The following is a 55,721-nucleotide window of genomic DNA, read 5'->3' as shown; positions in this document are numbered from 1 at the left end:
GGCATGAAGGACCCGATGCCGATGATGACGCTGTTTGACAAGCAGGTGGAGATGCGGATGGGCCAGTGCAACGTGCGCAACTGGACCGACGACTTGCTGCCTCTGGTCGACGACCCGTCTGACCCGCTCGGTGTCCTGGACCTGAAGACCCACACCGCGCCGCTTGACGACGCCCCCGCCATGTACGAGAAGTTCCAGAAGAAGCAGGACGGCTGCATCAAGGTCGTGCTCAAGCCGTAACGGCAGCTCGCCGCAGCTCGCCCCTCTGCCGTGGCGGGCGCGGCGTAGACACGGCTTAGCAACCTGGGCTGAGAAGGACCCGGCTGCGCGGTAAGCGCAGCCGGGTCCTATTCTTGGTGCACACAGGCTTGGGTCGGCAAGAGACACCAACCCCCCAAAAAATTTGTCGGACTGACAGGATTTGAACCTGCGACCCCCACACCCCCAGTGTGGTGCGCTACCAAACTGCGCCACAGCCCGATGTTGTCCGGCGGATCGTACAACCCGATCGGCAACTCGGTCAGATTACACCACTGTCATCGCGGGAGGGAAACCGGCTGGTTGTCGCACCGTCCACGTACACCCAGTGCCCGTCGCGGCGCTCGAAGCGGGAGCGCTCGCGCTGCACGCCGCCGGGGTAGTGGGCGGCGAACTCCACCACACCCTCGTTGGTAAAGGGGCCGCCGGCTACGGTCTCCACAATTTCTAGGCGGGTGAACGGCTCGCCCTCGGGGTTGACGTCCAGGGTGGCGGGGCGGGTCTCCGGCGCCCAGGTGCGCGCTAGGTAGGCGGCGTCGCCCACCACGAAGGCGGTGTAGCGCGAGCGCATCAGGGCTTCCGCGGTCGGGGGCGTGGCGCCGCGGTGGTACCGCCCGCAGCACTCGGCGTACGCCGGGCCGAGGCCGCAGGGGCAGGTTGTGGGTTGTGGGGAGGTGGGCTTAGGGGAGCGTCGCAAAGCAACAGCCCCCTAGACGCGCTTCGCGCTGGTGTGCGCGGTGCCCGAGGCCCGGTTCTGGGCGCGGCGCTCCGCGATGGTGGCGGTGCGCACCGTGGTTGCCACCTCGCTGGAGGCCACGTAGCCGTCCACCGTGGAGGCGGCGCCCGCGCGGCGCAGCTGCTCGGCCTGCTCGTCGGTGAGCTCGCCGTAGAGGGTGATCTCGCGGGTGAAGGTGTTGTCGGGGCGGTGGGTGACTTCGACGCGGACGTCGTCAAGCTTCATGCCCTTGGCCGCCTGGCGCACGGCCTGGGAGCTGGACGCGGCGAGGGCGGACATGAACAGGCCGGTGGTGGTCACGCCCTGACCCTTGCCGCCGGCGTTCTTCGCGCGGTCGGTGGTGATGGCCTGGCCGGAGGTGCGCACCACGTCGCCGAACTTGGTGCCGCGGGCGGTGTAGGAGATGGCGTTGCTGTCGCCCGTTACCTCCGGCACGAACTCGGGCACGATGTACTGCTGCGCCCAGGAACCGATGATGTCCGCGGCGCGCTGGGCGGTGCCCTGGCGGGTGAGCAGGTGGTCGGCCTTATCCAGCGCCATCAGGGACTTGGGGTAGCGGGTGAGCTGGAAAATGGTCTGCGCGTTGTCGATGCCCACGGTGGTGTCAATGGGGGAGTGCACCAACAACAGCGGCTTGCGCAGGGTGGGCAGGTAGGTCTCCGGGTTGGTGTCCGCGAGGTCCTCCAGGAAGCCGCGGGAGATGACCAGCTCTCGGCCGCCGAGCACCACCGGCACCTGGCCGTGCGCGTCCGCCTCGCCGATCTTGTCCGCGTAGTGCAGCACCGAGTGCGCCGGGTCAAACGGCGCGCCGACGGTGGCCACGCACTTGATCATTTTCTTCAGCTCGGGCCGGGTTGCGGCCTTGAGGGTTGCTGCGCCGCCGAGGGAGTGGCCCATGATCAGCTGCGGGGCGGTGAAGTGCTCCTCCATCCACTGCGCCACCGCCACAATATCGTCCACGTTCTGGCTAAACGAGGTTTCCGCGAACTCCCCCTCGGACTGGCCCAGGCCCGGGAAGTCGAACCGCAGGGTGGCAATGCCGTGCTCGGTGAGGCGCTTGGAAATGCGGGAGGCGCCAGGGGTGTGGCGCGACCCGGCGAAGCAGTGGGCGAAAATCGCGTAGGCCTGCGCGGGAGCGTCCGGGCGGTCGATCGTGGCGGCGAGCATCTTGCCGGTGGACGATGGGACGTGGACGTTCAAAGACTGCATCGGAAAAGACGTCTCCTTGTGTAGCGTTTTATCGCCGTCAAGGGTAACCCGAAGGGGCGGGGGATCGCGCGGGCGCATCCCGGGGGCGTTTACCATCGGTGTTCGATGCACGTGCACCCGCCGGCTACCCGGCAGGCCGCGTACCCGGCGACACACGAAAGGACGCACCTGATGGGCGCATTCGACTGGTTCTGGAAGGCCATGGGCTCCACCGCCGAGCGCAACAACAAGAAGTCCCGCGGGGTGGTTGCCGCCGCCCACGAGCTGATCCCCGCCCTCGAGCAGCTCGATGACGCGGCGCTCGCTGCCGAGGTCCGCGCGACGGTGCGCGGGGGAGAGGTGGCCGACAAGCCGAGGTTCCTCGCGGGGCTCGCAGTTGCTTCTCGACGCACCCTTGGCATGCAGCCGTTCGAAGTGCAGAACCAAGCTGTCCTGCGCCTGTTGGAGGGCGACGTGATCCAGATGGCCACCGGCGAGGGCAAAACCCTGGTGGGCGCGATGGCCGCCGCCGGGTACGCCCTGACCGGCAAGCGAGTGCACGTGATCACGGTGAACAACTACCTGGCTGCCCGCGATGCCGAGTGGATGCGCCCGCTGGTGGAGTTCTTCGGTCTCAGCGTGGCCCCCGTGACCGAGTCCTCCACGCGCGACGAGCGGGTGGCGGCGTACCGCTGCGACATCGTTTACGCGCCGGTGACGGAGATCGGCTTCGACCACCTGCGCGACAACCAGATCACCCGCCGCTCCCAAGCGGTGCAGGCGCCCGCTGACGTTGCGCTGGTGGACGAGGCGGACAGCGTGCTGGTGGACGAGGCGCTGGTGCCACTCATCCTCGCCGGGTCCGAGGGAGCGCAACAGGCGACCGGGCAGATCACCGCTGCGGTGTCCCAGCTTGCGGAGGGCAAGGACTACACCATCGACGCGGAGGGACGAAACGCGTTCCTCACCGACGAGGGCGCGGCCAAGGTGGAGAGGCTCCTGGGCATCGACTCGCTCTACTCAGATGAGCACATCGGCACCACCTTGGTGCGCGTGAACCTCGCGCTGCACGCCAAGGCGCTGCTGATCCGCGACGTGCACTACATCGTCGCCGACGGCAAAGTGGCGCTCGTGGACGCCTCGCGCGGGCGCGTCGCCGAGCTGCAGCGCTGGCCCGACGGGTTGCAGGCGGCGGTGGAGGCCAAGGAGGGCCTGGCCGTGTCCGAGGGCGGGCGCATCCTGGACTCGATCACACTCCAAGCCCTCATGCGCCGCTACCCGGTGGTGTGCGGCATGACGGGTACCGCGGTGGAGGCGACGGACCAGCTGCGCAGCTTCTACGGCCTGCACGTCTCAGTGATCGACCGGGCAAACGAGTTGCGCCGCTTCGACGAGGCGGACCGCGTCTACGCCACGGTGGGGGAGAAGAACGCAGCGATCGTTGAGGAGATTGCGGCCATCCACGCCACGGGCCAGCCCGTCTTGGTGGGCACCCACGACGTGGCCGAATCTGAGGCGCTGGCAGCGGCGCTCGAGGCACGCGGCATCGCGGTCAACGTGCTCAACGCCAAGAACGACGCCGAGGAGGCGCGCATCATCGCCGAGGCGGGGGACACGGGGCGCGTCACCGTGTCCACGCAGATGGCCGGCCGCGGTACCGACATCAGGTTGGGCGGGGCCGACGAGGCCGACCACGACGAGGTGGCCGCGCTCGGCGGGCTGGCGGTGGTTGGCACTGCGCGCCACCGCACCGCGCGCCTGGACAACCAGCTGCGCGGGCGCGCCGGCCGCCAGGGCGACCCTGGCCTGAGCCTGTTCTTCGTCTCCCTGGAGGACGACATTGTGAAGGTGGGCGGTGCGGGCGAACAGGTCACCGCCCACCCGGATCCGGACGGGTGCATCGAATCAGGCCGCGTGCAACAGTTCATTGAGCACTGCCAGCGGGTGACGGAGGGCCAGCTTTTAGAGATCCACTCGCAGACCTGGAAGTACAACAAGCTGTTGGCGGACCACCGCGACATTCTCGACGAGCGCCGCGCAGCGCTCCTGGACACCGACACCGCGTGGTGCGAGCTTGCCTCCCGCAATCCGGCGCGCGCGGCTGAGCTGGAGCACTTGCCTGACGACGTCAAGGAGCAGGCCGCCAGGGACATCATGCTCTTCCACTTGGACCACGAGTGGTCCGAGCACCTGGCGCTGATGGATGATGTGCGCGAGTCCATCCACCTGCGCGCCATTGCGCGCGAGACGCCCATCGACGAGTACCACCGCATCGCCGTCCGCGAGTTCAAGGACCTAGCCAACCGGGCGGTGGACGAGGCCGCCGACACCTTCGCCGCGGTGAACATCGATGAAGGCGGCGCCCACCTGGAGGATGCCGGGTGGAAGCGGCCGAGCTCGACGTGGACGTACATGGTCTCTGACAACCCGCTGGCCGGTTCCGGCAACTCCGTGATCAGCGGCATCGGCAACATCTTCCGCTAGGGGTTAAGATGGCGGGCGATTAATTTTCTTCACCCTCGAGTTGCTTGGAGGTAGCGATGAGCGAGAACACCGGCACTCCGCAGAGCCAGGTCGAGACGACCTCGGTCTTCCGCGCGGATCTGCTCAAGGAGATGGAGTCCGGGGCGGCCGCCGCCCAGGATTCCGCACCCAGCGCGGAGAACCTGCCCGAGGACGCGGCGCTGCTGGTGGTCAAGCGCGGCCCGAACGCCGGGGCTCGCTTCCTGCTCGACCAGGACTGCACCACGGCCGGCCGCCACCCCGAGGCGGACATCTTCCTCGACGATGTCACGGTCTCCCGCCGCCACGCAGAGTTCCGCCGCAAGGAGGACTCCTTCGAGGTAGTGGACGTGGGTTCCCTGAACGGCACCTACGTAAACCGCGAGCCGCGCAACTCCGAGACGCTCTCCGACGGCGACGAGATTCAGATCGGCAAGTTCCGCCTCGTCTTCATTTCCGGCAACAAGTAGCGGCGCGCGCCTGCCCGGCCCGCTACACTCGTATCCCAGTTCTGGGGCTCGGCGGCCCCGGCGGCCCCAGCGAGAACTGTGGGCCGATTCCCCAACCTTCAACCTCGAGGAAAGATTGAGCTAAGACCCGTGAGCGCTATCCGTAAGACCGCCCCCGCTGCGCGCCCTGCCGCCAAGACCATGTCCATCGGCGTGGTGCTCGAGCGCCTGCGCGAGGAGTTCCCCGACGTCACGGTCTCCAAAATCCGCTTCCTCGAGTCCGAGGGGCTCATCACCCCGGAGCGCACGGCCTCGGGGTACCGCCGCTTCACCGACGACGATGTTGAGCGCCTCCGCTACATCCTGGTCACCCAGCGCGATAACTACCTGCCGCTGAAGGTAATCCGCGAACAGCTCGACGCGATGGATTCCGGCAAGGTGGCCGCCGTGATCACCGAGGCGGCCCCCGTGGTCAAGCCGGAGACCTTCCGCGCGTCTGCACCCGTCCGCCTGACCGATACGGAGCTGGCCCAGCAGGCCAAGGCCGAGGACACCGATGTAGCCGAGCTGATCAAGGCTGGCATGCTCACCCCAGACGCGTCCGGCCTGTTCGGCCCGGACGACGTGCACATCGTCGCCACCGCCGGCGCCCTGAAGGAGTTCGGCTTCGAGGCGCGCCACCTGAAGTCCATGCGCACCGCCGCCTCCCGCCAGGCGGACCTGGTGTCGCAGGTGACCGACCCGGTGGCCCGCTCCGGTAAGGAATCCGCGCGCCAGGAAGCCGAGGAAATGGCCCAGCAGATCTCTGCCCTCGTCGTCTCGCTGCACGCCGCGCTGGTAAAGAACGAGCTGCGTAGCGGCCTTGCCCGCTAGCGCCCCGATGGAATCCGTCAACCTCCTCGGTGTGTTCCCGGTCGGGCCCGAAAACTTTCTCTGCGCACTCCTCGATTGGGAGGGTCGCGGCCGCGTTGTGCCTGTCTGGCTGCCGCCTGTAGAGGGCGCACAGCTGGCCGCCCGCCTGGAGGAGTGGTCCCCGCGACGCCCTTCTGCCCACGACGCAATGGCGGAGATGATCGCGAACGCCACTTCGGGCGCGGTCGGCATCAACATCACCAGCTACCACAGCGGGGTATTCGTGGCGGAGCTTTTGCTTGAAGACGGCACCTCGGTCGACCTCCGCCCCTCGGACGCGCTGATCATGGCGGCCATCCTCGACGTGCCCCTCCAGGCCGAGGAGGCTGTGCTGCAGCAGGCGTCGATGTACCTCTCCTCGAGCGACGCTCTGGACTACTTTGGCGTCGAGCTTGCGGAGCGGTCTCACGATGAGGGGGCCGGCGGCCCCGAGAGCGGGGGAGCGCGCGACCAGGTTACGGAAGACTTCGTGGAGTTCATGCGGGAGCTTGGGGTGGACGAAGACTCGTTCGGCGAGTTCGGCGAAGCCTAATGTTAAAGTTGAGGTTGAGAGTTCGGCGTGTTGCGTAGGTGACGCTTGACCTGCGGTCTACGCTGGCTTTAAATATCCACTAGACCGTCTGGTAAACACCACTGGAGTAATTACGTGAGCACGAACACTTCCACCACCCCCGCCGGCGGCACTGAGTCCCCGGTGCAGGAGTCGCTGTTCGATATCGGCCCCTCCGACGAGGTGGGTTACCGCGTCCCCATCGCGTGCCAGGTTGCAGGCATCACGTACCGTCAGCTGGACTACTGGGCGCGCACCAACCTGGTCCGCCCCTCCATCCGCGGCGCCAAGGGCTCCGGCTCCCAGCGTCTGTACTCCTTCAAGGACATCCTTGTCCTGAAAATTGTCAAGGGCCTGCTCGACACCGGCATCTCGCTGCAGAACATCCGCCTCGCCGTGGACAAGCTCCGCGACCGAGGCGTGAACGACATCGCCGAGATCACCTTGGTGTCCGACGGCGTGACGGTGTACGAGTGCCGCAGCAACGAGGAGATTATCGACCTCCTCAACGGAGGCCAGGGCGTGTTCGGCATCGCCGTGCCCCAAATTATGAAGGAGCTCACCGGCACCATCTCCGCGTTCCCCTCTGAGCGCGTGATCGAGGACGCCGAGCCGGACAACATTGTCGGCATCGACGAGCTGGCGGCCCGCCGTCGCCGCAAGACCTCCTAGCCCTGGACCCCGGCGGCCGCCGCCACCGCCGCGGCCAATGCCTCGCCGGTATCCGCTTGCCGGCTGGACGACGCCACGCTTGCCAGCGCGGCGTCCTGCTGACCCTGGCCCACGTGCACCACGGCGATCACCGTGCCGGCCGGCGCCGCCTGAACCGCGCTTCTGAATGCAGCGTCGTCCCCCGCGTCCGCTGTGCCCGTAGTGATCACTACGATGCGCCCGGGGCCATTCATGGATGCGGCCGCGGCCTCGACCGCCTCGCGGGTGAGCGGCACACCGCCGGTGAGGAAGCGCTGCACCGCCGCCTGCACCTGGGCCGCATCCGGCGTCATGTCGACGTTGGGGCGGTACCCCTGCGTCACGCCCGGTGTGAGCGGGGAGGAATAGTTCCACAGCGCCACCTGCCTGCCGGCGGCGCCAACTTCGCGCGCGACCGCGGATACCGCGTCCTTGGCCGGCTGGATGTACGGAGCCATGGCATCGGAGGTGTCGAGGAGGAACAGGGTGTCAAGCGGCTGCTCGCTCGCCGGGAGCGCGGCGGGCAGCGGGGCGTTCGGGAGGGCCGCGGCCCAAACCTCCTCGGCCACCACGGGCTGCTCGGGCGCGCCCGAGCCCGCCTCCTTGAACCGTTCAGCGGCGAAGCGGGCGAAGTCCTGACCGGCGCGCGACTGGTTCTCATCCACCGCGTCGCCGCTGCTTAAGGGGATCGCTGCGTACACCACCGACGCGGCCAGCGGGCGGAACGAGAGCCCGGCCGGAGCGTTGAGCTCGGATGTGGCCAGGTAGTCCCCGCCCGAGGCGTCGAAATCCGCACTCGCGTCGAGGCGCTGGTTGGTCAGCGCTGCTACGGCCGGGGCGTCCGAATCGGCGAGGGCTGCCGCCGTAATCGCCGAGCTCTCCGGGGTGTCGGCGGGGAAGCGCACCTTATCTAGGGGTACGTCCTCACTCGGCTCATCGCCGCCGGCTAGGCCCACCATGTCTGCGTAGGCCGCCGCCGGCTCCGCCACGGCGGCCGTGCGGTGGGCCTGGGCGAGGCGTTGCTGGGTCACTGCAGTGTCCGGCGCGAGGTAGACGGCTGCGTCCGTCAACGAGGCGGTGTATTCCGGGTTCACGCAGTAGTCGCGCACCACGGGGGCACTGTCCTGGTACGCGGCAATCAGCTCGCGGGCGACGGTTTCGTTCGTGGCCGCGACGGGTAGTTCCAGCTCTCCGGAGACGCACGTGCGGGGCGCCGCCTCGCCGGAACCATCCCCGCCGCGCGCCGCGAGGAACCAGGTCAGGCCACCCAGCAGCACCACCACCGCCGCGAGGGCGAAGACGGCGCCGCCGGAGAGGGCGTAGTTGTTCTTCCCGTTCGAGTGCCTACCCATACCGAGGCATCTTATCGCTTTAAAAGGTCGGTCAAGAGCTCCACCAGCCGGGCGCGGATCGGCTCGGCGGCGGCCGCGAGCTCCCGTTGGCGCGCCACGTACGTGGCCTTGCCGTCCGGCGTCTCCACCGGCACCACCTCGAAGCCGAGGCCCCGGCAGTCGTACGGCGAGGCCTCCATGTCTAGCCGGCGGGCCTCCACGGCCAGCTCGAAGGCGTCCAAGAGCAGCTCGCCGGGCACCACCGGACCCATCTTGGCCGCCCACTTGTACAGGTCCATTGCCACGTGCAGGCACCCCGGCTGGTCGTGCTCCGCCTGCGAGGCTCGGTGGAGCACCGTCAGGTTCAGCGGCGCGGCGGCGGGGGTGAAGAAGCGGTAGGCGTCGAAATGGCTGCACTTGAGCTGGTGCGACTCCACCACCCGATTGGTCCCGTCTCGCCCCAACCGCAGCGGCAGGTCGTGGCGGGGCTCACCCCGGTACACCATCGCCCACTCGTGCATGCCGAAGCAGTCAAAATGCGCCTGCCGGCCCGCGGTGGCCTCGAGCAGATGCAGGATCCGCTCCATATCGTCGCGGCGCTTGGCCAAAAAGCCGTCCGCGTCGAAGCGTACGGTGCCGTCGCCGGCCGTGACGTAGTGGGGGTAGGAGCTGTGGGGTGCATCGGGGGCGTCGGCAAGCAATGCCCCAAGCCCCGGATGCCACCGCTCGAGCTGGCTCGCGCGCACGGGGTAGTAATCGAAGAGGAAGTCCCACACCGGGTGGTGCTCGCCGCGCGTGCGACGCTCGCGGTGGGGGCGGGTGTAGCGCTGCGCGCGGAGCAGGTGCTTGTCGACGGCCCTCTGCCACGCCCCCCGCGAATACCTCGCGGGGCTACTGGGCTCACTCGGACTCATGCGTCCAGTCCGCCACCGTACCCACGTACTCCTCGATGATGTCCTCGAGCGCGGCCACACCCACCAGCTCGCCGGCGACGCGGACCTGGGCCATGTGGGCGGAGCGGCGGTGCATGCTGGTCAGCGCGTCATCCAGTGACTGGCTGCCGTCCACAATGCTCAGCGGGCGGATGCGGGAGACGGGCACCGCCGGGTCCTCCTCGTCCGACTCCATGAGGTCCAGGATGTCTTTGACATGGACGTAGCCCATCAGCACGCCCGGCGCGCGCTCGACGGGGAAGCGGGAGTAGCCGGTTTCGCGCACCGCGTCCTCGATCTCTGAGAGGCGGATCCCGCGCGGGTGGTAGGGGATGGTCTTGACGTTGTCCAGCGGGATCATCACCTCGCGCAGGGAGCGGGAGTCCGTGCGCAGAGCGTTAGCCAGGCGGGCGGTCTCCTCCGCGTCCAGCAGGCCCTCCTCGCTGGACTCGCGGATCATGGAGGCCAGCTGCTCCTGGTCCACGGTGGACTCCAGCTCGTCGCGCTGCTCAATGCCGAAGGCCTTCAGGGTCTTGCGGGCGAACCAGTTGAGGAACTCGATGATGGGGCGAGTGGCCTTCATCCACACGGTGAACGCCGGGATGAGCAGCATGGCCATAGTTTCCGGCCCCGCGATGGCGATGTTTTTGGGCACCATTTCGCCGAAGAGGATGTGCAAGAACGAGATGATGATCAGGGCGAGGACGAAGGAGACGGGGTGCAGTAGCTCGGGTGGCAGGTTGGCCGCCTCGAACGGCACCTCGATGTAGTGCGCGATGGCCGGCTCCGCCACCTTGCCCAGGATGAGCGAGGCGACGGTGATGCCGAACTGGGCGCCGGCCAGGTAGATGGAGAGGTGCTCGATGGCGTAGAGCACGTCTTTGGCGCCCGTCTTACCTTGTGCGAGCATGGTTTCCAGGCGGTCCTTGCGTGACGAGACGAGCGCGAACTCGGTGCCCACGAAGAACGCGTTGACGGCCAGCAAGGCCACGATCAAAAGGACGGCGGTGATGATGTTCATCGCGTCTGCGCCTCCTTTTCCTGTGCGGTCTGCGCTGTCTGGGCGGCTTGCTCGTCGGTGACCGGGGTGAGGATAGCGCGCTCGATGCGGCGCTCGTCCATCTCCGTCACGCGGGCGAGCCACGCGCCCCCGGCGCGCGCAGCCAGCTCCTCCTGGAACGTGGCGGCCTCGCTCTGCGGCAGCTCCACCTTGTCTCCCAGGCGGGGGATGCGGCCGAGGGAGGCCATGATCAGGCCGCCGAGGGTCTCGTACGGCCCGTCCGGGGCGGTGTAGCCGGTGCGCTCTTCCAACTCGTCGAGGCGCACCAGTCCGGCCACCTCCCACGAGGTGCCGAAGCGCTGGAAGTCGCGCTCCGACTCGCGGTCGTCGTACTCGTCGTACACCTCGCCGAGGATCTCCTCCACCACATCCTCGATGGTGACAAGTCCCTGGGTGCCGCCGTACTCGTCGGCGATCAGCACCACCTGCGAGCCCGCGGAGCGCACCCTGTTCAGCACAGCGTCACCGTCGAGGGTGCCGGGCACGAACGGCACCGGGCGGGCGAGCGACGCAACCGCGGTGGTGGCGCGCTCGTGGCGGGGCACCGAGAAGGCGTCCTTGATGTGGACCACGCCGATCGTGTCGTCCAAATCGCCGCGACGCACGGGGAAGCGGGAGTGGCCGCTCTCGCGGGCGAGGGAAATCAGATCCGCCACGGTGTCCTCCGCGTCGAGCGAGTCGATGGTGGAACGCGGCGTCATGACCTCCTCCGCGGTGGTCTCGCCGAAGCGCAGCGAGCGGTCGATCACGGCGGCCGTGTCCGCGTCTAGGCCGCCAGCCTCGGCGGAGTTGCGAACCATCGCGCCCAGCTCCTGGCCGGAGCGGGCGGAGGCCAGTTCGTCGGCCGGCTCGATGCCCATCTTGCGCACCACCCAGTTTGCCGACGCGTTGAGGAAGTTGATGAACCACTTAAACACGCGGTTGAAGGCGGCCACCGGCGGCACCACAAAGCGGGCGGTGGCCAGCGGCTCGGTGATGGCGATGTTCTTGGGCACCAGCTCGCCGAACACCATTGAGAGGAAGGTGGCCACGATAAGGGCGAGGATGAGGGCCACCGTGGTGGAGGCGGTTTCTGGCAGGCCAACCAGCTCGAGCAGCGGCGTGAAGTACCTGCCCAACACCGGCTCGGCGAGGAAGCCGGAGGCCAGCGTGGTCAGCGTGATACCGAGCTGCGCGCCGGAGAGTGCGAAGGAGAGGTTGGCGTGGTTGTGCGCCACCGCCCGGGCGGCGGCGTCGCCCTTCTCGCGCACGTGGGCCTCCACGGTGGAGCGCTCCAGGCCGGTCATAGCGAACTCGATGGCCACGAACAGGCCCGTCGAGGCGGTGAGGAGAATGAAGCCCAGCAGGGCGAGAATGGAGAAGAATATGTCCATCGGTTCCAGTTCGGCGCGTTAGCGCTGTGAGCTCCTCTTCCTCGGTGTGCCGCCGCGGCCCGCCCCACCCCGCCTCGGGCGGCGCCGCGCTCCGCGGGCGCTGTTGCCCGCCGGTGCGTTGGCCGGCTGCCCCGGCGGCGGCAGCGGGTCGCCTGCGGGTGTACGTGCCTGCGTAATCTTAACCAACTCGGCCGACATCGGGGAGACGCGAACCACCTCCGCGTCCACGCCAGCCTTGCGAAGCAGCTGGTCCACCTCCTTGGTCTGCTCGTCGGTGACCAGGGTGACCACGGTGCCGGAGGTGCCGGCGCGGGCGGTGCGCCCGGCGCGGTGCAGGTAGGCCTTGTGCTCCGCCGGCGGGTCCACGTGCACCACCAGCGAGACGTCGTTGATGTCGATGCCGCGCGCCGCGATGTCCGTGGCCACCAGCACTGGGGTCGAACCGTCCGCAAAGCCCTCGATAGCCCGCGTGCGCGCGCCCTGGCCCTTATCGCCGTGCAGCCCCTGCGCGTTGACGCCAACGCGCCGCAACTTCTTCACCTGCCGGTCCACCCCGTGCTTGGTGCGCATAAACATGATGGTCTTGCCCTCGCGAGCGCCGATCTCCAGCACCACCTGGTTCTTCGCGTCCCGGTCGCCCACGCGCAGCTGGTAGTGATCCATCGTGTCCACCGCCGCCTCCGCGGGCGCCGTGGAGTGGGTGACGGGGTTTCGCATGTAGCGGTGCACAAGCTTTTCGACGTCCCCGTCCAACGTCGCCGAAAACAGCAGCCGCTGCCCATCCTTGGGCGTGAGGTCCAGCAGCTTGCGCACCTGGGGGAGGAACCCCATGTCCGCCATCTGGTCCGCTTCGTCCAGGGCGGTGACCTCAACCCGGTCCAGGCGGAGCTTGCCTTGGTTGACCAAGTCCTGGGCGCGGCCGGGCGTGGCCACCAGCAGGTCTACCGGGGAGGCGAGGGCGCGGATCTGGCGGTTGATGTTCACCCCGCCCACCACGTCGACGACGCGCAGGCCCAGCGCCGCCGCCGGCTCGTCAAGGCGCTCGCGGATCTGGGCCGCCAGCTCGCGCGTGGGCGCCAACACCAGGCCGCGGGGCGAGCCCGGGGTGGACGGGGCGCCGGCGAGGCGGGCGAGCATCGGCAGGCCGAACGTGAAGGTTTTGCCCGAACCGGTCGGCCCGCGGCCGAGCACGTCCTTGCCCGCCAGCGCGTCGGGGATCGCCGCCTCCTGGATGGGGAAGGGCTCCGTGATCCCCTGCCTGTTCAGCACACTGACAACGTCGCGGGGCAGGCCGAGATCGGCAAAAGAAGTCATTGCGACGATCTTACAGCCAGCCCGGCTCAGGCTGGGCTGGGGTTGGGTGCGAAGGGTGCGTCGACAAGCAAGGAAGCTCTAATACGACAGCTCCTCGCGCTCACCGGACCACGTGGTGTGGAAGGTGCCCTCCATGTCCACGCGGCGGTACGTGTGCGCGCCGAAGAAATCGCGCTGGCCCTGAATAAGGGCGGCCGGGAGGCGCTTGGAGCGAAGCGAGTCATAGTAGGAGAGGGAGGAGGCGAAGACGGGCACCGGCAGGCCCAGCTGGGTCGCGGCGACCACCACGCGGCGCCACGAGTCCACCAGGCCCTTGGCAAGCTCGCCCGCGAAGTACGGGTCAAGCAGCAGCGACGGCAGATCCGGGTCGCGCTCGTAGGCCTCGGTGATGCGGTTGAGGAACTTCGCGCGGATGATGCAGCCCCCGCGCCAAATGCGCGCCAAGTCCCCCGGCTTCACGTCCCAGCCGTGCTCCTGGGAGCCGGCGTTGATCTCATCGAACCCCTGCGCGTACGCCACCAGCTTGGAGGCGTAGAGCGCGCGGCGGACGTCCTGGACGAACTGGTCGCGGTCGATGCCGAGGGATTCCAGGGTGGCCAACTCGCCGGCAGGCAGGCCCGCCTTCTGCGCCGCCTCGCGCTGGGCGAGGGCGGAGGACAGGGCGCGGGCGAAGACGGCCTCGCCGATGCCGGTGACCGGCACGCCGAGGTCCAGGGCCTCCTTCACCGTCCAGCGGCCGGTGCCCTTCTGACCCGCGGCGTCCACGATGACGTCGATGAACGGCTGGCCCGTTCGGGCGTCGACCTGGCGCAGCACCTCCGCGGTGATCTCGATGAGGTACGAGTCAAGGTCGCCCTTGTTCCACTCGGTGAAGATGTCCGCGAGCTCCGCCGGCTCGATGCCCGCCCCGTAGCGCAGCAGGTGGTAGGCCTCGCCGATGACCTGCATGTCCGCATATTCGATGCCGTTGTGCACCATCTTGACAAAGTGGCCCGCGCCGTCCGGGCCGATGTGGGTCACGCACGGCACGCCGTCCACCTTCGCCGCGATGTCTTCCAGCAGCGGGCCGAGAGTCTCCCAGGACTCCGCCGGACCGCCCGGCATGATCGACGGGCCGCGCAGGGCGCCCTCCTCGCCGCCCGAGATGCCGGCGCCGACGAAGTGGCGGCCCTTCGCGGCCACCTCGCGCTCGCGGCGGATGGTGTCCGTGAACAGGGCGTTGCCGCCGTCGATGATGATGTCGCCCTCGTCCATCGCGGCGGCTAGCTGGTCAATCACCGCGTCGGTGGCGGGGCCCGCCTGCACCATGATGATGGCCTTGCGCGGTCGCTCGAGCGACGCAACGAAGTCCTCGATCGTCTCCGAGGGGATGAAATTTCCCTCCGCGCCGTGGGCCTCCATCACGGCGCGGGTGCGCTCGGGGGAGCGGTTGTAGATGGCCACGGTGTGGCCCTTCGAGGCGAAGTTACGGGCAAGGTTTGAGCCCATCACCGCCATGCCGACAACACCGATCTGAGCGAGCTGGTCCTCGTTGCGTTCTGCAGTCATACTGCGGATTCTACCGGGGCTGCACCCGGGGCAAGCCACTCGCGAGCCGTATCATCGACGGGCATGGAGCACTTCACCGGCACGGAGGCGGTCGGGCGCCTCTTCCACGACGTCATCGACCCGCCGATGGACGAGCGCGAACTGGCCGCGGTCAACGCCGCCGGCACCGACTTCGCCCAGCGCCTCGGGCTCGAGCTCACGCACTGCTCGAGCGTGAAAGTGGAGGGCTTCCTCGATGTGGGCGCCGAGCACCTCCAGCCGGCCGGCATAGTCAACGGCGGGGTCTACGCGGCGATCGGGGAGAGCCTCGGCTCAATCGCGGCCGTGGCCAGGGCAGCGAAACCCGCGGTGGGCATGAGCAACTACACCGACCTGCTGGGCAGCGTGCGCGAAGGGCAGCGGATCGAAGCTACCGCGCTGCCGGTGCACACCGGGCGCTCCACGCACCTGTGGCGAGTGGACATGCGCTGCGGCGAAAGGCTCGTCGCGGTGACCAACCTCAAGCTGATGATCCTCGACGGCTAGAGCCTGGGCAGGCTAGAGCCAGTTGTTGCGACGGAACCACCACAGCATGCCCAGCATGGCCGCGAGCATGATGAGCAGCACAGCGGGGTAGCCGAACTTCCAGCCCAGCTCCGGCATGTGCTCGAAGTTCATGCCGTAGATACCGGCGATCATCGTCGGGGCGGCAGCCATACCCACCACGGCGGAGATAGTGCGCATATCCGAGTTCTGCTGCAGACTGACCTTGGCCACGGATGCGTCGAGAAGCGACGAAAGGCGCTCGTCGAACCCGGAGATCCGGTCGGAGACGATGGTGGCGTTATCCTGCACGTCCCGGAAGTAGGTGCGCAATGCCTTGCGGAGCAGGTCTTTGTTGTTGGCCAGACCGTTGCGCAGCGCCGGCGCGAGCGGGTCGATGGCGTGACGCATCTCCAAGACCTCTCGCTTGTAGTTGTAAATCTTGTCGATGTTGATCTGGCGGCGCGGGGTGAACACCTCGTTTTCCAGATCGTCCACGTCCTGGCTGAGGTAGTCCGCCACCTTGAGGTAGTTATCCACCAGGTAGTCGGCCACCGCCCAGGCCACGGCGCTCGGGCCGAGCACCGCGAGCTCTTCCTCCTCCTCGAGCTTGCCGGTCAAATCCGGCAGGGGAGCGTTGTGGCGGATAGTCATGGCGAACTTGTCGCCCGTGACCACCTGCACCTCGCCCGTGGAAATGATTTCGCGGGCGTCCGCGACTTCCTCGTCGTCCCGGTAGTGGACGGAGCGCACGACCATGAACAGCTGCTCGTCGTACCGGTCCACCTTCGGGCGCTGGTGGGCGTCGATGATGTCGTCCACCACCAAGTCGTCCAAGTCAAAGATGGCCGCGATCTTCTCCATCTGCTGGTCCGAGGGGGCCTTGAGCGAGAGCCACACAAAGGCGTTGTCGTGCTGCTGCACGATGTCGAGCGCGTCCCCGATGCGCTTGTTCCCCGGCATCCGCTTGCCGTCGATGAACACGCGGCAGAAATCCACCGAGCGCTCGATCGGCACCGGCGGGTAAGGACGGGACGGGGGCTCGGGTTTCTTCGACCGCGGGAGGGAGAGTGGGATGCGTGGCGGCATGGGCGTTTGAGCCCCCTTTCACTCGTGCTCGGGGGCTTGCTGGGCCATACGGCGCGCGCCCCTGTGCGGCTTCGGAGAGTGCGCACAGGGGCGCGCTCGTCGTAATAGGTCATACTACGCGCTGAGCGCGGGTTAGAAAACAGTGAGACCGCGCGAACGGAAGATGGATCGGACGTGCTCCACAGACTCCGGGGAGGGCGGAGCGGTGTCCTTGAGCTCGTAGTCGAGCCCGATCTTATCCCACTTATCCGCGCCCATATTGTGGAACGGCAACACCTCCACGCGCTCCACGGTGCCCTTCCACCGGGAGACGATGTCCGCCACCCGCTGGACGTTGTCCTCCGCGTCCGTCAGGCCGGGCACGAGGACGAAGCGGACCCACACAGGCTTGCCCTTGGCGTGCAGGCGGTCGCCGAAATCGATGGTCGGCTGCAGCTGCCGCGCCGTGACGCCCTCGTACGTGTCGGGATCGCCCGACTTCACGTCCAAGAGGAACAGGTCGATGTTGTCCAAGTCTGCGTCGGTCAAGCGGGCCCCCAAGAAGCCCGAGGTGTCCACCGTGGTGTGCACCCCGGCGGCGTGCACCTCCTTAAGGAGGCGCCGGGTAAACGCGATCTGGAACAGCGGTTCCCCGCCCGAGAGCGTGAGCCCGCCGCCGGAGGCGTTAAACACGGCCTTGTAGCGCAGCACGCGTTTGACCACGTCGTCGACGCGCTCGAGCGTGCCCTCCTTCATCTCCATCGTGTCGGGGTTGTGGCAGAACTTGCACCGCAACGGGCAGCCGGAGAGGAAGATGGTCATGCGGGTGCCCGGGCCGTCAACGGCCGTGACCAGCTCCCACGAGTGGATGAGGCCGATCTCGCCGGTGCGGCGGGCGTCGAGAAGCTCTGGGCGGGTGATCTCCAAGTCATCGGTGGAAAGACCGCCTAAACCGGCGGCGACGCCGCGCACGCGCTCACCCTGTTGGGGCTCGAGCGTGACGACGCCGCTAGTACCGTCTTGAGCCATTACGCACCCTTGTGGAAGGTACGGGAAATGACGTCGCGCTGCTGCTCCTTCGTCAGCTTGACAAAGTTCACGGCGTAGCCGGAGACGCGGACGGTGAGGTTGGGGTAGTTCTCCGGGTGCTCCATCGCATCCTCGAGCGTGGACTCGTCCAGCACGTTGATGTTGGCGTGGTAGAGGCCGGAGTCCATGTTGTTGGCGGAGCGGGCGTCCTTCATGGAAGCGAGGCGCTCGTCAAACGTCGGGGTGGTCATGATTGTTCTCCTTGTCAAAGTTGGGTCAAAGTTGGGGGATGGGAAGTGCTGGTTAGGCGGGCTGGATCGTCGCGTCGGCGTTGTCCATGATGAAGCCGGCGTCAAGGACACCCACGAGGTTGGTCACCTGCTCGTCCTTGTTGCGGCCCAGGCCCGCCGGCGTGATGGTGTTGGTCAGCGAGATGCCGTCGAGCGCGTCGTTGTAGTCGAGCTTGCCCACCGAGAGCATGGAGGCGACCATGCCGTGGTTGTCGGCGCCGTTCTCCGGGTTCGCGCCCGGGGCAAACGGGGTGCCGGCCTTGTGCCCGGACGGGAAGGAGCCGGTTGCCTTGCCGTAGACCACGTTCGAGGTGATAGTGAGCACGGACTGCGTGGGGATCGCGTCGCGGTACATCGGGATGGCCTTGATCTTCTGCATCACTGTGTGGACCACGGTGGCCGCGATGTCGTCCGCGCGGTCATCGTCGTTGCCGTAGAACGGGAACTCGCCCTCGGTGATGTAGTCCACCACCAGGCCCGTCTCGTCGCGCACCGGGTAGACCTTCGCGTACTTGATCGCGCTGAGCGAGTCGGCGACGATGGACAGGCCGGCGATGCCGCAGCCCATGGTGCGGATGATGTCCGAATCGTGCAGCGCCATCTCGATGGACTCGTAGGCGTAGCGGTCGTGGCAGTAGTGGATGATGTTCAGCGCTTCCACGTAGGTGCCCACGACCCAGTCGAGCATCTCCTCGTACTTCTGCCAGACCTCATCGAAGTCCAGGGGGCCGTCGCCCTGGATCGGGGTGTGGTCGCCGTCCGTGATCTGCTTGCCGCTCACCTCGTCGCGGCCGCCGTTGATGGCGTAGAGGAGGGCCTTCGCGGCGTTCACGCGCGCGCCGAAGAACTGCATCTGCTTGCCCACCTTCATGGGGGACACGCAGCACGCGATGGCGGCGTCGTCGCCCCACTTGTCGCGAATCTGCTTGTCGGATTCGTACTGCAGCGAGGAGGTCTCAATGGAGATGGCGGCGCAGAACTCCTTGTAGCCCTCCGGCAGCGACGGGTCCCAGAAGATGGTGATGTTCGGCTCCGGGGCCGGACCCAGGTTGCGCAGCGTCTGCAGGAGGCGGAAGGAGGTCTTTGTCACCTGGTGGCGGCCGTCCTCGGAGAAGCCGGCGTCGGTCCAGGTTGCCCAGTACGGGTCACCGGAGAAGATCTGGTCGTAGTCCTCGGTGCGCAGGAAGCGCACGATGCGCAGCTTGATCACCAGGGCGTCGATAATCTCCTGCGCCTCAACCTCGGTCAGGGTGCCGTTGGCAAGGTCGCGCTCGAAGTAGGCATCCAAGAAGGGGGAGAGGCGACCGATGGACATGGCGGCGCCGTCCTGGCTCTTCACGGAGGCAAGGTAGCCGAAGTAGGTCCACTGGACGGCTTCCTTGGCGTTCGTGGCCGGCCCGGAGATGTCGAAGCCGTAGTCGGCCGCCATCTTCTTCAGCTTCTTCAGCGCCTTGATCTGCTCGGAGTGCTCCTCGCGGTAGCGGGCCCAGTGCTCGGAGAAGCCGTTGGCCAGGGACGCGTCCTTCGCCCGCTGCTTGTCTTCGATGAGGTAGTCCACGCCGTAGAGGGCCACGCGGCGGTAGTCGCCGATGATGCGGCCGCGGCCGTAGGCGTCGGGCAGCCCGGTCACGATGTGCGAAGAGCGGGCGGCGCGGATGCGCGGGGTGTAGATGTCAAACACCGCATCGTTGTGAGTCTTGCGGTACTCGGTGAAGATCTTCTTGACGTCCGGGTTGACGTCCTTGCCGGCCTCCTTGATGGCCTGCTCAACCATGCGCCAGCCGCCGTTGGGCATCATGGCGCGCTTGGTGGGGACATCGGTTTGCAGGCCGACGATCACGTCGTCGTCCTCCGAAATGTAGCCCGGCTGGAAGGCATCGATATCGGCCGGGGTTTCGGTGTCCACGTCGTAGACGCGGCGTTCGCGCTCCACGGCGAGGTAGTTCTTGTCCAGGTGGTCCCAGAGGCGCAGCGTCTTGTCGGTGGCGCCTGCGAGGAACGACGCATCCCCGTCGTAGGGGGTGTAGTTGCGCTGGATGAAGTCGCGGACGTTGATCTCTTCCGTCCACGGGCCAGGGGTGAAGCCTTCCCACGCCTGGCTCTGAATTTGCGGCTCTGTAGAAACAGTCACAGTTGCACGGTCCTTCACTTTATGGTGATTGAAGTGTTCCGGCGGCTGCGCTTACCCATTCCCATTCACATTATTTCAAAGCGCTTGCCGCTCGCCTCCTACTGTATGAGAGTGGCGCAGCAAAAGGTAGTACGTTTATGGTGACGTTCCGCACACACGAACCCGCCCCGCCTCCGGGCGCTGACGCTGTCGGCCGGAGGCGGGGCGGGTGCGGGGTAGCTGTAGCTTACTGGGGCTTACTGGGGCTTTCTGGGCGGCCTCGCCGCGGGCGAGGCGCTGGTCGCGCTGGCCGTCGGTGGTGGCCAGGTTGTAGCGGCGCTTGCTGAACACGTTGAGCGCCCAGGTGTAGGCGGACACGGCGCGGTTGCGCATGCCCTGGAGGAACTGGACGTGGACGAACAGCCACATCAGCCAGCCGATGAAGCCGGTGAACTCGACCTTGCCCATCTTCACCACCGCGTTGAAGCGGGAGATGATGGCCATGGAGCCCTTGTCGAAGTAGTCGAACGGCGTGCGGTTCTCCGGTGACGTGCCGTTTTCCACCTCATCCTTGATCACGCCGGCAACGTACTCGCCGGACTGAATGGCCACCTGGGCCACGCCCGGGAGCTTGTTCAGGCTCATCATGTCGCCGATGACGAAGACGTTACGCTTGTCGCCCACGGAGCAGTCCGGGTTCACCGGCACCTTGCCGCTGCGCTCGGCCTCCACGCCCGCCTGCTCGGCCACGATCTTGCCCAGGGGAGACGCCTGCACACCGGCGGACCAGATCTTGGTCTTGGCCTGGATGGTGGTCTCCTGCTCGGTCTTGGTGTCCTTGAAGGTCACCGAGTCCGCGTCGACATTGGTAACCATGGAGTTGAGCACCACGGTCACGCCCTCGCGCTCGAGCTGGCGCTGCGCCTTCTTGCCCAGGCGCTTGCCGAACGGGGGGAGCACCTGCCCCATGCCGTCGACTAGCACGATCTTGACCATGTCCGGGCTGAAGCTGAACTGACCCTGGTCAAAGGAGCGGTGGGCGAGCTCGGCGATCTGGCCGGCCAGCTCCACACCGGTGGGGCCGGCACCGACGATGACGAAGGTGAGCAGCTGCTCGCGCTCCTCGGCGGTCTCCGCGAGCTCGGCGCGCTCGAACGCGTCCACGATGCGGGCGCGGATCTCCAGCGCGTCATCCAGGGTCTTCATGCCCGGGGCGAACTCGGCGAAGTGGTCGTTGCCGAAGTAGGACTGGCCGGCGCCGGCGGCGAGGATCAGCGAGTCATAGCTGTACTGGTAGGACTCGCCGCCGTCGAGGGCGGTGACAACCTGCGCGTCGGTGTCGATGTCCTGCACGTCACCGCGCACCACCAACACGTTGTCCTGGTTGGCGGTGAGCTGGCGCACGGAGGTGGCGATCTCGCCGGAGGAGAGCAGGCCGGTGGCCACCTGGTACAGCAGCGGGGCGAACAGGTGGTGGTTGGTGCGGTTAATCAGCGTCACATCCACGTCGGCGTCCGCGAGCTCGCGCGCCGCGTACAGGCCGCCGAAACCGGCGCCGATGATGACTACGTGGTGGCGGCTACCTGCCGGACGGTATGGCGTCTGGGCCATGATCTGGTTCTCCTTGAGAGCAGCGTAAGTACAGTACCGCCGCAAATAGTACGCGCAGCAGTTGCTTTCGTCACAGTGGGCCGGGGCTAGTATGCGCGGCCCCGAGCGCCGTACCGAGCGCCGCGGCGCACCGGGAAAAAGCCCGCGGCCCGCTACTATGGGCCGGGTGATGGCAAGCGAGCACCGGGCGGATCACCTCCAGGCAATCGACGCCGAGGCCTGGCCCGGTGTCGCGGCCGTTCCCAGCGTGAGCGTGCGGGCGCTGCGCGCGCGGCGGGCGGAGGCCGCCTTCGCCGCCGCCGTATCCAGAGCGGGCTTACGCTTCGACAGCTTCGAGGGGGAAGAGCCGGACCTGACCGTGCGACACGCGGAAGTGTTCGACCGCATTGCGGCCGGCGGGTGGATCGGTCTCGCCGAGGGCTACCTGGCCGGGGAGTGGGAGACCGCCACGTCCGCGGGCTTGGTGAGGGTGCTGCGGGGCCTGATCGAGGCGAAGTACCGCCCGAAGACCCTGCACCTCGCACCCGCGGCGCAGGGCGGCGCGGAGCCGGCCGCGCTGGTGGCCCATTACTCCGGCGACGGCGTGAGCCCGTTCCAGGGGCACTTTGCCACCGGGGTACCCACCACGGAGCGCACCCCGGTGAAATCCTTCGCCCGCGGCGCGGGGAAGCGGGGTGCGCCGGCGCGCCATTTCGTCGACGTGACGGAATACGGCGAGCCCCTGCCCGCGGGCAGGGGGGATCTCGCCGACGCCCAGTCGCGCAGTGCGAGCATGCTTCTCGACGCCGCCGGGGTCACCGCCCACACCCACCTGCTCGTGCAGCCGGCGGCCGGGGGCGCGCTCGCCATCGCCGCAGCTCAGCGCGGTGCGACCGTGGATTGCGCGGTGCCAGAGGGGGTGGGCGAACGGATGGTACGCGAGGCGCTGGTCTACGCCGGGGCGGCGGAGTCCGTGCGCGTTGTGCCGGCCGCGCAGCCCGCGGCGAGATCCGGGTACGAGGCGGTGGTGTCGGCGGAGTACCTCGAGACGCTGCCGCCGCGGCGCAAGGCCGCCTACCTGCGGGAGGTTGAAGCGGCGCTTGCGCCGGGGGGCCGCGCCGCGCTGCAGACGATCGTGGCCACGGAGTCCATGTCGCGCACCGCGTTGGCGGCCCTGGAGAGCTTGCGCGCGTACATATGGCCGGGCCTTTGCTTCTCGACGCCAACCGAGATCGCCCAGATAGTCGACCGCAACACGCACCTACGGGTGGTGGCGGAGACCCGGGCGCCGCGCCACCTGGAGCGCTCGCTGGCACTGCAGCGGACGACGTTCGACGCGAACCTGCGCGATGCCGCCGCCGATGGGTTTGACCCGGTGTACCGGAGACTGTGGACCTGGCAGCTCGCGCTGCGCGAGGCCCTGGCGCAGCTGGGGATGCTGGACGTGGCGCAGGTGGTGCTGGTGGGGCGGCATCGGGGCGGGCGGCGGTAACGGGGGCGTCGACAAGCGAAAGCCCCACCCACGGTTACTTTACATAATGTACATTATCGGACAACTAGGGTCTGCCGCCCATAGCGTCAAGTGACGTTATATGGCGGCTATTTGGTGAGGTTCAGGCGGATATTGATCTCGCCCTCGTCCGCGATCTTCGCCGCGACGAACTCCGGCGAATCCACGCCGTAGTCGGCGCGCGTGACGGGCACGTCGCCGGCAACAACGAGGTGGTCGCCCGAGCGGACCGCGTCGAAGGTGTGCGTGACGCTGTTGGTCTGACCGTGGATGGTCAGCTCGCCGGTAAGCTCCACCTGGCCCACCGTGCCGTCCTCCGGCAGGTGCGAGACGTCGGCTGGCTCGGTAACGGTGAAGGTGGCCTCGGGGTACGTGTCCGTCTCGAAAATTTTGCGGCGGACGTTGCTGTCGCGCACGTCGCTGTCGGTGGTGATGGTGGTCATGTCCACCGTGATCTCGCCGGAGGTGATCGTGCCGGACTCGATCACCACGGCGCCTTTGACGCCCTGCGTGGAGCCGGATGTGGTGCGGCGCTCGCCGGGAAGCACCTCATCGAACGTAAAGCCCGCGGACGAACCGTTCGCGCCAGGGCGGTTGGATACGGTCCACGTGCCGTCGACGTCCGTGGTGGCCTCACGGACCGCGCCCGCGTCGATGCCCTCGGTGCGCACGCCGCTGCCGAACATGGTGAGTACGAGCGGAATGAGCGCGACCAGCACGGCGAGCGCGATGATGATCGACCCGCCGATGACGAGACCCTTCTTCGGGCGCGGCTGGGCCGCCTGGAGGGCCGCGTCTCGTTCGGCGCCTTGATTAATGTCTCGCCTGGCCATCAGTGCACTACCTCAATTTCTCTATCCGGTTGGCTATCGCTACTAATTCGTCACAAAGGTGACGTAATTCCTGGGCGTCGGCCCCCTCCGCCGCAGCCGTGCGGACATCCTCGGCCGCGCACTTCAACTCGTATACCTCGTCGCGCAGCTCGTCCACCCGCTCCGGGCGCAGCACCACGGAGTCCGCCGGGATGCCCGTGGACTCCAGGTTGTGGCGCTGCTCGTAGGCGCGCTGCTTGCACGAGGCGCTGCAGTATTTCCGCTTGCGCCCCCTACCCTGCTGCTCCGGCAGTTCGCGGCCGCACCACTGGCAGACGGGTGCCTGCCTCGGGGTTAGCGTCTCTTGGGCCAGCACAGCGGCATAGCTTAGTACAACCGGGGGAACAAACCCGCATGGCGCGCCGTTATACTAAACCGACCGCACCATACTCGCGTTTGAACTGAAGGGATTGTGACAGCATGGCTGATCGTGTTTTGCGCGGAAGTCGCATGGGCGCAGTGAGCTACGAAACGGACCGCGACCACGACCTCGCACCCCGCCAGATGGCGAAGTACCGCACCCCGAACGGGGAGGTCTTCGAGGTGCCGTTCGCCGACGACGCGGAGATCCCCGAGGAATGGATGTGCAAGAACGGCCAGGTGGGCACCCTCATGGAGGGCGAGGGCGTAGAGGCCAAACCCGCCAAGCCCCCGCGGACCCACTGGGACATGCTGCGCGAGCGCCGCACCATCGAGGAACTCGACGTGCTGCTGGAAGAGCGCCTTGACCAGCTGCGTAAGCGCCGCCGCGCCGCCGCCCGCGTGGCCAAGGAGCAGGCGGAGGCCGAGAGCCAAAGCTAAGCTCCCCTGAATCCCCCGCCCGGGGCGCGCGGTTAGCGCCCCAGACCAGCGCGGCGGAGTTCGTACCGGGCGAGGCCGGCCATCTCAGTGGCGGCGTCGCCGACGAACTTCGCCGCGTTTGCGATGGCGGAGCCGGTGTTGGCCAGCGGCGAGCGCTCAAGCTCGTAGCGCGCCAGGCCGCCCATTTCCTGTGCCAGCTCGGCCGCGGCGCTGGCCTTTTCGGTCACGCCCCACTTGGTCACCTCGGCCAGCGAGGTGGCGGCGAAGCTTGCGTCAAGCTTCGACTCGCCGTGCTTGCGGTCCTCGAAAGTGATGGGCACCTCGCGGACGTCGAAGCCCTCCTCCACCACCCGGTGCGCGATCTCCACCTGGAAGATGTAACCCTTGGCAGACAGCGAATCCAGGTCCAGATCCTCCAGCACCTCGCGGCGGAACGCGCGGTAGCCCGCGGTCATGTCGTTGACGCCGCCGCCGAGCACGAGGCCGATGTAGCGGTTGCCGCCCTGCGAAAGGGCGCGACGGTACCACGGCCAGTTCACAGTCTTTCCGCCGTCCACGTAGCGGGAACCGATGGCCACATCCGCGCCCTCCTCGATCGCGCGCAGCAGCTTCGCCAGCTCCTCAGGGGCGTGCGAACCATCGGCGTCCATCTGGCAGAGCACCTGATACTCGCGCTCCAGGCCCCACTCAAAGCCCGCGCGGTAGGCGGCCAGCAGGCCCTCCTTGCCCTCGCGGTGCAGTACGTGCACCTCTGCGTGCCGGCCTGCCAGCTCGTCCGCCTTCGCCCCGGTACCGTCCGGCGAGTTGTCGTCCACCACCAGGATGTCCACCTCCGGGGCGGAATCCAGAACCCGGCCGACAATGAGCGGCAGGTTTTCCACCTCGTTGTAGGTTGGGATGATCACCAGGGTTGAGTTCGCCACAGCGGGTGCTCCTTCATCGTTCATGCGGGCATCGTTCATGCGGGCGCTTAGCGCGCCCGGGTTCCGCTAGCAGCATACCCGCGGCGCGTTGCGACGACCGCACCGAGAGCGACCGCGATACCGGCCAGCACCAGCGCCCATTCGGCGGCCGCGCCGAAGCGAGCCGCCGGGGTGAGGGTCTCGCGCAGCGGCAAGTCCTCCACCAAGTGGGCCGCCTCGAAGATCCCGGTGTGTTGTGAGACGGTCCCATCTGGGTGCACCATCGCCGAGATACCCGAGGTGGCCACCACAACCACCGCACGATCCAGCTCGATGGCGCGCATCCGGCTCATGGCCAGCTGCTGGTAGCTCATGTCGGCGAAGCCGAACGTGGCGTTGTTGGTGGGCGTGGTGAGCAGCTGGGCGCCGCCCTTGACCGCCATGCGGTACGCGGCGTCCTCCGCCACCTCGTAGCAGGTGGCTACGCCCACGCGGACGCCGCCCATCCGCACCACGCCGTCATCGTCGCCTGGCTTGAAATTGCCCGCCAGATCCACCATGGCCGAGAAGTGCCGGAAGAAATCGCGCATGGGCATGTACTCACCGAACGGTTGGAGGAAGCGCTTGTTGTGGGCGTCTCCCGCCGTGCCGTCCGGGTTGAACACCACGGCGGTGTTGTGCTCCCCCGACTCCCCGCGGGTGATCGTGCCGACGAGCGTGGGGGCACCCACCTCCCGCACCGCCGAGGTGATGATGCTGGCGGCCTCGGCGCTGGTGAACGGGTTCACGTCCGAGGCATTTTCGGGCCAGAACACCAGGTCCAGCGGGCGGTTGTCCGCCCTCGCGTCCTCGGCGAGTCGGCGCGTCTCCGCGGCGTGGTTATCCAGCACCGCGCGGCGCTGCGCGTTGAAGTCCAGCCCCAGCCTCGGCACGTTGCCCTGCACCGCCGCGGCGCGGACGGTCCCGGCGGTGCGGGAGTCAAGGTTCACGCCCTGCCCGGCCGCCGCGCCCGCGGCGAGCGGCAGGAGCAGGCAAGCCACCCCTGCCGCACGCCCGCCGCGCCCGCGCGTGGTGAGCGCGCCCACGGCGCCGGCTGCCGTCAGTGCGGCCGCAGCAGTCACCAGTGCAGGGCCGCCCCACGCGGCGAGGTTGGCCAGCGGCCCGTTGATCTGCCCCCACGCCAGGCGCACCCAGGCGAAACCGCCGAACGGGAAGGACGAGCGGAGGAACTCGACGGCCACCAAGAGCAGCGGCAAGCCCAGGTACCCGCACGGCAGGCGCGCGGCGAGCACTCCGAGCACGCCGGTGAGGATGCCGTACAGCGCTAGGAAGACCGACAGCGCGATGTAGGGCATCGCTCCGACGAACTCCCCGATCCACGGCAAGAGGAACAGGTAGCAGGTGAGCGCGTGGGTGAAGCCGAGGAGGGCGCCGAGGCGGGCCGTGGGCAGTTCCCGTCCCTCGCCCGGCCACGGCACGAGGCTGAGGAAGAACATAGCCGTGCCGGCGATGCCGGCCGCCCAGTGGCCGTGCGGCTCGTACGAGAAATAGACGAGCCACCCAGACAGGGCGGCGAGAAGAAAGCGGAGGAAGGCGGGCACCTAGTGCACGCCCCCGCGGCTGGGCCCCGCGCCGTCATCCTCGTCGGGCCCGTCCATGCGGTACCACTGCTCGAGCTCGTCCGCGTCGATCACCTCGTGGGCGGTGGTGCCCCCCGGCTGCCCCGGCTCTCCCGGCTGCCCCGGCGCCGGGGTGAAGGTGCCGTAGCTTGTCCGGTGCTGTGCTTTCGGGGCTATCGGGGATGCGTCGAAAAGCTGCGCTCCGAAACTCTCCAAGCTGCGGCGCACGCGCGCCGTGAGCCCGCGCCGCATCAGGGTGCGCGTGGGCGGCAGCACCATGAGCAGGCCGAAGAAGGTGCTGACGAAGCCGGGCACCACGCACATAGCCCAGCCGGCGATGAGCAACGCCGTGTCCCCGGCCAAGGCCCCGACCGATTCTTTGCCCTGCGCCGCCGAGGTGAGCATGGAGCGCATAGACATCGCGGCGACGAAGCCGCCGAGCAGCATGCAGCCGAAGATTGCCAGGAAGGCCCAGCCCACACCGATGAGCTTGGCCACGCCGAGGAAGGCGAGCACCTCGACGAAGAAGTACGTGAAAAGAAGGAGCGGCATGCAGGTTAGGGTACCAACGACGGCGCTCAGCGCGGCATGTGCCGCCACACGGGCCGAGGCACAACGCGCATGACGGCAGCGAGGAGGGCCAGGCGCCGCGGGATCCACACGGTGGCGCTGCGGCCCGCGCCCGCGGCGGCGACCACGGCGTCGGCAACCTCGGCAGGGGTGACCGACATGACCGCGGGCTTCATCCCTTCCGTCATCGAGCCGATGACAAAGCCCGGCCTGGCCGTGATGAGGTGCAGCGGGGTGCCGTGCAGGCGGTCCGCGAGCCCCTGGCAGAACGCGTCGAGACCGGCCTTGGTGGACCCGTAGACGTAGTTGGCGCGCCGCGCGCGCCAACCAGCGATCGAGGAGAAGGCGAAGATCTCGCCGCGCTCCATCACGTCGGCCAGCACGGTCAGCATGCTCACCTGGGCGAGGTAGTCCACCTCGGCGATGCGCACGGCCTCGCGCTCGTCGCGCTCCGCAAGCTCCTGGTCGCCCAGGATGCCGAAGGCGACGATGGCGGTGGTCAGCGGCCCGCTGGCGGCCACCTCCTCGACCAGCGTCCGGTGTGAGGGGAGGTCGGTGGCGTCGAAAGGCACAGTGCGCACGCTGCGGGCCCCGGCGCGCTGTAGCCGCTCTTCCACCTCCGGCGCGTCCCCGCCGCGCACCGCGCACACCACGTCGCGCCCGGCGCAGAGCCTCACGGCGATCTCGCCGCCGATGTCGCTGCGGGCGCCGAGCAGCAGGATCGTTCCCCGGTGGGCCATTTACAGCCCCCTCGGCTGCTGGTTCAACGCCCGCGCCCCATCGGCCTCGAGCACGACAATGTCCTCGATCCGCACGCCGAAGGCACCCGGGAGGTAGACGCCCGGCTCGATGGAGAACGCCATGTGCTCGCGCAGCACGGTCTCCCCGCCCCCGATGATGAACGGGGCCTCGTGGCCCGCCAGGCCGATGCCATGGCCGAGGCGGTGGGTGAAGTACTCGCCGTACCCTGCCTCCTCGATGACGTCTCGCGCCACCGCGTCGAGCTCGCCCGCCGTCATCCCGGGCCGCGCGGCCGACAGCGCCGCCCGGTGCGCACGGTGGACGGCGTCAAACGCGGCGGCGAACTCGCCACCAGTCTCCGCCGCTTCACCTACCAGGTAGGTGCGGGTGCAGTCGGAGTGGTAACCCGAGTCCAACGTCCCACCGATGTCCACCACCACGGGGTCGCCCTCGCGCAGTACGCGTGGGGAGAAATCATGGTGCGGGTTCGCGCCGTTCTCGGCTGATCCGACGATGACGAAGTCCACGCTGCGGTGCTCCTCAAGGATGAGCTCGTGCAGCTGGGCGGCCACGGCCTCCTCCGTCGTCCCCGCCACGAGCAGCGCCGGCACCCGCGCGTGCACGCGGTCGATGGCCGCGGCGGCTCGCGCGAGCTGGGCGATCTCGGCGTCATCCTTGACCAGGAAGCACTCACGCACCTCGGCGCTTAGCGGCTCAACGGTACCAGCAGCACCGGCACCGCCAGCAGCGCCAGCAGCGCCAGCAGCGCCGAACGCGTCGCGCAGCCCGAAGACGTGGTCCGCGGTCAGGCTCGCGCCGAGCTGCACCGGAGTGGCCGGCCCCGCACCCGCGCCCGTGACCCCTGCCGTTTGCGCGGCGAGGGCGTAGGGGTTGTCGCCGTCGCGCCAGCCTCGAAGGGGGACGTCGGTAAGCGATGCCCCCTTGCGCAGCGACTCGATGTCCGTCAGCGGCGCGATCGCGGTGACACCCCCGTCCGTGCCGAAGACGAGCGCGGTGAGGCGCTCGTGCGAGCTCGCGGCGGAGCCGGTGAGGTACTCGAACTCGGCGCCCGTGCCGAGCACGGCGGGGCCACGCCCGGCGCGGCGCACGGCATCGGCAACGCGTTCGCGGCGTTCTGCGTACACAGCATCATCGAAAAATGGCATGGGTACATCTTAAGGTGGCTAGGCTTGCGCGCATGCCCGTCTCCCCCGCCCACATCGCCCGGCTCAGCGGCGGCGGGGGCTACTGTTCCGGCACGCTCATCTCGCCCGACGAGGTGCTCACCTGCGCGCACTTCTTCGCGGCGCGCGGAGTGAGCGCGGCGGGGCTGCGGATCGAGGTTGGCGGTGAGCACCCGCGGGCGAAGGAGGTGCGGGTTGCGCCGCGCACGGACGTGGCGCTGGTGCGGCTCGAAACACCGGTTTACCTGCCTGGATACCCCGGCCTTGGGCGGCCGCGGTGGCTTGCAAGGACGGTCACCTTCGGCTTCGGGGGCCGCGCCACGCACCCAGTCGCGCGCGTGGGCCGCTACGTTGGCGCGTTGCCCGTCGCCGCCTCGCGAGGTTTGCGCACGTGGGTGCGACCCGCCGGGTTCACCTTCAACGCGTCGCCAGTGATCAAGGGCGATTCAGGGGGGCCTGTGCTTATCGACGCCCACCTCGTGGCCGTCCAGTCCCTCATCCTCGACCCCCGGGGAACGAACCTGCGCGTGGCCACCGTGTCGCTGGTCAGCCCCGACCTGCTGGCGAGCCTGCGCTAGTTGCCGATGGCCACCACACCGCGGCGAATCGCGTCGATCGCTCGGGAGGCGTTGCGGCGGATGTCCTCCGAGTAGCCCGTGTTGTGGATCTGCTCCAGCAGGTCGATCACCTGGCGGCACCAGCGCACGAAGTCGCCCGGCGTGAGCTCCGCGCCAGACTCGGCGGCCGCTGCGAGCGCGTAACCTAACGGCGCGCCGGCGGTCCACTGGTGGATGGAGAGGGAGAACCCGGCGTCCGGCAGGCGGGTGACGGGCAGGCGGTGGCGCTGCTCATCCGAGACCAGCTCGTTGTAGATGCGCATCGTCTCGTTCATCGCGTCCGCCATCGCCTCGGTGGCGGCCTCAGGCGAACCGCCGGTGGCCTTCCGGTTCTCAAACACCACCATAGACGCGACTCCGGCCAGCTCAGCGGGGTCCAGCCCGTCCCAGATGCCGCGCTTGAGGCACTGCGCCACCAACAGGTCGGAGACGTTGTGGATGCGGGCGAGGCGCTCCCCCTCCTCGGTCACGCGCGGCGCGCCGTCCGCTACCTCCACGTAGTCCATCTCGGTGAGCAACCCGATGATTCGCTCGAAGGTGCGGCCGAGCGAGTCGGTGGAGGAATCGACGCTGCGCTTCAGGCGGACGAGTTTGCGCTCCTCGCGCACGAGCTCCTCGCCGACCCGGGCGAGCATCTCCCGGTCCGCGGCCGGCCAGGCGTGCACGGGGTGGCTACGCACCGCCTGCTGCAGGGCGAGCACCTGCTTGTTGGGGCGAACCCTCGCCTGCTCCTTCAGGCGCTTGGGCGCGTTGAAGTCGCCGCGGCGCAACAGGTCCACCACCTTGCGCGTGTGCTTGCGCGGCTGCTCCTGCACGTGGCGCGGCACCTTGATGCGCCCAACCACCACGGGCGGGTTGCGGAAGGCTTCCGCGTCGATCCGCCCCGACCAGCCCCGCTCGGTGGTGACCCAGGGGCGCGGGTCGTCGCGCTTGCCGGCGGGTTGGATCACCGCCGCGAGCTCCGGCATCTTCTTGCCGGGGATGGCAATGACCTCCCCCACCTGCAGGCGGCCCAGGATGGTCCGCGCCTCCGCCTGCCGGTCCGCCACCGAGTCGCGGCGGGCCCGCTTCTCGGCCTCGGAGAGATCGCGGCGCAGCTCGAGGTACTCCACCAGCGCCTCGGCGGGGTCGGTGCCGCCCGGCGCGGGCGGCGCGAAGGACGCGATGTCGCGCTCCAGCTGCGCGCGCAGCTTCGCGGCCTTGGCCTGCATACGCTCGATGTCGCGGACCTCGCCCACCACCGAGCGGTCGGTCTGGAACTGCGCGAAGGACTGCTCGATCAGGCGGATCGAGTCCTCGTAACCGTTCATGCCCAGCATGTTGATGGCCATGTTGTAGCCGGGGGTGAACGGGGAGATCAGCGGGTAGGTGCGGGTGGACGCCAGGCCCGCCACCTCCCGCGGGTCCATCGCCGGCGCCCACTGCACCACGGCGTTGCCGATGTGGTCGATGCCGCGCCGGCCGGCGCGGCCGGTGAGCTGCGTGTACTGGCCCGGGGTGAGGTCCACGTGGGCCTCCCCGTTGAACTTGACCAGCTTCTCCAGCACCACGGTGCGCGCGGGCATGTTGATACCCAAGGCGAGAGTCTCGGTGGCGAAGACCACCTTGACCAGCCCCCGCACGAAGAGCTCCTCCACGATGTGCTTGAACGCCGGCAGCATGCCCGCGTGGTGGGCCGCGAAGCCGCGGACCCAGGCGGTGCGCAGCTGGCGGTAGTTGAGCACCTGCAGGTCTTCCTCGGGGATCTCCTCCACCCCGGCATCAACAACCGCGCGGATCTCGTCCTGCTCCTCCGGGGTGGTCAGCTCCTTGCGCGAGCGCAGGCACTGGAAAAGCGCCCCATCGCAGCCCGCGCGCGAAAAGATGAACACGATGGCCGGCAGCATGTCCTGTGCCTGCAGCGCTTGGACCACCTCGGGGCGACCGACGGGGCGGACGCGGTCCTGACCGCGCTCACGTCCGCTGCGCCTGCCGTGGGAGCGCGCCCGGAACCCGCGCCCCTCCTCGAAGTCGCGCCTGCCCTCCTCGCTCGCGCCTGACTCGATGCGCGCAATCGCGTGCTGCAAATCCGGGTTGACGCGATCCCCGCCCGCCTCGAACAGGGGGAACATCTTGCGCCCCACCATCATGTACTGGCTCAAAGGCACCGGCCGGTGGTCGGAGACGATCACCGCCGTGTCCCCGCGCACGGTTGCGAGCCACTCGCCGAACTCTTCCGAGTTGGACACCGTGGCCGACAGCCCGATCAAGTTCACCGAGTCATCCAGGTTGAGGATGATCTCCTCCCACACTGCACCGCGGTCGATGTCCGCCAGGAAGTGGATCTCGTCCATCACCACGTGCGAGAGCCGGTCGAGCTGGGGCGACTCCGCGTAGATCATGTTGCGCAGCACCTCGGTGGTCATCACCACGATCTCGGCCGAGCCGTTGATGCTCACATCCCCGGTGAGCAGCCCCACGGCCTCCTCGCCGTGCTCCGCCACCAGGTCGCGGTACTTCTGGTTGCTCAGCGCCTTGATGGGGGTGGTGTAAAAGCACTTGGTTCCCCGCGAGAGCGCGAGCGAGACGGCGAACTCCCCCACCACGGTCTTGCCGGAGCCGGTGGGCGCGCACACGAGCACGCCGCGATCCTCCTCCACTGCCCGGCACGCGTCGAGTTGGAATTGGTCAAGGGCGAAACTCTTCTGCGACGCGTATGCAGCCAGGAAAGACATAGCCCAAGACTACGCGACGGCCCTGACGCGGCTCGAGGGTCTAAAGGATGTCGTCGAACGCGCCGCCGGACAGGGACTGCCGGGGAGCAGGCTTGTCGACGGGCTCCGGGCGCGCGATCGGCCCCGGCCTTTCGAACGCCCCGCCCGGGGCTACCGCGCTGGTGCCGATCGGCCCGGCCGGCTCGACCGGGCCCGAGGCGACCTCATCGTCCAGCTGCATCCACTCGGGGCGCTCGCGCCCCCGGCGCTTGTCGTGCACGCGGCAGACCTGGAACGCGAGCTCCACCAGCAGGGACATCGAGGCGCCAAGGGCCACCATGGAGAAGGGGTCCTGCCCCGGCGTCATGAATGCGGCGAAGATGAACAGGCCCAGGATGATGGCGCGGCGCTTGTCCTTCACGTGCTCGTAGCGCAGCACACCCGCGAGGTTGAGCATGATCACGATCAGGGGCAGCTCGAAGCTCACGCCGAAAACCACGATGAGGCCGAGCAGGAAGTTGAAGTAGCTGCCGCCGCTGAGCGCACCTACCTGCACCTCCCCGCCGATGGACATGAGGACGTACAGGCCCTTATCCAGCACGAAGTAGGCGAGCGCCGCGCCGGCGACGAAAAGGCCCACGGCGAGGGTGACAAAGGTGAGGGTGTTGCGCTTCTCGTTCTTGTGCAGGCCGGGGGTAATGAAGCTCCAGATCTCCAGCAGCCAGACGGGCGAGGAGAGGACGAGGCCCGCCAGCGCGCCCACTTTTAGGCGCAGCATGAACATCTCGAATGGGTTGGTGGCCAGCAGGCGGCACTCGCCCTCACCGGTGAAGTCGGCGCGCAGCTCAGCGGGCAAGTTGCAGTAGGGCCTGCGGATAATCTCGCCCAGGGGCATCAGCCCAGGTGGCGAGCTCTGGTACCAGATGAACCCGATCACCGTGCCGACAACCACGGCGGCGAGGGAGATGATGGTGCGCCGGCGGAGCTCCTCAAGGTGCTCCACAAGGGTCATCTCCCCCTCTGGATTGGGCTTGCGCTTCAGCTTTCGCGCCACGGGCTACCGCCGCGGCTGGTTCTCGGGACGGTCCCAGAAATCGTCCTGCTGCACGGCGCTGCGCGTCTCAGGTGCGGCGGGGGCCGGCGGCAGCTCGGACTGGACCGGCTGGGCCGGCTGCGCCGCCTGGGCGGCCTGGGCGGCTTGGGCCGCCTCGTCTTCGGCGTCCTCGCGGCGCATCTCCTTCACCTCGGACTTGAAGATGCGGGCCGAGCGGCCCATGGAGCGGGCGAGGTCCGGCAGCTTCTGCGCGCCGAACAGCAGCAGAACCAGGAAGACGATGATGAGAATTTCGGTGGGACCGAGGTTGGGCATGAGCTCCCTTTCGTAGCGCGTTGACAGGCCACTATCTTAACGCGCGCAAGCAACCGGAAACACGTTGCCGCACGGTGTCGGCGAGTTCGGCCGGTGCGACCAGCTTCACCCTATCCGCCTGGCCGAGGCAAAAGCGAACCAGCCAATCCCCGCTGCCGTAGCGCAGGGTGGCGGGCACCCACGCCACGTCCGGGTCCTCTAGGGCCGTCGCGTCGAGCTGGATATCCCAGTAGTCCGCCAGCCACGTGGCGTCGCGCCGCACCATAAGCTGGGCCGCCTCGCGGGTGCTGAACCCGAAGGGGTCGGCGGGATCGAAGGCGATGCCGGCGGGTGCTTCGGAGGGGGCGTCGGCAAGCAATGCCCCCCTGATGCGGTCGAGGCGGAAGATGCGCAACTCGTCCCCCGTCCAGGCGCGGAGGTAGGTGGCGCCGTCGTGGTGAAAGGTGTCGATGGGCGAGACGGTGCGCGTGGTGGTGGCATCGGAGGTGACCGAGTAGTAGGTGAGCTCCAGCTGGCGGCGAGCGGCGAGGGCCTCAGCGACCACGCCCGCCGCCTCGCCCGCGGCCGCCTGCCGCGCGTCGTTGACGCCGCCGCCGAGCGTCACCGCGCGGATCTTAGAGGCGGCCGAGGTCACGGCCTCGCTGTCCACCAGCCCCGGCATGGTCTCGAGCGACTCGAGGAGCAGCAGCAGCGCGTTCGCCTCGGTAGGCGTCAAGCGCAGCGGCTTGTCCAACCCCTGGCTATCGATGATGCGCACGCCCATCCAGTCGTGCTCCAAGTCGATCATCTCGCCCGGGTTCTTGCCCACGCCGGACAGGTGCAACATGTCCAGGTCGTCGCGCACCTGCACCGGGTCAAGGCCGAGGTCCCGCGCCATCTCCATCACGGTCGACCCGGGGTGTTTGTTGATGTAGGCCAGCAGGTTCAGCAGCCTGACCACCCGCTCCTGGCGCTCTTGTCTGCCCATTTACGCCTCCCCTTCTTGCTCAGCCTGCTCGAGCAGCGCGATCACGTCGCGCCGCACATCCTCCGGCTCCACAGCCCTCACCCGGCCCGCGAGGCTCGCGATGGTGCGCACGAGCCAGTCCCGCTCGACGCCGTCCAACACCACGTCGTCGCCTTCACGGACGCTGCGGCTGGCCAGCTCGTCCCCGGCGCCGGGCTCGAGCGTCACCCGCGCGTTGGCAATCTCTCCGCGCAGCAGCTTCTCGACGACCTCCTGCACGCCAACCGTCGGCGAGTGGAAGTCGCTCACCCGCTCACGCCCGACCTTGGAGATCTTGTGCACGCGGAAGACGCGCTCCGCGGCGCGGTCCACGTCCCACCCCACCAGGTAGGTGCGGTTGTTCAGGGGCACCACGCCCCACGGGTCAACGTGGCGGCGCTGCACCCGCGCGCCCTGAGCCGGCAAGAAGTCGAAGGAGAGGCGCAGCTGGTGGCGCACCCCGTAGAGGATGTGCTGCAGCACCCGCGGGTCGAGGCGCGTGATGTCGTTGGAGATGGAGGCGATAGCGGGAGCGTCGAAGGAGCGGCGCGCGCCTGAGGCGGCCAGCTTGGTCCACCCGGAGCGGGCGAAGGCGCCCAGGTTCGCACCGTGCGCCAAGTCGGCCGCCAGGCCGACGGCGGAGGCCTCGGCCTCGGTGAGCTCCACCGGCTCGAGCTCGTACTGCTCCTTGTTCAGCCACACCTCACCGTGCTCGAAATGGATTGGCACCCACAAGGACCGCAGCTCGGCCACGTCGCGCTTCAGCAACAGCGCGAGCGCGTCCGGGGTGCGGCCCTCGTAGCCGTCCACGTTGCGCGCCACCCACTTGGAGCTGCGCGCCCCGCTGGAGCCCAGCAGTGCGAAGGTGAGGTTGACCTGGCGGCGGACGGCGTCGGTATCGCTCACGGCTGTGCCCCCTGCTGGGCCCCCTGCTTCGCCCCCAGCTGTTTGATCAGCTCCTCCACCTCGGCGTTGGAGGTGAGGAACGGGTCGAGCATGGCCACGGTGCGCGGCTCGGGGCGGTTGACCTTCAGGTGCACCCAGTCCACGTTGTGGTCGGCTCCCGCCGCCCGCGCGGCCTCGAGGAAGCGGCCGCGCAGCGCCGCGCGGGTGGTCTGCGGGGGCTCGGCGGCGGCCCGCTCGATGGCGTCGTCGGTGGTCCAGCGCGCCGCCAGCCCCTTGCGCTCAAGCACGTAGAACAGGCCCCGCTCCGGGTGGGTGTCGTGGTACGTTAGGTCGATCTGCGCCAGCTTCGGGTGGTCCCAGTCCACGCCGAGGCGGTCCTTGAACTGGGTGAGCAGCTTGCGCTTGATCACCCAGTCAATCTCCCGGTCCACGCCCGAGAAATCCTGTGCTCCGATGGCGTCGAGCACGCGGCCCCACAGGTCCACGATGCGCTCCATCTCCGCGTTCGGGGTGCCCTCGTCGGGGCGGACCTCCAGCCATCTCGCCGCGGCGGCGTGGGTGGCCCGCTGGATGTCGAGGGCGGTTGTGGAGGTGCCGTCGGCAAGCGCAAGCTCCGTGGTGCCGGTGGGGTCGGCCGCGATTTCGCGGATGTGGCTGATCGGGTTCTGCAGCTCGAAGTCCGGGAGGTCGAAGCCGGCCTCGAGCATCTCGATGACAAGGAGGGTGGAGCCGACCTTGAGGGCGAAGGAGGGCTCGGACATGTTGGAGTCGCCCACGATGACGTGCATGCGGCGGAAGCGGCGCGAATCCCCGTGCGGCTCGTCGCGGGTGTTGATGATTGGGCGCGTCCTGGTGGTGGCAGACGATACGCCCTCCCACACCTGGTCCGCGCGCTGCGAGATGACAAACTGGCCGTTTTTGACCATGCCGGCGCCGCAGATCAGCTGGCGGGTGATGAGGAACGGCAGGAGCTGCTTTCCAAAGGATTTCAGCACCAGTTCGCGGCTGACCAGGTAGTTCTCGTGCGTGCCGTAGGAGTTGCCCTGGGAGTCGACGTTGTTCTTCAGCAGGTAGACATCCCCCGCGATCCCGTCCGCCGCGAGCGCCTCCTCGGCCTGGCGGGCCAGGCGGTTGAAGATGAGCTCGCCCGACTTGTCGTAGTTGAGCAGTTGTGTCACCGAATCGCACTCGGCGGTGGCGAACTCGGGGTGCGAGCCAACGTCCAAGTAGAGGCGCGACGCGTTCGCCGTGAAGATGTTGGAGCTGCGGTGCTCGGCCACCACCGGGCGGAAAAGATAGCGGGCCACCTCTTCGGGGGTGAGCACCGTCTCACCAGCACGGTAGGCGGCCACCCCGAACTCGGTTTCCACCCCCATGATCCGGCGCGGGTAGACGGCCTGCGCCGCGCCCGGAGCCGCGGGCTGCGCCATGAGCTACTGCCCGCCCTTTTGCACGAACGAGCGGACGAACTCCTCCGCGTTCGTGTCCAGCAGGGCGTCGATCTCGTCGAGGAGGTCGTCGGTGCCCGCCGTGTTGATCTGCGCCTGGCCGGCCTGGGCCGGGGTGCCCTCCGCGTCGTCCCCGCCGCCGGTGTGGCCGTGAATCTGCTGTTGGTTCGACATGCGTCTACCCTAACCCGGCGAGGAGATCCCGGGCTGTTTCCGCGCCGGCGAGAAGTGATCCCACCTCGGCCTCGGTGAAGGAATCCACCGTGTCCATGTCCACGCGGTGGAGTTGCCCGTCCACGTTGAACAGCATGCCCTGCCAGCTCGAGGCCGCGATCTCCTCCCCGAACTTGGCCGTCGCCGTGCCTCGGAAATACGCGCGCGAGTCGGACGGGGGCACGGTCACGGCCCGCTCAATCACCTCGGGCGCCACAAGCGTGCGCATCCGCCCCTTGCGCACCAGCGCGTGGTAGAGGGACTTTTCCGGGTCGATGTCCGCGTACTGAATGTCGATCAGCTTCAGCTTCGGGTCCGCGATGTCCACGCCGCGGTCGAGGTAGCTGCGCACCAGCGCCAGCTTGGCCGTCCAGTCCAGCCGGTCCGCGGTGGAAAGCGGGTCTCGCTCAAGGTCGTCCAAGATCTCGCCCCAGAGCCGGAGCACCTGCTTGTCGACGCCCCCTTCGCCGCCGCCATCCCCCACCAGGCTCGCACAGCGGCTGCGGTACTCGCGCAGGATGGCGATGGCGGTGGCGCGGGTGCCGTCGGCAAGCAAAAGCTCGTGGGTGAGGGAGGGATCGTGCGACACGCGTTTGATCTCGGCCACCGGGTCTTTCAGTGCGAGGTCCCCGAACCCGGTGCCGGCTTCCACCGCGTCGAGGACGAGCGAGGTCATGCCCAGCTTGAGAAAGTTGGAGTACTGGCTCATGTTGGCATCGCCGACGATGACGTGGAGGCGGCGGAAACGCTCCGGCGATGCGTGCGGCTCGTCGCGCGTGTTCACGATGCCGCGGTTCAAGGTGGTCTCCAGCGAGATCTCCTGCTCGAAGAAGTCGGCGCGCTGCGAGATTTGGAAACCGTCGCGCTCGCTGGCCTGGCCGATACCCACCCGGCCCGCGCCGATGATGACCTGGCGTGTGACGAAGAACGGGATGAGCGCCTGCGTGAGCGCCTGGAAATCGGTGTGGCGCGAGTAGAGGTAGTTCTCGTGGCTGCCGTAGGACTGGCCCTTGCCGTCCACGTTGTTCTTGTAGAACTTCACCGGCGGGCACGGCTCCTGGCGTTCCAACACGCTGACCTGCTCCTCCCACAGCTTTTGGATGCTGCGCGCCGCCTGGTTGAGGTAGTGGTCCCCTGCCGCGTCGTAGATCATGGCATCCAGCGCGTTGGACGTCTCCGGGGCGGAGTACTCCGGGTGCCCGTGGTCCACATAAAAGCGCGCGCCGTTTACCGTGACCACGTTGGCGATGCCCACCGCGTTCGGGTCAACCACCGGCACCGTGCGGTAGCGCTGGAGGTCGAAGCCGCGGGCGTCCTTGAGCGGTGCCTCCTCGCGGTAGTCCCAGCGCGTACGCGCGACGGTATTGAGCGCCGCGTACGCCACCACGGCGTGGGTGGAGGTGAGCAGCGGGCTAATGGCGGGGTTTAACGGCGTGGTGATGCCGTACTCGGTCTCGGTGCCCATGAAGCGCGTCATGGGAGTCGAGATTAGCGCGCCGCCGCCGTTTGGCTGAGAATACGGCGGGCCGTATTTTATCGATATGAGTACCCAAACCCCGCCCGGCGCGGACGCACCGCAGACCGAGCGCACTTTCTTCGGACAACCTTGGGGGCTAGCCAACCTCTTCGGCATCGAGCTGTGGGAGCGCTTCAGTTTCTACGGCATGCAGGCACTGCTGGCGTTCTACATGTACTACGCCACAACAGAGGGCGGCCTCGGGATTGGCCAATCCACGGCCCTGAGCCTCGTGGGCGCCTACGGCGGTTTCGTCTACATGATGGCGCTGGTGGCATCGTTCGTCGGCGATCGTCTCCTCGGTGCCGAACGCACCCTGTACTACTCCGCGATTTTGGTCATGATCGGTCATATCGTGCTCGCCCTGGTCCCGGGTGCGGCAGGACTTGCCATCGGCCTGGTGTGCGTCGGCATCGGCTCCGGCGGCGTGAAGACAGCTTCCCAGGTGGTGCTCGGGGATCTCTACAGCCGGGAAGACCCGCGCCGTGACGCCGGCTTCTCCATCTTCTACATGGCGGTCAATATCGGCGGCCTGCTCGGCCCCGCGGTCACCGGCTGGGTGTGGGGCATGGCGGGCTTCCACTGGGGCTTCGGCCTGGCAGCCATCGGCATGGCCATCGGGCTGGCGCAGTACACCGCGATGCGCAAGTCTTCCATCGGCGCAGCCGGCTCCGAGGTCCCCAACCCGCTTCCGCGCTCCGAGTGGGCGAAGTGGGGGCTGGGCGTCGCCGCGGTCGCGCTCCTGCTGGTCGGCCTGCTGGCCACCGGCATCCTGCCGCTGGATTGGCTGTCCTGGGTCGTCTTCACCGTTGCCCTGGTGGCGACGGTGGTCCTGCTGCGCGAGATGTACGCATCCACCGAGGTCACCGACGCGGAGAAGTCCCGCCTCACCGGCTACATCCCGCTCCTCGTCGGCTCCGTGGCGTTCTTTGCCATCTTCCAGTCGCAGTTCACGGTGGTGGCCGTCTACTCCGACCAGCGCGCGGACCTGAGCCTGTTCGGCTTCTCGCTAACCCCGGCCCAAGTGCAATCCTTCAACCCCGCGTTCATCATCATCTTCGCGCCGCTCTTTGCCACGGCGTGGACGAAACTGGGCGAGCGCCAGTGGTCCTCCGCCACCAAGTTCGGCGTGGCCAACATCATCATCGGCCTGTCCCTGTTCATCTTCTTGCCGTACGTGGGCAAGGGCGAACAGTCCACGCCGCTGCTGGTGCTCGTGCTGATTCTGTTCCTGTTCACCATGGGTGAGTTGCTGCTCTCCCCCGTGGGCAACTCGTTGGCCACCAAGGTCGCCCCCCTGGCGTTCAAGTCCCGGCTGTTTGCGGTCTGGCTAATGTCGGTGTCCATGGGTACCGCGCTGTCCGGCGTGCTGGGCTCGCTCTACAACCCGGACGACGCAACCGCTGAGCGCACGTTCTTCCTCACCCTGTCCGCGATCACCATCGCGCTCGGCGTGTTCCTGGTTGCCATCCGCCGCTGGGTGGCGCGGAAGTTCGTGGACATCCGCTAGGCGGCGGGGGCTAGGCGGCGGATGTAGGCGGTGGGGCCGCTTCCGCTACCGCCTCGACCGCCTAGACCTCTTACCAGCCGCGCTCCGCCAGGCGGTGCGGCGCGGGCAGGTCGGCGACGTTGATGCCCACCATGGCCTCGCCCAGCCCGCGGGAAGCCTCTGTGACGGCCTCGATGTCCTGCCAGTTCTTCACGGCCTTGACCACGGCCTTCGCGCGGGCCTCGGGGTTGCCGGACTTGAAAATGCCGGAGCCGACGAACACGCCGTCAGCGCCCAGGTACATCATCTGCGCCGCGTCCGCCGGGGTGGACACGCCGCCGGCCACCAGCAGGGGCACCGGCAGCCCGCCGTGCTCTGCCACGTACGCCACCAGGTCGTACGGGGCTTGGAGCTCCTTCGCGGCCACGTAAAGCTCGTCGCGGTTGGAGTTCCAGATGGCCTGCAGGCCCGCGATCTCGGCCTTGATCTTGCGGATGTGCTTGGTGGCCTCGGAGACGTCGCCGGTGCCGGCCTCGCCCTTGGAGCGGATCATGGCCGCGCCCTCGTTAACGCGGCGCAGCGCCTCGCCGAGGTTGGTCGCGCCGCACACGAACGGGACGGTGAAGCCGCGCTTGTCAATGTGATTGACGTAATCCGCCGGGCTGAGCACCTCGGACTCGTCGATGTAGTCCACCCCCAGGTGCTCGAGGATCTTGGCCTCGTAGGTGTGGCCGATGCGAGCCTTCGCCATGACCGGGATGTCCACCGCGTTGATGATGCCCTCGATGAGGTCCGGGTCGCTCATGCGTGCCACGCCGCCCTGCGCGCGGATGTCCGCGGGCACGCGCTCCAGCGCCATCACGGCGCTGGCGCCTGCGTCCTCGGCGATCTTCGCCTGCTCGGGCGTGACCACGTCCATGATCACGCCGCCGATGAATTGCTTGTTCAGCTCAGAAAAGTCAGCCATACAGATCAGTCTGCACCCGACACTGGTAGATTCCTAGAGCCAGTTTGGCACCACTTCTCTGGACCAGTTTGGAGGGCTCATGCTTTTCGACGTCTCCCGCAGCAACCCCCAGCCCCTCCCCGCGCAAATTGCCGCATCGGTGCGCGCGGCCATAGCCAGCGGCGTGCTCGCCCCCGGCGACGAGCTCCCCTCCACTCGCGCCGCTGCCCAGCAGGCGGGTGTGTCCCGCGGCACCGTGGTGGCCGCCTACGACCAGCTCGCGGGCGAGGGCTATCTGCTGCTCGCCCAGGGCGCGCCTACGCGGGTGCACCCGCAGCTGCGCGTCGCGGCCGCCGCCGCGGGCGTGGGTGGCGGTGGCGGACCTGCATAACATCCCCCCCTGGGTTGGTGGCGAAGGGGGCGTCGACAAGCGCAATGCTCCCCCATCGCTCTCGCTGCGGCCGACCGGGGGCGGTATCGGCGCGATAGGGGGCGCGGCGTGGCGGCGCGCGTGGCGGGAGGCGGCCGCGGAACCGGCGGCGCCCGGGCAGCGCGTCGATCCGGCCGGCGAGCCCGAGCTGCGCGGCGCGATCGCGGAGCACCTGCGGTTGGCGCGCGGGGTGAGCGTGGATCCGTCCCGCGTGCTGGTGACGGGCGGGTCACGCGAGGGACTGTTGTTGATTCTGATGTCCCTGGGGCGGGAGCTGCGCGTGGGCGTGGAGGATCCGGGGCACCCCGGGCTGCGCCGCGTGATCCCGCTCGCCGGGCACGAGGTGGTGGGGTGCGCCACGGACGCCGATGGCGTGGAGCTAGCTCGGCTGGACTCGGGCCTCGACGCGCTGCTGGTCACTCCCGCGCACCTCTACCCTATCGGCGGATCCATGCCGGCGACACGCCGCGCCGAGCTGATCGACTGGGCCGCCACCACCGGGACCGTGCTTATTGAGGATGACTTCAACGCCGAGCTGCGATACCGCATCGCCCCGCAGCCGCCACTAGCCGCGTTGGGCGAGGACGTGGTCACGTTGGGGACCTTCTCGACGCTTTTGTCCAAAGAGCTTTCGGCGGGCTACGTGGTTGCGCCGGCCGGTGGCGCCGACGCGCTACTGGAGGTGCGCAAGGTGCTGGGGATGCCCGTGAGTGCGGTGACGCAGCGCGCCATCGCGCACCTTTTGCGAAGCGGGGCGGTGCGGCGGACCGCGCGCGCGGCCCACGCGAGGGTGGCCAGGCGGCGGCGGGTGCTCGAGGCGGAGGTGCTGCCCGCGCTGCGCCGGCTGCCGGGCGCAGAAGCGCGCATGTCCGCGGCCAGCGGCGTGGAGGTGCAATTGCTTTTCGACGCCCCCGAGCACCGCGCCGCCTTCGACACCGCCCTCCAGGCAGCTGGCCTCGCCGCCGGCACGGTGGAAACGCTGTGGTCCGCCGGCGACGGCTTCGTGATGTCCTTCGCCCACCTCAGCGACGCGGAGTTTGCGCAGGCCGTGGGGCTGCTGCTCGGCGTGGCGGGGCGGCTTGCGGCGTGACCTTTGTGGCGGGTGGGGTCTGAGAGGTGGCGCAAATGTGATCCTGGTTACACTTTTTAATTTATGTTTATAGTGCCGATCATAAGGCCGAGTGGTGTGGGGTCCGGTTTCTAGGGTTATGTCCAACTTCTACAAACGGCACCGGAGGGGAGGCGGATATGGTCACTGAGCTGCAGAAACACGTCGCATCAATCACGCACGCGATCTTCCAGATCCGCGACATGTTCGCCGACCCCTCTGCCGTCAAGTTCCACGAGGTGCACGAGGAGATGGAGCGCCTCGAGGCAGCGTTGAATGCGAAGGCGTTCATCGACGCGAGCTTCGCGTACACGGCCGAGCGCGACGGCGCCGGCAGGCTGGTGGGTGCCAAGTACGCCAACGCCTACTTCAAGGAGCGCATGGGGCTGAGCTCGCGCGAGTGCTACGACCGCCTCGCCCGCGGCCGGGACCTGTTCGCCGAGCCCGAGCTCCCGCCCGAGCCGGAGGATGCTCCCGAGGACCTGTTCGGCGGGGAGCACCCCGAAACAGAGGAGGAGCGGCGTGCGCGGGAGGCCGAGGAGGCGGCCGCCCGCCGGCGCCGCGAGGAGGAGCGGGCGAAGGAGCAAGAGAAGGCCCGAGCCGAGCAGGAGAAGGCCCGCGGCCACGCGAATACGATCAGCGCCGCGAAGCAAGAGGCGATCCGCCAGGAGCTGGACAAGCTCCTCGACGCGGCAAAGGGGGCCCGGCCCCGCCTCCTTGCCGAGGCCCTCGGCGCGGCGGAGCACCGCGACCTGAAGGACCTGCGCGCCACCGTCCGCCGCTGGGTGGACGAGGAAAACCGCAAGCACCGCCAGCCGCAGAACCCGAACGCCGGCATGGAGAAGCGCGGCGTGGACATCGGACCGGCGGGAGCGGACGGCCTGATAGACATCCACGTGAAGGCAACCCGAGGAGACGCGGCGCTGTTGAAGGCGCTGCTGGACAAGGGTTTGGCGCCGAACTCGAACATTCCGAAGGGCATCGACGATTACCGCTCGCCCCGCCAGCGCATGTACGACCAGCTCATTACCGTGCTGAAGAGCTACGACGACACACTGAAGTCCGACACGCGAGGGGCCGCCTCCCTTGTCATCTCCGTGACCCCGGAGGACATCGCGAACGGCGACGGTACAACGTTGTTCTCCACCAACACCGGCATCGACGTCACCGCATTCGACATCGTGCGCCTCGGCACGGACGGTGCCACCGAGTTCCTCCTCACCTTCCGCAGCGACTCGCAGGAACCGCTCAACTACTACCGCAGCGAGCGCATGGCCTCGATCGGCCAGAGGATCGCGCTGCTGGCCATGCAGGGGGTGTGCTCGTGGGCCGGGTGCTCGGCACCGATCACGGAGTGCGAGGCCCACCACATCCTCGCCTGGATCCAGGGCGGGAACACGGACATAGGCAATCTCACCGCCCTGTGCCGGCAGCATCACAGGTGCAACAACGACGCCAGGGACAACGCCTTTAACACCAGCCACATGGAGTACGACCCGGGCACGGCGCGGGCGGGCCTGCGCAGGCCGAACGGGGACCTCGTCTTCAACGATTCCGACGGAGCGCGCCACGCGGCCGGCGCGAGGCTGCGGCGGCGAGGGGCGGAACCGGGCGCAACATCCGCTCCAACACCCGGCCCCGAGCCGCCCTCCGGCGAGCCCGCCGCGACCCTGCCCAGGCCGTTCCCCTTCGGGCCGGATGGGCCCCCCTTCTAAGCCGAACGGGTGCGGGCAGTGAGGTGGGTGGCGGGAGTTGCCGCCTGGTTAGGTGGCCGATGACACCTCGGCCGGGTCGATCTGGCCCGCCGCCGACTGCTTCTCGGTGGGGTGGGTGCGCACCAGCCATGCGTAGACGGCTCCGGTGATGTTATGGAGCACCGCCGCCACAGCGCCCGGCAGGGCGGCCTCCGGGGAGAAGAACTTGCCCGCCATCCCGGAGGAGAGTCCGGCGGACTGGGTGCCAACCTCGATGGCCACGGTGCGGCGGTAGCTCTCGGGCTGGCCGGTGAACTTCGCGGCGTAGTAGCCCAGCAGGTAGCCGAGGACGTTGTGGAGCAGAACGGCGAGGAAGACGATGGCGCCCACCTGCAGGAGCGCGTCCTTGTTCTTGGCCACGGTCGGGAAAACCACGCCACCGATGCCGAGGATCGAAATCCAGGGCAGGACCGGGGAGATTTTCTCCATCCAGGCGTCCAGGAGGTAGCGCAGAACGACGCCGCCGATGACCGGGATCAGGACGGTCTGGGCGAGGGACTTGGCCATGCCGGCCGCGTCCACATCCACGCTCTCCCCCGCGAGCAGGAGCATGATGATCGGGGTCATGATCGGCGCGATGAGGGTGGAGACGCTGGTCATCGCTACCGAAAGCGCCACATCGCCCTTTGCCAAAAATGCGATGACGTTCGACGAGGTGCCGCCAGGGACCGAACCGAGCATCAGGAGCCCGACTGCCAGCGCCGGGTTGAGCCCCAGGACCTTCGCCACCAAGACGGCGCCGAGCGGCATGATCACAAACTGGGCCACCACGCCGATGAAGACGGGCACCGGGCGGCGGACCACCTCCTTAAAGTCCGGGATGGTCAGGGTGAGTCCCATGCCGAACATGATGATCATGAGGAAGTAGGTGATGTACTGCGTCCACGGCAGGAACGGACCCGGCGCGAGGAAGGCCACTACCGAGCCAGCGAGGATGAAGGCTGGGAACGCGGCAACCGCGAGCGCGGCGGAGCGGTCGGCCGCCCTGGATTCGGTTGCGCCGGCCGGGGTGGTGTCCGAGGGTGGAACGTGGTTTGGGGTCGCCATCGAGGCCTCCTGTCCGTTGGGTGGAATCACTGTCCCGTTTCGTGGGATAGCGAACACATTACGGCATGAGACCTAGATCACGCGGCGAAACCCCAAAACGCCACTTACCCGGGAAGCACCTCGGCGCCCACGACGCGCTTGCCATGGCGGCCGGAGATGCGGGCCCACTCGTCGGGGTTCGCCGTGTTGGGCATGTCCTCGCTCTCGTCCTGCTCGGCGCGCACGGCCGCCCGGAGGTGGTCCGCGGTGATGCCCCCGCCACCGCCCGCGCCGCCAGCACCACCTGCACCAGCACCGCCAGCGATGTGGTCCTTGATAGCCAGCTTCTTGGCTCGGTCGACGACGTTGGCAATCATGGCCCCGGAGGCGAAGTCGTGGTAGAAGAGGGTCTCCTTGGTGCCGTCGACAAGCGAAAGCTCCACAAAGGGGCGCGGGGTGAACATGGCATCTACGGCGGCCTCGATGAGGGCCTCCGGGGTGTCGGCGAGCGGGATCTCCGGGGTGATGTAGCGGGAGAAGATGTCGGCGGCCTCCGCGCGGTTGGGGCGGGAGACGCGGATCTTGATGTCCAGGCGGCCCGGGCGCAGAATGGCCGGGTCGATGAGCTCCTCGCGGTTGGTCGCGCCGATGACGATGACGTTGGCGATGCCCTCCACGCCGTCGATCTCGGTGAGCAGCTGCGGGACCACCGTGGTCTCCATGTCGGAGGAGACGCCGGAGCCGCGGGTGCGGAAGATGGACTCCATCTCGTCGAAGAAGATGATTACGGGCCTGCCCTCGGCGGCGAGCTCGCGGGCGCGCTCGAAGATGAGGCGGATGCGGCGCTCCGTCTCGCCCACGAACTTATTCAGCAGCTCCGGGCCCTTGACGTTGATGAAGTGGGCCTGCCCCCCGTCTCCGATTCGCTGGGACAGGGAGTTCGCCACCGCCTTGGCAATGAGCGTCTTGCCGCAGCCGGGCGGCCCGTAGAGCAGCAGGCCCTTCGGCGGGGTGAGGCGGTACGCGCGGTAGAGCTCCGGGTACGCAAACGGCAGCTCCACGGAGTCCTTGATGGTCTCGATCTGGGAGGCGAGGCCGCCGATGTCGGCGTAGGTTACGTCCGGGACCTCCTCGAGGGAGAGCTGGTTGACCTCGGTCTTGGCGATGCGCTCGAACGCGAAGCCCGCGCGGGTGTCGGTGAGGACGGTGTCGCCGGCGCGGGCGGCGCTTCGTAGCGGCTGCGCGAGGTGGACGAGGTGTTCGGTGCCCTGCTGGTCCGCCACCACCGCCCGGTCCGGCCCGATCTTCTCAATGAGGGTGGTCAGCTGCCCCGTGGGCTCGTAGCCGCAGGCCTCGACCACCACCACGCCGTCCCCGAGCCGCACCAGAGTTCCGGGGGCGAGCGCCGCCGGGTCGACCGTAGGTGCAACCTTCACGCGCATCCGCCGCCCCGAGGTGAAGACCTCCGCCTCTCCCCCCTTGGCGGCCGCCTCGAGGTAGATGCCGTAGGTGGAGGCGGGCTCCCCCAGCGCCTCCACCTGCGCGAAGAGGTCGTCGAGGCGGTCGCGGCTGGATTTCAGCAGCTCCGCCAGCTTTTTGTTGCGCGCCCCCAGCGCCTGGTTCTCGCGCTTCAGCTCGCGCAGCTCGGGCCCGAACGCGTCGTCTTCGATCTTCATGGGGCCAACCCTAGCCGGGGAGCTTTTGCTTATCGACGCGCCCTTCGCTGCGGCCTCGGCGGCGTCACGCCGTCCGCCAAGCGGCGCGTCCACACCAGGAATGCGGTGTGGGCGTTCATGCGGTGCTCCGGGCGGGTGGCCAGGCCCTCCACCTTCCACTCGCGCAGGAGGGTCTCCCAGGCGCGCGGCTCGGTGAAGCACTTCGCCTCCCGGATGGCCTCCATGATGTTCATCAGCTGGGGCACGGTGGCCACGTACGTCATGAACACGCCTCCCGGAATGAGCACCTCCTTGACCGTGTCGATGAAGTGCCAGGGCTCCACCATGTCGAGGATGACGCGGTCCACGGGCCCCCCGAGCTCCTCGGCCGTGATCTCGCCGAAGTCCCCCAGGCGCGGCGTCCACCACTCGGGCTCCCCGCCGAAGTAGTCGGCCACGTTGTCTTTGGCAAAGGCCAGGTGGTCGTCGCGGATCTCGTAGGAGAAGACGCGCCCCTCAGGCCCCACGGCGCGCAGCAGCGACATGGTCAGGGCACCGGAGCCTGCGCCCGCCTCCAGCACGCGCGCCCCCATGAAGATGTCGCCTTCCACCAGGATTTGGGCGGCGTCCTTGGGGTAGATCACGGCGGCGCCTCGGGGCATGGACAGCACGTGGTCCACCAAGAGGTGGCGGAAGCAGAGGAAGTCCGAGCCGAGGGTGGACTGCACCACGGAGCCCTCGTCGGCGCCGATGATGTCGTCGTGGCTGACGATGCCCTTGTGGGAGTGGAATTGGCCCCCGGGGACGAGCTCGATGGTGAAGTGGCGGCGCTTCGCATCCGTCAGCTGGACCTTGTCGCCGGGCTGGAACGGGCCTGAATACATGGGGGTTCCTCTCTCTAGTTGCCGGACAAGTATGCCCGAAGCGCCTGGATGAACCACATTTGGTCATCGAGGCTGGCCAGCTCGCGAGCCGAGTGCATGGAGAGCAACGGCACCCCGACGTCAACCGTGGGGATGCCGAGGCGGGTCGCCGAGATGGGCCCGATGGTGGAACCGCAGGGCACGGCGTTGTGGCCCACGAAGGTCTGGGAGGGTACCCCGGCCGCGGCGCAGGCGCGGCGCCACATGGCCTCCGTCACGGCGTCCGAGGCATAGCGCTGGTTGGCGTTGACCTTCAGCACGGGGCCGCGCCCCAGCAGGGGGCGGTGCGTGGGGTCGTGCTTGCCGGGGAAGTTTGGGTGCACGGCGTGGGCCGCGTCGGCGGAGACCATCGAGGAGTTGGCAACAACCTCCAGCGGGTCCCCCAACACGGCGGCCAGCTTCCCCAGCACCCGCTCCAGCATGGGCCCGGCGGCACCGGTAGCGGTGGTGGAACCCACCTCCTCGTGGTTGAAGGCGGCGAGCACGAGCACCTCGCCCGCGGGCGCGGGGTCCGCCACCGCGGCCAGCATCGCCTCCAGGGAGGCGTGGACGCTGCTCAGGTTATCCAGGCGGCCGGCGCTGATCGTGGTACCGACCACCCCGGGGGCCTGCGCGTCCACCGAGATCAGCTCGTGGGCGGCGATACGCCCCGGCTCCACCCCGGCCGCCTCGGCCACCACCTCGAGCATGGGGCGGTCCACCAGCATCACGGGCTGGGTGTGCACCTGGCGGTCCAACTCCGGCCTGTCGCCGCGGTAGAGGTGGATGGCCAGGTTGGGGATGCGGGCCACGGGCGGGGTGTGGACGAGGTGCTCGGAGGCGTCGTCAAGCACTATGCGCCCGGCGAACGCGAGCTCCCTATCGAACCACGATTCCACGATCGCGCCCCCGTACACCTCCACCGCCGCCTGGCGGAAGCCCTCGCGCTCGAAGTCGGGGTCGGGTTTGAGCGCGAAGCCCGGCGAATCCGTGTGCGAGCCGATGATGCGCAGGCCCGGGCGCGGATCCTGCGGCACCCACCACGCGACCACCGCGCCGCCGGAGAGGAGCACGTGGCCGCCCGGCGCGGTCCCGGTGTCCTCGGCGAAGCCGGCGGCGACGAGCGCGTCGCGCACGTTCGCGGCCGCGTGGAAGGGGCTGGGGCTGGTGCGGATGAACTCGGCGAGACTTGCCATGCACCCACCCTAACCCTCGCCCTCACCCGCGCGCGGCTGCGCTAGCCTAGAGGCCACCATGAGCCTCGCCATCTCCCCCTCGCGCGCCAGCGACTACCAGCAGTGCCCCCTGATGTACCGCCTGAAGGCCATCGACAAACTGCCGGTGCCGAAGACGGAGGCGCAGGTCAAGGGCACCCTGGTCCACGCGGTGCTGGAGGAAATGTTTGCCTGGCCGCGCGAGGAGCGCACCTTCCCCGCCGCGGTGAAGCGGCTGCGGCCGGCGTGGGCACGCATGCGGGAGGAGGACGCCGGCTGCGCCGAGCCTGTGGCTGACGAGATGCAATTGCTTATCGACGCCCGCGAGCTCCTCCGCGGCTACTTCCACCTAGAATCCCCGCTGGGCTTCGACGCCCACGCCCAAGAGATGCGCGTGGAGGCGGTGCTGCCCAACGGCGTCCCCGTGCGCGGCTTCATCGACCGCGTCGACGTGGCCCCCACCGGCGAGGTGCGCGTGGTGGACTACAAGACGGGCAAGATGCCCAAGCCCCAGTACTCCATGACGGCGAAGTCCCAGCTGCGCTTCTACGGGCTGGTGTACTGGCGCCTGACCGGCGTGATCCCCGCCCAGCTGAAGCTGATGTACCTGAAAGCCATGGACTCGATGATTCTGTTCCCCTCGCGCGAGGAGCTGGAGTACTTCGAGCGCGACCTAGGCGACCTGTGGGCGAAGATCGTTGCCGACGGGGCCGCCGGAAGTTTCCGCCCCACTACGTCGAAGCTGTGCGGGTGGTGCACCTTCCAGGATCTGTGCCCGGCCTTCGGGGGCACCCCGCCGCCGTACCCGGGATGGCCGGGCTCGGCGGCGGACGGTTCAACAGTTCGGTTCAACGGTTCCTAGAACAGCCCGCTGATTTTGCCGTCCGCGTCCACGTCGATCTTGGCGGCGGCGGGCACCTTGGGCAGGCCCGGCATGGTCATCACGTCGCCGGTGAGCGCCACCACGAAGCCGGCGCCGGTGCGCGGCAGCAGGTTGCGCACGTGCAGGGTGTGGCCCTGAGGTGCGCCGAGCAGCGACGGGTCGTCCGAGAAGGAGTACTGCGTCTTGGAGACGCACACCGGCAGCGTGTCGTAGCCGTTGCGCTGCAGCATCTCCAGGTCCTTCAGCGCCGCCGGGGAGTACTGCACGTCCGCGGCGCGGTACACCTCCCGGGCGATGGTGGCAATCGACGCCTCGATGCCCTCGGCCGGGTCGTAGAGCGGCTTCGACGCCCCCTCGGTGAGGTTCTCCAGCAGCACGCGCGCAAGGCCCTCCGCCCCCTCCCCGCCCCGGGCCCACACGTCGGCCTCGGCCATGGCCACGCCGTTGTCAGCGGCCCACTGCCGCACCGCGGCGAGCTCCTCCTCGGTGTCGGTGGCGAAGCGGTTGAGCGCGACCACCGGGGTGACGCCGAACTTGCGCACGTTTTCCACGTGGCGCGCAAGGTTCACAATGCCCTCGCGGACCGCGTCGGCGTTGCCCTCTTGCAGCTGATCCTTGGCCACGCCGGCGTTGTGCTTGATGGAGCGAACCGTGACCACCACCACCGCGCCCGCGACATCGAGGTCCCCGTAACGGGCCTTAATGTCGAAGAACTTCTCGGCGCCCAGGTCGGAGCCGAAGCCGGCCTCGGTGAGCACGATGTCCGCGTAGCGCAGGGCCGTGCGGGTGGCAATGAGCGTGTTGCAGCCGTGGGCGATGTTGGCAAAGGGCCCGCCGTGGATGAAGGCCGGGGTGCCGCCGAGGGTCTGCACCAGGTTCGGGTTCACGGCATCCTTGAGCAGGGCCGCCATCGCACCCTCCGCCTGCAGCTGGCGAGCGGTGACCGGCTCCCCGCCGTACGTGAAGCCGACGGTGATGTTGCCCAGGCGGCGCTTCAGATCCTCCAGGTCGGTGGCGAGCCCGAGGATGGCCATGATCTCCGAGGCCGCCGTGATGGTGAAACCTGTCTCAGCGGGCACGCCGCTGGTGGGCCCGCCAAGGCCGGTGACCACGTTCCGCAGGGAGCGGTCATTGACGTCCAGGCAGCGCTGCCACGTCACGCGGCGCGGGTCGATGCCCAGCTCGTTGCCCTGGTGAATGTGGTTGTCAATCAGCGCCGCCAGGGTGTTGTTGGCGCTGGTGATGGCGTGGAAATCGCCCGTGAAGTGGAGGTTGATGTTCTCCATCGGCACCACCTGGGAGTACCCGCCGCCGGCGGCGCCGCCCTTGATGCCCATGACGGGGCCGAGGGAGGGCTCCCGCAGCGCCACCATGGCGTTGTGGCCGAGCCTGGTCAGGGCGTCGGTGAGCCCGATCAGCACCGTGGACTTGCCTTCCCCCGCCGGGGTGGGCGAGACGCCGGTGACCAGCACGAGCTTGCCGGGTTCGCGCTCCGGCACGCGGGTGATGTCCACCTTGGCCATGTACGAGCCGTACGGCACCAGCGCATCGTCTGCCACCCCTGCCCGCCGCGCAATGTCGACGATGGGCTCGAGGGTGTGGGCCTGGGCAATGGCAACGTCGGATTTAATTTCGCTCATGCCGCCCAAGGCTACCCGCCGCCGCGGCCCCGCAGCAGCCCCCTCACAGCACCACCGCGCCGATGCCGTAGCCCAGCAGCACCGCGGTGGTGATGCAGATGACGCCTGGCACGAGGAAGGGGTGGTCGAAGACGTACTTGCCGATGCGGGTCGAGCCCGTGTCGTCCATCTCCACCGCCGCGAGCAGTGTGGGGTACGTCGGCAGCACGAACAGAGCCGAGACCGCGGGGAACGCCGCGACCGCGGTGAGCGGGCTGACGCCGATGGCCAGGGCCGCGGGCATCAGCGCCTTGGCCGTCGCGGCCTGCGAGTAGAGCAGGCAGGCGGCGAAGAAGAGCACGACCGCAAGCAGCCACGGCTGGGCCTCGAGCACGCCGCCGGCGATGGTCTTGATGTCCTCGATGTAGTGGTTGATAAAGGTGGTGCCCAGCCAGGCGACGCCGAGCACGCACACGCAGGCGGACATGCCGGAGCGGAACACCTGGGTGTTAAGCACCTCGGCCGCCGCCGTCCGGCTGATCAGGATGATGCAGGCTGCGGCCGCGAGCATGATCGCCATGATCGCCTCGTTGCGCGGCACGGTCGGCTCCGCGATAAGACCCACCTGCTCCGAAATCAAGGTGGCGTAGATCATCACCGCGACGATCGCCGCGAGGAACACCCACACCGAGGCCCGCGCGCCGGGCGGCGTTGCCGCCGCGGAAGGAGCTTCATGCTTTGCGACGAGCCCCTGCCGCACCCGCTCCCGGTACACCGGGTCCTCCTCCAGGTCCCTGCCCATGCGGTTGGCCACCCAGGCCGTGGGGAAGATGGCCAGGAAGGTGGCCGGGATCATGACCGCGAGCAGCTGCAGGTACCCCACCCCCAGTGGCTCCAGGATGGAGGCCATGAACACCACGGCGGCGGAGATCGGTGAGGCCACGATGGCCATCTGGGAGGCGATGACGGCCACGGACAGGGGCCGCGAGGGGCGCACCTTACCTTCCTTGGCCACCTCCACGATCACGGGCAGGGTGGAGAATGCGGTGTGGCCGGTACCCGCGAGCACCGTCATCAGCCAGGTCACGATGGGCGCGTAGAGGGTGACGCGCTTGGGGTTGCGGCGCAGGAATTGCTCGGCGAGCCGGACCAGGTAGTCCATGCCCCCGGCGAGCTGCATCGCCGAGATCGCGGCGATGACGCACATGATGATGCCGATGACGTCGAAGGGGATGTCCTCCGCGGTCACGGGGACCCCGGTCAGCCCAAGCAAAAGGACCCCGAGGCCGCCGGCGAAGCCGATGGCCACGGAGCCCATGCGGGCGCCAAGCACGATGGCGCCGAAGAGGATGGCGAGTCGGACGATGAGTAGCATGCACCTAGCTTGGCACGTCAAATCACACCAATAGGTATCGGTAGTCTGTGACGTTCACTACCCGCCCGGCTCGGCCTAGCCCGCGGCCTAATCCTCGTCCACGTACAGCTGGCCCCGGTACTCGGGGTGCATGAGGTTTTCCTTGCTCAGCACGCGGTTCAGCTCGTCCTCGGTCAAGAGTTCGCGCTCGAGGACGAGGTCGTAGACGCTGCGCCCGGTTGCCGCCGCCTCGCGGCCGATCACGTCGCCCATGTGGTGGCCGATGATCGGGTTGAGGTAGGTGACGATGCCGATGGAATTGGTCACGTAGCTCTCGCACACCTCCTTGTTGGCGGTGATGCCCTCCACGCACTTCTCGCGCAAGGTGCGCGCCGCGTTGGTGAGCAGCTGGATGGACTCGAACAGCGCCTGGGCGATCACCGGCTCCATCACGTTGAGCTGCAGCTGGCCCGCCTCGGCCGCCATGGACACGGTGAGGTCATTGCCGAAGACCTTGAAGCACACCTGGTTGACCACCTCCGGGATGACCGGGTTGACCTTCGCAGGCATGATCGAGGAGCCGGCCTGGCGCTCGGGCAGGTTGATCTCGTTCAACCCGGCGCGCGGGCCCGAGGACAAAAGGCGCAGGTCGTTGGAGATCTTGGAAAGCTTCATCGCGGCGCGCTTCAATGCGCCGTGCATCATGACGTAGCCGCCGGTGTCCGAGGTGGCCTCGATGAGGTCCGGCGAGGCCTGGATGTCCAGCCCGGTCACCTCGCGCAGGGCGGCGACCACCTGGTCCTTGTAGCCGCTCGGGGTGTTGATGCCGGTGCCGATGGCGGTGGCGCCGAGGTTGACCTCCAGGAGGGAGTCGGCTGCGGCGCGGATGGTGCGCTGCTCCTCCGCCAGGTTGGAGCCGAAGGCGGTGAACTCCTGCCCCAGCGTCATGGGCACTGCGTCCTGCAGCTGGGTGCGGCCCATCTTGATGATGTCGGCGAACTCGTCGCCCTTCGCGCGGAAGGACTTCTGCAGCTCGTCGAGCTCGCCGAGGAGCCCCTGCACTGCGTAGTAGACGCCGAGGCGGAAGCCGGTGGGGTACGCGTCGTTGGTGGACTGCGACATGTTCACGTCGTCGTTCGGGTTGATCACGTCGTAGGCGCCCTTCTCGCGCCCGAGGTGCTCCAGCGCCACGTTCGCGATGACCTCGTTGGTGTTCATGTTCACCGAGGTGCCGGCGCCGCCCTGGAAGACGTCGGTGGGCCACTGGTCCATGCAGCGGCCGCCGTCGAGAATCTGGTCGCAGGCCAAGACGATGGCCTCCGCCTTCTCCTTGGGCAAGACGTGGAGGCGCCGGTTGGCAATGGCGGTCGCCTTCTTCACCTGCACCATGCCGCGGATGAAGTCGGGGAACTCGTTGACGGTGGTGCCGGAGATGTGGAAGTTGTCCACCGCGCGCAGGGTGTGCACGCCGTAGTACACGTCGGAGGGCACCTCCATGGTGCCCAGCAGGTCCTCTTCGATTCGATTGCTCATGGGCCCCACCATACGCGCGGGCGCGCGGCCCGACCCGGGGATTTTACAGGCGCGCGATGCGCAGCTCGGTGGCCAGGATGCCCTCGGCGCCCGTGGCGGCGAGGTCGTCCATCACCTGGTTCGCGCGGGCCTGCGGAACCATGGCGCGCACCGCCACCCACTCCTCGCTCGACAGAGGGGAGACCGTGGGGCTGGTCAGCCCCGGCGTGAGGTCGATGGCCCGGTCGAGGTCGGCGCGGCGGACGTTGTAATCGATCATGAGGTAGTTGTGGGCGGTGAGGATGCCGTTGATGCGGCCCAGTACGCGCTGGTGATCGTCGTCAAGCAGTGCCCCCTTGCGCGTGATTACCACCGCCGAGCTGGTGAGGATCGGCTCCCCGAACGGCGCGAGGCCGTGCTGGCGCAGGGTG

52 protein-coding genes and 1 tRNA gene (2 of these 53 cut by a window edge) are annotated in these 55,721 nt (G+C 68.3%); 15 read left to right on the top strand and 38 right to left on the bottom strand.

What is annotated here, in order from left to right; translation table 11 throughout:
- Window positions 1-240, top strand: partial view of a zinc-dependent alcohol dehydrogenase gene (locus tag BN4252_RS03525; protein WP_066525745.1) — the final stretch only. The gene continues 936 nt to the left of window position 1, outside the view; only the last 240 of its 1,176 coding nucleotides appear in the window; its start codon lies beyond the left edge, outside the window; its stop codon occupies window positions 238-240.
- 166 nt (window positions 241-406) lie between these two features.
- Here BN4252_RS03525 and BN4252_RS03520 read toward each other — a convergent pair.
- From BN4252_RS03520 to BN4252_RS03510, 3 genes are all read right to left on the bottom strand, one after another.
- A tRNA-Pro gene (locus BN4252_RS03520) sits at window positions 407-480 on the bottom strand.
- Between the two features lie 40 nt (window positions 481-520).
- Window positions 521-955: a YchJ family protein gene (locus tag BN4252_RS03515; protein WP_066525742.1), complete on the bottom strand. Its 435-nt coding sequence runs from the start codon at window positions 953-955 to the stop codon at window positions 521-523.
- A 12-nt stretch (window positions 956-967) separates the two neighbouring features.
- Window positions 968-2,203, bottom strand: coding sequence for a bifunctional alpha/beta hydrolase/OsmC family protein (locus BN4252_RS03510; protein ID WP_078056741.1), 1,236 nt, complete (start codon window positions 2,201-2,203; stop codon window positions 968-970).
- A gap of 171 nt (window positions 2,204-2,374) precedes the next feature.
- Between BN4252_RS03510 and secA2 the strand changes: the two genes are divergently transcribed.
- The 5 genes from secA2 to BN4252_RS03485 all read left to right on the top strand — a co-directional run bounded on the left by secA2 (window position 2,375) and on the right by BN4252_RS03485 (window position 7,267).
- A complete protein-coding gene (gene secA2, locus BN4252_RS03505; RefSeq protein ID WP_066525735.1) occupies window positions 2,375-4,666 on the top strand; it encodes an accessory Sec system translocase SecA2 in 2,292 nt (763 codons plus the stop codon).
- 56 nt (window positions 4,667-4,722) lie between these two features.
- A complete protein-coding gene (odhI, locus tag BN4252_RS03500) occupies window positions 4,723-5,154 on the top strand; it encodes an oxoglutarate dehydrogenase inhibitor Odhl (protein ID WP_066525732.1) in 432 nt (143 codons plus the stop codon).
- 180 nt (window positions 5,155-5,334) lie between these two features.
- Window positions 5,335-6,006, top strand: coding sequence for a transcriptional regulator FtsR (ftsR, locus tag BN4252_RS03495; RefSeq protein WP_066525895.1), 672 nt, complete (start codon window positions 5,335-5,337; stop codon window positions 6,004-6,006).
- A 7-nt stretch (window positions 6,007-6,013) separates the two neighbouring features.
- A complete protein-coding gene (locus BN4252_RS03490) occupies window positions 6,014-6,577 on the top strand; it encodes a bifunctional nuclease family protein (protein ID WP_066525726.1) in 564 nt (187 codons plus the stop codon).
- A gap of 114 nt (window positions 6,578-6,691) precedes the next feature.
- Window positions 6,692-7,267 (top strand): MerR family transcriptional regulator, encoded by a 576-nt coding sequence (locus BN4252_RS03485; RefSeq protein ID WP_066525723.1) that lies wholly within the window; start codon window positions 6,692-6,694, stop codon window positions 7,265-7,267.
- On the opposite strand, the gene BN4252_RS03480 is transcribed toward BN4252_RS03485, so the two are convergent.
- The 6 genes from BN4252_RS03480 to gndA form a co-directional block, all read right to left on the bottom strand.
- The gene (locus BN4252_RS03480; protein WP_066525718.1) at window positions 7,264-8,637 is read right to left on the bottom strand and encodes a vWA domain-containing protein; all 1,374 of its coding nucleotides are present in this window, start codon (window positions 8,635-8,637) and stop codon (window positions 7,264-7,266) included. The two genes, BN4252_RS03485 and BN4252_RS03480, sit on opposite strands and share 4 nt — an antisense overlap.
- An 11-nt stretch (window positions 8,638-8,648) precedes the next feature.
- Window positions 8,649-9,530, bottom strand: coding sequence for a 3-methyladenine DNA glycosylase (locus tag BN4252_RS03475; protein ID WP_066525713.1), 882 nt, complete (start codon window positions 9,528-9,530; stop codon window positions 8,649-8,651).
- Entirely contained in the window at window positions 9,517-10,569 is a 1,053-nt protein-coding gene (locus BN4252_RS03470) for a hemolysin family protein (protein ID WP_066525707.1), read from the bottom strand. Before BN4252_RS03470 ends, BN4252_RS03475 begins: the two co-directional genes overlap by 14 nt.
- The gene (locus BN4252_RS03465; protein ID WP_066525704.1) at window positions 10,566-11,981 is read right to left on the bottom strand and encodes a hemolysin family protein; all 1,416 of its coding nucleotides are present in this window, start codon (window positions 11,979-11,981) and stop codon (window positions 10,566-10,568) included. Before BN4252_RS03465 ends, BN4252_RS03470 begins: the two co-directional genes overlap by 4 nt.
- Before the next feature lie 18 nt (window positions 11,982-11,999).
- Entirely contained in the window at window positions 12,000-13,295 is a 1,296-nt protein-coding gene (locus BN4252_RS03460; protein WP_066525702.1) for a DEAD/DEAH box helicase, read from the bottom strand.
- A 78-nt stretch (window positions 13,296-13,373) separates the two neighbouring features.
- Window positions 13,374-14,843, bottom strand: a complete 1,470-nt coding sequence (gndA, locus tag BN4252_RS03455) for an NADP-dependent phosphogluconate dehydrogenase (RefSeq protein WP_066525699.1) — start codon at window positions 14,841-14,843, stop codon at window positions 13,374-13,376.
- Window positions 14,844-14,906: 63 nt separating this feature from the next.
- Here gndA and BN4252_RS03450 point away from each other — a divergent pair, with 63 nt between their 5' ends.
- On the top strand, window positions 14,907-15,368 hold the full coding sequence (locus BN4252_RS03450; RefSeq protein WP_066525694.1) for a PaaI family thioesterase: 462 nt from the start codon (window positions 14,907-14,909) through the stop codon (window positions 15,366-15,368).
- Between the two features lie 12 nt (window positions 15,369-15,380).
- Here the strand turns inward: BN4252_RS03450 and BN4252_RS03445 are convergent, their stop codons facing one another.
- The 5 genes from BN4252_RS03445 to BN4252_RS03425 all read right to left on the bottom strand — a co-directional run bounded on the left by BN4252_RS03445 (window position 15,381) and on the right by BN4252_RS03425 (window position 21,473).
- Complete coding sequence (locus BN4252_RS03445; protein WP_066525691.1) at window positions 15,381-16,454, bottom strand: magnesium and cobalt transport protein CorA; 1,074 nt, start codon at window positions 16,452-16,454, stop codon at window positions 15,381-15,383.
- Between the two features lie 132 nt (window positions 16,455-16,586).
- Entirely contained in the window at window positions 16,587-17,462 is an 876-nt protein-coding gene (gene pflA, locus BN4252_RS03440) for a pyruvate formate-lyase-activating protein (RefSeq protein WP_066525690.1), read from the bottom strand.
- Entirely contained in the window at window positions 17,462-17,713 is a 252-nt protein-coding gene (gene grcA2, locus BN4252_RS11540; RefSeq protein ID WP_066525684.1) for an autonomous glycyl radical cofactor GrcA2, read from the bottom strand. The genes pflA and grcA2 overlap by 1 nt, the downstream gene beginning before the upstream one ends.
- Before the next feature lie 52 nt (window positions 17,714-17,765).
- Window positions 17,766-19,883 carry a formate C-acetyltransferase gene (gene pflB, locus BN4252_RS03430; protein WP_066525681.1) on the bottom strand — a complete coding sequence of 706 codons (2,118 nt, stop codon included), beginning with the start codon at window positions 19,881-19,883 and terminating at the stop codon, window positions 17,766-17,768.
- A 135-nt stretch (window positions 19,884-20,018) separates the two neighbouring features.
- Window positions 20,019-21,473 (bottom strand): NAD(P)/FAD-dependent oxidoreductase, encoded by a 1,455-nt coding sequence (locus tag BN4252_RS03425; RefSeq protein WP_066525679.1) that lies wholly within the window; start codon window positions 21,471-21,473, stop codon window positions 20,019-20,021.
- Between the two features lie 169 nt (window positions 21,474-21,642).
- Here BN4252_RS03425 and BN4252_RS03420 point away from each other — a divergent pair, with 169 nt between their 5' ends.
- Complete coding sequence (locus BN4252_RS03420) at window positions 21,643-22,944, top strand: class I SAM-dependent methyltransferase (protein WP_066525893.1); 1,302 nt, start codon at window positions 21,643-21,645, stop codon at window positions 22,942-22,944.
- 107 nt (window positions 22,945-23,051) lie between these two features.
- Here the strand turns inward: BN4252_RS03420 and BN4252_RS03415 are convergent, their stop codons facing one another.
- Together BN4252_RS03415 and BN4252_RS03410 are read right to left on the bottom strand one after the other, a co-directional pair.
- A complete protein-coding gene (locus tag BN4252_RS03415; protein ID WP_078056740.1) occupies window positions 23,052-23,795 on the bottom strand; it encodes a YceI family protein in 744 nt (247 codons plus the stop codon).
- A 7-nt stretch (window positions 23,796-23,802) separates the two neighbouring features.
- Entirely contained in the window at window positions 23,803-24,150 is a 348-nt protein-coding gene (locus BN4252_RS03410; protein ID WP_392389919.1) for a hypothetical protein, read from the bottom strand.
- Between the two features lie 104 nt (window positions 24,151-24,254).
- On the opposite strand from BN4252_RS03410, the gene BN4252_RS03405 reads away from it, so the two are divergent.
- Window positions 24,255-24,635, top strand: a complete 381-nt coding sequence (locus BN4252_RS03405) for an RNA polymerase-binding protein RbpA (RefSeq protein ID WP_066525676.1) — start codon at window positions 24,255-24,257, stop codon at window positions 24,633-24,635.
- A 32-nt stretch (window positions 24,636-24,667) separates the two neighbouring features.
- On the opposite strand, the gene BN4252_RS03400 is transcribed toward BN4252_RS03405, so the two are convergent.
- Genes BN4252_RS03400 through BN4252_RS03380 form a run of 5 tightly spaced genes read right to left on the bottom strand, consistent with a single transcriptional unit; the run spans window position 24,668 to window position 29,633 of the window.
- The gene (locus BN4252_RS03400) at window positions 24,668-25,582 is read right to left on the bottom strand and encodes a polyprenol monophosphomannose synthase (protein ID WP_066525673.1); all 915 of its coding nucleotides are present in this window, start codon (window positions 25,580-25,582) and stop codon (window positions 24,668-24,670) included.
- Window positions 25,583-25,605: 23 nt separating this feature from the next.
- Complete coding sequence (gene lnt / locus BN4252_RS03395) at window positions 25,606-27,138, bottom strand: apolipoprotein N-acyltransferase (protein ID WP_066525669.1); 1,533 nt, start codon at window positions 27,136-27,138, stop codon at window positions 25,606-25,608.
- On the bottom strand, window positions 27,139-27,708 hold the full coding sequence (locus BN4252_RS03390; RefSeq protein ID WP_066525656.1) for an FxsA family protein: 570 nt from the start codon (window positions 27,706-27,708) through the stop codon (window positions 27,139-27,141).
- A gap of 26 nt (window positions 27,709-27,734) precedes the next feature.
- Complete coding sequence (locus BN4252_RS03385) at window positions 27,735-28,466, bottom strand: SDR family oxidoreductase (protein WP_066525649.1); 732 nt, start codon at window positions 28,464-28,466, stop codon at window positions 27,735-27,737.
- Window positions 28,467-29,633, bottom strand: a complete 1,167-nt coding sequence (locus tag BN4252_RS03380; RefSeq protein ID WP_066525647.1) for a M24 family metallopeptidase — start codon at window positions 29,631-29,633, stop codon at window positions 28,467-28,469.
- A 32-nt stretch (window positions 29,634-29,665) separates the two neighbouring features.
- Between BN4252_RS03380 and BN4252_RS03375 the strand changes: the two genes are divergently transcribed.
- The gene (locus BN4252_RS03375; protein ID WP_066525640.1) at window positions 29,666-30,229 is read left to right on the top strand and encodes a trypsin-like serine peptidase; all 564 of its coding nucleotides are present in this window, start codon (window positions 29,666-29,668) and stop codon (window positions 30,227-30,229) included.
- Here the strand turns inward: BN4252_RS03375 and BN4252_RS03370 are convergent.
- From BN4252_RS03370 to dop, 8 genes are read right to left on the bottom strand one after another with little or no spacing between them, the layout of a single operon-like run.
- Complete coding sequence (locus tag BN4252_RS03370) at window positions 30,226-32,982, bottom strand: DEAD/DEAH box helicase (RefSeq protein ID WP_066525637.1); 2,757 nt, start codon at window positions 32,980-32,982, stop codon at window positions 30,226-30,228. The genes BN4252_RS03375 and BN4252_RS03370 overlap by 4 nt on opposite strands.
- A gap of 40 nt (window positions 32,983-33,022) precedes the next feature.
- Window positions 33,023-33,973, bottom strand: coding sequence for a twin-arginine translocase subunit TatC (gene tatC / locus BN4252_RS03365; protein WP_066525634.1), 951 nt, complete (start codon window positions 33,971-33,973; stop codon window positions 33,023-33,025).
- A gap of 45 nt (window positions 33,974-34,018) precedes the next feature.
- Window positions 34,019-34,330 carry a Sec-independent protein translocase subunit TatA gene (tatA, locus tag BN4252_RS03360; protein ID WP_066525631.1) on the bottom strand — a complete coding sequence of 104 codons (312 nt, stop codon included), beginning with the start codon at window positions 34,328-34,330 and terminating at the stop codon, window positions 34,019-34,021.
- A gap of 31 nt (window positions 34,331-34,361) precedes the next feature.
- Window positions 34,362-35,297 (bottom strand): helix-turn-helix transcriptional regulator, encoded by a 936-nt coding sequence (locus BN4252_RS03355; protein WP_066525623.1) that lies wholly within the window; start codon window positions 35,295-35,297, stop codon window positions 34,362-34,364.
- Window positions 35,298-36,221, bottom strand: a complete 924-nt coding sequence (locus tag BN4252_RS03350; protein ID WP_066525620.1) for a helix-turn-helix transcriptional regulator — start codon at window positions 36,219-36,221, stop codon at window positions 35,298-35,300.
- Window positions 36,218-37,651, bottom strand: a complete 1,434-nt coding sequence (gene pafA / locus BN4252_RS03345) for a Pup--protein ligase (RefSeq protein ID WP_066525619.1) — start codon at window positions 37,649-37,651, stop codon at window positions 36,218-36,220. Before pafA ends, BN4252_RS03350 begins: the two co-directional genes overlap by 4 nt.
- A gap of 3 nt (window positions 37,652-37,654) precedes the next feature.
- A complete protein-coding gene (locus tag BN4252_RS03340; protein ID WP_066525612.1) occupies window positions 37,655-37,843 on the bottom strand; it encodes a ubiquitin-like protein Pup in 189 nt (62 codons plus the stop codon).
- A 4-nt stretch (window positions 37,844-37,847) separates the two neighbouring features.
- On the bottom strand, window positions 37,848-39,359 hold the full coding sequence (gene dop / locus BN4252_RS03335; protein WP_066525608.1) for a depupylase/deamidase Dop: 1,512 nt from the start codon (window positions 39,357-39,359) through the stop codon (window positions 37,848-37,850).
- 64 nt (window positions 39,360-39,423) lie between these two features.
- Between dop and BN4252_RS03330 the strand changes: the two genes are divergently transcribed.
- Complete coding sequence (locus BN4252_RS03330; protein ID WP_066525603.1) at window positions 39,424-40,908, top strand: peptide MFS transporter; 1,485 nt, start codon at window positions 39,424-39,426, stop codon at window positions 40,906-40,908.
- Between the two features lie 70 nt (window positions 40,909-40,978).
- On the opposite strand, the gene pdxS is transcribed toward BN4252_RS03330, so the two are convergent.
- On the bottom strand, window positions 40,979-41,854 hold the full coding sequence (gene pdxS / locus BN4252_RS03325; RefSeq protein WP_066525600.1) for a pyridoxal 5'-phosphate synthase lyase subunit PdxS: 876 nt from the start codon (window positions 41,852-41,854) through the stop codon (window positions 40,979-40,981).
- Between the two features lie 79 nt (window positions 41,855-41,933).
- Here pdxS and BN4252_RS11035 point away from each other — a divergent pair, with 79 nt between their 5' ends.
- From BN4252_RS11035 to BN4252_RS03315, 3 genes are all read left to right on the top strand, one after another.
- A complete protein-coding gene (locus BN4252_RS11035; RefSeq protein ID WP_066525598.1) occupies window positions 41,934-42,224 on the top strand; it encodes a GntR family transcriptional regulator in 291 nt (96 codons plus the stop codon).
- Window positions 42,208-43,353, top strand: a complete 1,146-nt coding sequence (locus BN4252_RS03320; RefSeq protein ID WP_230208551.1) for an aminotransferase class I/II-fold pyridoxal phosphate-dependent enzyme — start codon at window positions 42,208-42,210, stop codon at window positions 43,351-43,353. The genes BN4252_RS11035 and BN4252_RS03320 overlap by 17 nt, the downstream gene beginning before the upstream one ends.
- A 158-nt stretch (window positions 43,354-43,511) precedes the next feature.
- Window positions 43,512-45,086, top strand: coding sequence for an HNH endonuclease signature motif containing protein (locus tag BN4252_RS03315; RefSeq protein ID WP_066525591.1), 1,575 nt, complete (start codon window positions 43,512-43,514; stop codon window positions 45,084-45,086).
- A 48-nt stretch (window positions 45,087-45,134) separates the two neighbouring features.
- Here the strand turns inward: BN4252_RS03315 and BN4252_RS03310 are convergent, their stop codons facing one another.
- The 4 genes from BN4252_RS03310 to BN4252_RS03295 form a co-directional block, all read right to left on the bottom strand.
- Window positions 45,135-46,172, bottom strand: a complete 1,038-nt coding sequence (locus BN4252_RS03310) for a bile acid:sodium symporter family protein (protein ID WP_066525587.1) — start codon at window positions 46,170-46,172, stop codon at window positions 45,135-45,137.
- Between the two features lie 104 nt (window positions 46,173-46,276).
- On the bottom strand, window positions 46,277-47,827 hold the full coding sequence (arc, locus tag BN4252_RS03305) for a proteasome ATPase (protein WP_066525584.1): 1,551 nt from the start codon (window positions 47,825-47,827) through the stop codon (window positions 46,277-46,279).
- A 29-nt stretch (window positions 47,828-47,856) separates the two neighbouring features.
- The gene (locus BN4252_RS03300) at window positions 47,857-48,690 is read right to left on the bottom strand and encodes a tRNA (adenine-N1)-methyltransferase (RefSeq protein WP_066525580.1); all 834 of its coding nucleotides are present in this window, start codon (window positions 48,688-48,690) and stop codon (window positions 47,857-47,859) included.
- Between the two features lie 14 nt (window positions 48,691-48,704).
- The gene (locus BN4252_RS03295) at window positions 48,705-49,904 is read right to left on the bottom strand and encodes a M18 family aminopeptidase (protein WP_066525576.1); all 1,200 of its coding nucleotides are present in this window, start codon (window positions 49,902-49,904) and stop codon (window positions 48,705-48,707) included.
- A gap of 58 nt (window positions 49,905-49,962) precedes the next feature.
- On the opposite strand from BN4252_RS03295, the gene BN4252_RS03290 reads away from it, so the two are divergent.
- Window positions 49,963-50,784, top strand: coding sequence for a RecB family exonuclease (locus BN4252_RS03290; protein ID WP_066525571.1), 822 nt, complete (start codon window positions 49,963-49,965; stop codon window positions 50,782-50,784).
- Here the strand turns inward: BN4252_RS03290 and BN4252_RS03285 are convergent.
- The 4 genes from BN4252_RS03285 to hisG all read right to left on the bottom strand — a co-directional run.
- Window positions 50,781-52,445, bottom strand: a complete 1,665-nt coding sequence (locus BN4252_RS03285; RefSeq protein WP_066525569.1) for a formate--tetrahydrofolate ligase — start codon at window positions 52,443-52,445, stop codon at window positions 50,781-50,783. The two genes, BN4252_RS03290 and BN4252_RS03285, sit on opposite strands and share 4 nt — an antisense overlap.
- Window positions 52,446-52,488: 43 nt before the next feature.
- On the bottom strand, window positions 52,489-53,799 hold the full coding sequence (locus BN4252_RS03280) for an anaerobic C4-dicarboxylate transporter (protein ID WP_066525568.1): 1,311 nt from the start codon (window positions 53,797-53,799) through the stop codon (window positions 52,489-52,491).
- 87 nt (window positions 53,800-53,886) lie between these two features.
- Window positions 53,887-55,311, bottom strand: a complete 1,425-nt coding sequence (gene aspA, locus BN4252_RS03275) for an aspartate ammonia-lyase (protein ID WP_066525566.1) — start codon at window positions 55,309-55,311, stop codon at window positions 53,887-53,889.
- Between the two features lie 43 nt (window positions 55,312-55,354).
- Window positions 55,355-55,721: the final stretch of an ATP phosphoribosyltransferase gene (gene hisG, locus BN4252_RS03270; protein ID WP_066525563.1), read on the bottom strand. The gene runs 488 nt beyond the window's last position; 367 of the gene's 855 nt are visible here — the last part of the coding sequence; its start codon lies off the right edge, out of view; the stop codon is at window positions 55,355-55,357.

Source organism: Corynebacterium bouchesdurhonense, from assembly GCF_900078305.2.
Classification (GTDB): Bacteria; Actinomycetota; Actinomycetes; order Mycobacteriales; family Mycobacteriaceae; genus Corynebacterium; species Corynebacterium bouchesdurhonense.
Note: the sequence above shows the minus strand (reverse complement) of the source record. Positions and strands in the feature narration are given on the sequence as shown.

Excerpts from the sequence above, each read along its gene's own strand:
- odhI (WP_066525732.1), top strand. The coding sequence starts at position 4,723 with ATGAGCGAGAACACCGGCACTCCGCAGAGCCAGGTCGAGACGACCTCG.
- tatA (WP_066525631.1), bottom strand. The coding sequence starts at position 34,330 with ATGCCCAACCTCGGTCCCACCGAAATTCTCATCATCGTCTTCCTGGTT.
- BN4252_RS03510 (WP_078056741.1), bottom strand. The coding sequence starts at position 2,203 with ATGCAGTCTTTGAACGTCCACGTCCCATCGTCCACCGGCAAGATGCTC.
- BN4252_RS03420 (WP_066525893.1), top strand. The coding sequence starts at position 21,643 with ATGGCAAGCGAGCACCGGGCGGATCACCTCCAGGCAATCGACGCCGAG.
- BN4252_RS03425 (WP_066525679.1), bottom strand. The coding sequence starts at position 21,473 with ATGGCCCAGACGCCATACCGTCCGGCAGGTAGCCGCCACCACGTAGTC.
- BN4252_RS03405 (WP_066525676.1), top strand. The coding sequence starts at position 24,255 with ATGGCTGATCGTGTTTTGCGCGGAAGTCGCATGGGCGCAGTGAGCTAC.
- BN4252_RS03290 (WP_066525571.1), top strand. The coding sequence starts at position 49,963 with ATGAGCCTCGCCATCTCCCCCTCGCGCGCCAGCGACTACCAGCAGTGC.
- BN4252_RS03315 (WP_066525591.1), top strand. The coding sequence starts at position 43,512 with ATGGTCACTGAGCTGCAGAAACACGTCGCATCAATCACGCACGCGATC.
- grcA2 (WP_066525684.1), bottom strand. The coding sequence starts at position 17,713 with ATGACCACCCCGACGTTTGACGAGCGCCTCGCTTCCATGAAGGACGCC.
- BN4252_RS03280 (WP_066525568.1), bottom strand. The coding sequence starts at position 53,799 with ATGCTACTCATCGTCCGACTCGCCATCCTCTTCGGCGCCATCGTGCTT.
- BN4252_RS03475 (WP_066525713.1), bottom strand. The coding sequence starts at position 9,530 with ATGAGTCCGAGTGAGCCCAGTAGCCCCGCGAGGTATTCGCGGGGGGCG.
- BN4252_RS03380 (WP_066525647.1), bottom strand. The coding sequence starts at position 29,633 with ATGCCATTTTTCGATGATGCTGTGTACGCAGAACGCCGCGAACGCGTT.
- BN4252_RS03390 (WP_066525656.1), bottom strand. The coding sequence starts at position 27,708 with ATGCCGCTCCTTCTTTTCACGTACTTCTTCGTCGAGGTGCTCGCCTTC.
- BN4252_RS03285 (WP_066525569.1), bottom strand. The coding sequence starts at position 52,445 with ATGAGCGAAATTAAATCCGACGTTGCCATTGCCCAGGCCCACACCCTC.
- gndA (WP_066525699.1), bottom strand. The coding sequence starts at position 14,843 with ATGACTGCAGAACGCAACGAGGACCAGCTCGCTCAGATCGGTGTTGTC.
- BN4252_RS03460 (WP_066525702.1), bottom strand. The coding sequence starts at position 13,295 with ATGACTTCTTTTGCCGATCTCGGCCTGCCCCGCGACGTTGTCAGTGTG.
- BN4252_RS03340 (WP_066525612.1), bottom strand. The coding sequence starts at position 37,843 with ATGTCGAACCAACAGCAGATTCACGGCCACACCGGCGGCGGGGACGAC.
- BN4252_RS03400 (WP_066525673.1), bottom strand. The coding sequence starts at position 25,582 with ATGAACGATGAAGGAGCACCCGCTGTGGCGAACTCAACCCTGGTGATC.
- tatC (WP_066525634.1), bottom strand. The coding sequence starts at position 33,973 with ATGACCCTTGTGGAGCACCTTGAGGAGCTCCGCCGGCGCACCATCATC.
- BN4252_RS03385 (WP_066525649.1), bottom strand. The coding sequence starts at position 28,466 with ATGGCCCACCGGGGAACGATCCTGCTGCTCGGCGCCCGCAGCGACATC.
- pflA (WP_066525690.1), bottom strand. The coding sequence starts at position 17,462 with ATGGCTCAAGACGGTACTAGCGGCGTCGTCACGCTCGAGCCCCAACAG.
- dop (WP_066525608.1), bottom strand. The coding sequence starts at position 39,359 with ATGACGCGCTTCATGGGCACCGAGACCGAGTACGGCATCACCACGCCG.
- BN4252_RS03310 (WP_066525587.1), bottom strand. The coding sequence starts at position 46,172 with ATGGCGACCCCAAACCACGTTCCACCCTCGGACACCACCCCGGCCGGC.
- BN4252_RS03355 (WP_066525623.1), bottom strand. The coding sequence starts at position 35,297 with ATGGGCAGACAAGAGCGCCAGGAGCGGGTGGTCAGGCTGCTGAACCTG.
- BN4252_RS03415 (WP_078056740.1), bottom strand. The coding sequence starts at position 23,795 with ATGGCCAGGCGAGACATTAATCAAGGCGCCGAACGAGACGCGGCCCTC.
- BN4252_RS03445 (WP_066525691.1), bottom strand. The coding sequence starts at position 16,454 with ATGCCGCCACGCATCCCACTCTCCCTCCCGCGGTCGAAGAAACCCGAG.
- ftsR (WP_066525895.1), top strand. The coding sequence starts at position 5,335 with ATGTCCATCGGCGTGGTGCTCGAGCGCCTGCGCGAGGAGTTCCCCGAC.
- aspA (WP_066525566.1), bottom strand. The coding sequence starts at position 55,311 with ATGAGCAATCGAATCGAAGAGGACCTGCTGGGCACCATGGAGGTGCCC.
- secA2 (WP_066525735.1), top strand. The coding sequence starts at position 2,375 with ATGGGCGCATTCGACTGGTTCTGGAAGGCCATGGGCTCCACCGCCGAG.
- BN4252_RS03470 (WP_066525707.1), bottom strand. The coding sequence starts at position 10,569 with ATGAACATCATCACCGCCGTCCTTTTGATCGTGGCCTTGCTGGCCGTC.
- BN4252_RS03490 (WP_066525726.1), top strand. The coding sequence starts at position 6,014 with ATGGAATCCGTCAACCTCCTCGGTGTGTTCCCGGTCGGGCCCGAAAAC.
- BN4252_RS03450 (WP_066525694.1), top strand. The coding sequence starts at position 14,907 with ATGGAGCACTTCACCGGCACGGAGGCGGTCGGGCGCCTCTTCCACGAC.
- BN4252_RS03330 (WP_066525603.1), top strand. The coding sequence starts at position 39,424 with ATGAGTACCCAAACCCCGCCCGGCGCGGACGCACCGCAGACCGAGCGC.
- BN4252_RS03300 (WP_066525580.1), bottom strand. The coding sequence starts at position 48,690 with ATGTATTCAGGCCCGTTCCAGCCCGGCGACAAGGTCCAGCTGACGGAT.
- pdxS (WP_066525600.1), bottom strand. The coding sequence starts at position 41,854 with ATGGCTGACTTTTCTGAGCTGAACAAGCAATTCATCGGCGGCGTGATC.
- BN4252_RS03465 (WP_066525704.1), bottom strand. The coding sequence starts at position 11,981 with ATGGACATATTCTTCTCCATTCTCGCCCTGCTGGGCTTCATTCTCCTC.
- BN4252_RS03370 (WP_066525637.1), bottom strand. The coding sequence starts at position 32,982 with ATGTCTTTCCTGGCTGCATACGCGTCGCAGAAGAGTTTCGCCCTTGAC.
- BN4252_RS11035 (WP_066525598.1), top strand. The coding sequence starts at position 41,934 with ATGCTTTTCGACGTCTCCCGCAGCAACCCCCAGCCCCTCCCCGCGCAA.
- arc (WP_066525584.1), bottom strand. The coding sequence starts at position 47,827 with ATGAAGATCGAAGACGACGCGTTCGGGCCCGAGCTGCGCGAGCTGAAG.
- BN4252_RS03480 (WP_066525718.1), bottom strand. The coding sequence starts at position 8,637 with ATGGGTAGGCACTCGAACGGGAAGAACAACTACGCCCTCTCCGGCGGC.
- BN4252_RS03295 (WP_066525576.1), bottom strand. The coding sequence starts at position 49,904 with ATGGCAAGTCTCGCCGAGTTCATCCGCACCAGCCCCAGCCCCTTCCAC.
- pafA (WP_066525619.1), bottom strand. The coding sequence starts at position 37,651 with ATGGCGCAGCCCGCGGCTCCGGGCGCGGCGCAGGCCGTCTACCCGCGC.
- BN4252_RS03375 (WP_066525640.1), top strand. The coding sequence starts at position 29,666 with ATGCCCGTCTCCCCCGCCCACATCGCCCGGCTCAGCGGCGGCGGGGGC.